Genomic DNA, 54480 nt, shown 5'->3' on the forward strand with positions numbered 1-54480 from the left:
CTGTCCGGCCCGAACGCTTTAACAACGCCTAAATCGCGGGAAGCAGATTGCAGGTGCGACATCATCACGCCGACTACCGGCTGCCCTGTGTATCGCTCCATGTAGTTAAAATGGCTGGTGGCGTCTTTGAACGCCATGACGCGGCTTTGTGAGCCACGGTTTTTAATCCCGCCGCTACCCATGTGCGCACCAGGCTCTATCTTGTTGGCCCCGTCCGTAGATTTAGTTTCGTAGATGGCGGCCAGCGCGTCGCGATACTCTGCGTCATTCATTGGCGAACCGTCTTGGTTCACGTACTGGCTGCGGTCCTGTGTGTCGTAAACATCGTCAATCCATTTGCGGCGGGCAAACTCCGCCGGAGGCATGCGACCAGCAAGACGGGCTGCTGTTCGTTCTGTAACAGGCAGTGTTGCCAGCCACTCATCACGCCCGGCGGCCCTGATCAAATCAGCGTCATCGACATAAGGCAGGTTCCAGTCATCTCGTAGGCCTATGTCGAAGCCGTTATCGTTCATCTCCTGCCGCGACCGGCTGGTTACATCTCCCCATATCTTGGCGATCTTCTTGGCTGCCGGATTTCCGGTATCTTCACCATAGATTTCTTTCAGCAGGTGCAGCTGGCTGGACTTGGCGACCTGCATGTCGAACAGGTTGCGGAATCTCTGCTCACCCAGCGCCTGAGACTGCTGGAAGAACTTCTGCACCTCTGGCCCCGCGTTAGTCATCTCAGCGCTGAGTTGGCGGCTCCAGTCCTGATAAGCACCGGTCGCTAACTCTTCGGCGGATGTGATGTCAACGTGCTGGCCGTCCAGCGTCTTGCGACCGGAAAAAATAAACTGCGACAAGTTGATCGGCGATTGCTCATTCTCCGGGAACGCTTCATTGAGCTTTTTGGTGATATTGGTAATTGCTATGGCGTTCTGTGCCAGCCTCTGCCGCTTCTTGTAGATATCGTGGATAACGCGCTGTGCCGCTAGATCTGCGGCGTCTTTGTAGGTCTGCGCATCTGGCATGCCTGACCGTCCCTCGCGGGCATTGTTGCGGCTTATCTGGCGCACCGATTCCTTGATACGGTCTTCAATGTTCTTCAGCTCGTCTGCCTTTGGCATGCGACCCAGTGTGTTGGCAATGGCCTCTACGCAAGCTTGTTTCATTACGGGTTCCTCAGGAAGCATGAAGCGGCAACGGAATACACATTCGATTCTTTCTGCGCGGTGGCAATCTGCTCATCGAGATCTGCCAGCGCCTTAGCTAGCGTAACCTCTTGGCCGGTGTCCGGATGAAGTATTTTTGCATCGGCATCGGCGGCCAAGTCGCGGGCTGTCATTAGGTCGAAGCTGTTCGCGGAAAGAACCTCGCCAGTGTCGGGATCAGTGCTCACCTTTCCTGCATCTTCACGCCCACCAGCAAAGGCACTGTCTTCACGGAAAGATGCCTCAGCCACGCCTGCATCTGCACGCGGCGCCGCAGTTGAAACGCCAGACTCACGCATGGCTGATTCCATACCATCGCGATAGGCAATGCCCTGTGCTTCTGTCGTTGGTTTGGCAACGCCTTCCAGTCCGCGAATCTGCTGTGAAACGTTGACCGGCTCACCATTCATCAAGCTGCGGGTGGCCGCGTCCATGGCTTTGACGTGCGCATTGACGCTTTCGTTTGATCCATGCACCACCGGCGCTGACTCAATGTCATAGTGCAGCCCCTCATTCATCACGTGCGCCGCGTCTACGTCGCTTGGCTTTATCGGTGCTTCATCGACTAAGCCGCGCATACTCTCTGGGATGATCCCCTGATCAATTCTCGAAAGGTCTGCCTTTGCCTCGAAGAACTGCCCGCCTCTGCTGCTGTCTGCCAGTGTGGCGGACTTGCTCTCTAACTGCTGGCGCAGGTCAGTGACCTGTGCGTCGAGGGTTTGCACTGACTCAGTTCGGCGGGCCCGCGCAACAGACAGCGCCTTTCCGCTGCCGACTACCGGCGAATCCTTAATTTGCTGAAGTTTCTGCACCGCCTGGTCATGACGATATTGCAAATCGTTAACCTCAGCGGCCAGAGCCTTGCGCTCGCCGAGCGGCAAAAGGTTGCTCGCTAAATCCCGCAACTCACTGACCCGTGATTCGTAGGTTGGCGCTGGTGCACCATCACTTACAGGTGCTTCACTCGATGGGGTGGCCGCTGCATCCCCTGCCGCTGCGCTAACTGCTTCCTGCTGCACGGTTGTACCGTCATTTGGCGCTGAGGTCAGCGTAGCGTCGGTGCTAGATGCTGGCGAAGGTTCAACCTCTGGCGCCGCGTTGCGCGATGCAGTCCAGTGATGAAGGCCGCCGAAGGATGCGCCAAGCACGGCATCAACAGCGATCGCCTGCGCATCCCATACGCGGTACTGCTTCGCCATATCGGAATAGCCGTTATCTTCCAGCGTTTCGCCCATCGCAAAGCGGTTAATGCCACCGAATGAAGTGTTGATCCCTATCCCGGAGGCTAGCCGCGTGAGTAACTTCCCGCCGACAGCGGCGGGCAGCCCCATACCCAGGGCATTGAAAGATGCTTGCTCGGTAGCCAGCGTGGCAGCCGTCTCCGGGCTGACTCCCTTCTTCAGGAAGTCCTGACGTGTTGATTCGAATGTGCTGCCGAACGCGACACCACCGCCCACGGCAGGCCCAGCAACCACAGTCGCACCAATGGCGGGAACAAACTTCCCGAACTCGTTAAGTACCTGAGCAGACATTCCCTGTGTCGTTGCATCCGGCTTAACATACTGCCGTGCTGCCTCAAGTGATTTCGAAGTGCTGTCATAGGCGCTATTCAGGGCATCATCAGCACCAGGGAACATTGACTTGAATATCCCGTAGGTTGGCGCCCACTCCAGCATTGTTTGCTGGTCACTAACCACCTCTTTTCCCGCAGCAGTAAGGGTTTGAGCCAGTCCTATCGCCCCCTCTGCGGCGCCGCGCGGGAACGCAGACAGCGAGCCAGCGAAGAATGAAGGATCGTAATCATCTGGCTTGGCTGCCTTATCCTTGGAAAGGTTATCAGTCCAAGCCTGCCCTTCTGGCGCCAGGTCGAAAATGTCAGCCATCAGTTAGCCCTCACGGTTACGGTAACTTCCTTGCCTGTGCGCGGGTCAACGGCCCAGCGACCACTACCAGACAGCAGGCGATACTGGCCACTGCCGATATTAACCGGCGTAAAGTTCGACTGGCCGGCAGGGTTAAGCCCAGCTTCTTTTAGCGCGTCCTGTGCGGCCGTTGTGTAACGGTCCTTGAAGGTGCTTTTATCCATGCCAAACGGCATCACCACGTCACCGCCTTGGAACCCTTTGTAAACACCGCCGGTTGCCATCTTGGCAGCCGTCTCTGCCGCATCACTTTTCACGGAAGCCGTGGTGGTATCTCCCGCGTCACCAGAGCGATAAACGATTCCGGCATAGGCTGATTTGAACAAGCCAAAAGCCATCTGCCGCGCCTGCGGATTGTTAGCAAAAGCATTGCCCACTTCATCATCAAACTTACGGGTTAGCTTATCGTCACTCGGAAGGCTTACAGCAGAGATCCCCGCCTTCTTCTGTTCGGCGGTTGGATTGATTAGCTGATCACCCTGCAAAATAGTTTTGGCCGCGTCGTACTTATCCATGGTTGGCTTGTACGGAATGAAGTCGCTGTAGGCAATGGTGCCGGAACGGTTGTCATATTGGTTGTCAGGCTTGCCAAGCAGCAGGGATGAGTAGGCCACCGCCGCGCTGTTAGGTGCAACTGCACCAGCAACCTGCCGTAACGCAGCTGCCGGAAGCTTCTGCCCCATTGACTGGAGCAGGCCAAGGGTTTGGTCAATGTTGGTTGAGCCGCGTATCAGTTGCGAGAATCCAGCCGCCTCCTGCTGTGACAGGATCGGGGCATTAATTCCCAGCGCCTTTAGGTCACCACTATTTGAGAACCTGCTGTTTATCTCAGTCGCCACGTCATCGGGATTGCTGGTGCTGAGAGGGTGATAAGCGCCAAGCTCAATGGCCGAACCATAGGGATCGGTCTGTCGCTTGTTGATTACAGCCGCCGCCGCGGTCTTGACATGATCGTATGCGCTGGCGCGGGATGCGTATCCCTCCCCATCACCAACTTGTGGGGTGAGGTTTTTTACGGCCGCGTTGATGCTTTCGGTTGGCAGCGTGCGGAATGACCCAATGTACTGCCCGGCGATACGCTGATTATTCAGGTCATCAAATCGCTGCATGCCCTCACGGTATCCGTAGGCGCTAACGAATTCGCTCTGGCTTGGCATGCTCGGGTAGTCAACGCCGCGCAGGTAGGCAGCAGAAGCATCACGCACAGTGCTATCCAACTGCGTGCGGTATTGCGTTTGCTGCTGCTTGCGCAGCGCGTCGGCCTGTCGGATGACAGTTCCCTGTGTAGCGGGGTCAAGCTCATTGAAGTATGGCGTCTTGGTTACTCGCGCCACGCTGTCCAACTGAGAAAACCCAAGGGCAGCCTGTACGCCTTTGCTAACCTGATCGCCGGTATACGGCACTTTGCCATTTTCCTTTTTCATGATGGCGTTGCACAAACTGGTCAGTGTGTCTGCATTGGTCAGATCAAGCGGGTCATTGGCCTTAACACCCAGTTGCGCACAAACGCTATCAATATAGGCTTGCGTGTCATTCTCTTTCCCGTCTTTACCCGGCGGCGCCCAGCGCCCGATAATGGTTGCTGGAGTGTCATACCCCTGCCGTGCATATGACAGCAGATTTTTACCTAGTGCACGGATCCCATGTTCGGGCGTTTCGAACTGAGCGAATCGACCATCGCTTCCGGTCTGGCCCTGCCAACTGTTGTTGTCATTAAATTCGATGTTGCCGGGGTTGTTATTGCGGATGCCGCGAGTTCCATCGACAACCTGAGTTGATGAAACGCGAGTAGTTCCGCCTACGTCCGATGGCTCGCCGTTCTGGCTGATGACGGTTACATAGTCAGAACCAATCTGAGAATTAGCCGCAGCCAGTGCAGCGCGCTGGGTAAATTTGGATTGCTCCGCTTGAATCTGTTCCGGCGACCAGCCCTGAGCTAAGCCGTATGTCTCAATGGAATTTTTGGTGCGGGCATTATTCAGCTGATACGCAGCAGGATCGGAGTAAAGACCCGCTGCCGAAGTTACGCCAGTTTCAATGATGGCCTGCTGCTGCCCGGCGCGATATTGCTGCATCTGCCCGTATTCATGCCGCTCTGCTGCGCCTGATAGCTGGATTGCACCAGATTCCATTTGGCGCTGCCAGTCTCGCTGTCGTGATGCTGGAACCGAAGAAGCAAGTTGGCTAGCCAACTCATGGTATTGGCCCACGGCCTTTGGCGCGCTCCCGAGGGCGTTGCTCCCCTCGAGTTGAGTCTGTGCTGTCTGGATCCCCTGCATGCCAGCATTCAGCTTTAAAACAGCATCCTGAAATTGACCGTCGTCATAGCGGTTCTTTTCCTGCACGATCACATTCGACAGGTTCTGACCTACATCAGCGATAGCATCAAGACCGTTTGGCCGCTGCTGAATGTTTGCAGTACTGGCAGGCGCAGCTCGGTCTACCGTCTGGCGCTGGTACTCTGGTACGGCTACTGAAGGAACTGTCGGCATAGAGGCACCTTAGCTGAAAGAGAATCTAGATTTAGATGAATATGGCTGCGAAGCTAAATTGGAGAACATACTGCTTGATGAACCACCTGATACAGTTGGCGTATTAATACCGCCCATGGTCTGGTAAGCAGAGAATCCTTTGAGCGTGCTGTTTAAGATTGTCGTGGCCGCGCTGGCGCGTCCGGCGTTCTGGTCAATCTGGCCCTGCGCTCTGCTGGCGCTGGCTTGGAAATCAAGCCCGGCAGCCTGGCGCTGCGCGTTGTTGATTGTTGTCAGGGCATCCAGTTCAGTGCCTGAGGCTGTATCACCGAAGGTATTGAGCGCAGAACCGGATGTCAGGTCTGTTCCGTTGGCCCCGAATGCTGCCGCCTGCCGCCCGGCAATCTGCCGACCCTGCTGGCGCTGCTGCTCTGCCTGCGCATTACCGGCGTTAATAGCATCGCGCCCTGCCTGCTCCTGCGCATCTGCGTTGGCGTTTGCCATCTTCTTGGCGTCGTTACCCTGCTTCACTGCACTGGCCGCTGATGCTGCTGCCGCGATAGCTGTAATGGCGAGTACCGCCGTGGTAGGTTCACACATTAGTTCGCCCTCAATTCAAAGTGATGGAATGGGTATTGCAGCGCGCCATACGGTTTTGGCTCATGCAGGGTAAAGCCCAGCCAGTGAAGCCATGACTTGGCTGACGTGTTGCGGGTATCTACAAAGTTTTCTAACCGAGGATATAAAGCCAGCATTTGAGCCAACACCGGGCGGCAGTGGCGCAGGAAGGTGATCTGAACGCTTTCAAGTTTTTCAGAACCCACCAGCCATGGAACGCCGAAGCCAGTAAGCAGTGAGGCCGGGCATACACCGAAAATTGCCACCAGCTCTCCATCGACCAGACCGGCCCAAGAAACAGAAGAGGCGGCCATAGATCGGCGGAGAACTTCGTCAGGTTCGATTAAGGCTGCGGCATAGAACTCATCGATGTCCGCCTGACGAATGAACGGCAACATTGCAGCAGCGTGCTCAGAGGTGGCTTTGACAATCTCGACCTTGCGCATCAGCCACCTACCGTTACTTTCGGGATTATGGACAGAATAGACAGCGGAAGAGGGTCGCTCTGCGTGATGATCACCCTGCCGTTTTTGTCCCATTCAGCGTCAAGCTCGACAGTCACAAGCCCGGTACGATTAGCAACAGGGTCGTCGTAAAATTCAAACTCTCGCTGCGGATACTCGTACATCTTACCGCCTGGCGTTCCGGCAATAATCCCTCTACTGTCCTGCACCATAATGTCGGCTTTGTGAATGAGTTTCTTTTTATCGAGAATGGTTTCCTGCCCGGCAAAGTTAACGTCAAGAGTTTCCACATTTGCTGTAATAGGCAAGCCAACATGAACCACGGCCCCCGGCGTCTCCAATTCAATCATGCCGTTGGTGACGACCTTCTGTGGCTCCACGTTTCCATCTGAAAGAATGCTTACGGTCTGGCCCTCAAGGTGGCCGACGCCTGAAAACTTGAACTTAGCAAGGCTCCATGTGCTAGTGGGTTGCGCTTGGAACTGAGTCGGCACGTTCCGGCTAGCCCTGACAGTCACCACATTACCGCCGACCACAGAAAGAATTGTGAGTTTGAGAACCTTATCTGTGCTGTCTTCGTTATAAGGCAATAAAACCTGATCACCCACGTTGCCTGCGCTAAAGATGCTTGCACCACCGATGGTAAGCGTCAGGTCAACGCGATAATCCCAGTCACCAGACCCGCCGGTTAGTGTCGCAGTTCTGGCCGAGTCTTTGTTTCTGCCGTCATAACTCAGGCCACTATCCACGATAAAAGCATCGGTGATGTCGGTAAAAATACGAGAAGAAAGGCGCTCAACATAGCGCTTTGTCTGGCCGTTAATCACACGACGGACAACAGCATAAACCGCGTCTTCCGTTCCCTCGCTGATGCTGCAAACCGATTCGTAGAAACCGTTGGTAGTTGGGTGCGGGTGCCAGGCAACAACTTGCTGATCACGCAGATAGGTAAGCCCGAGCAGCAAGCCATCTTCACGAATACACCAAACCACGCTGAACGGGCTGATAGCTATCGCCCAGTCCACAATTTGATGACCGATAAACAAATGGTTGGCGAGGATTGTTAGGTCTGAGCCTTGGAACCCGTCTACGTCGAAGGAATAAGCCAAATCGCGCACCGCCCCGCCCTTCTGCTGGACGTAAAGCGCTACGTTACTGATAGATATTGGCGGCACATCGCTCGCGCCGTTCTGGCCCTGCGAGCTGAAATTAAAAGATGATGGCGTGAGCGTTCCGGTCTGGTCCCCATTGACCTTGTATTCACCGCCGGAGGTAAGCGCGACCAGTGAACCCACGTCAATAAGGTGTAGGATTTTATTTAGTTGGCGGCCCGCGTAGGTGTAACTGATAGCGTCATCGTCAACCTGCGGGACTGAGCGGCCAAAGTCTTTATAGTCACCGCTTTTGCTCGTCCATATAGTCTGAGGGAATGAGGTAGATGCAGCAAAAATAAGGCGCTGCTGGAAGTAAACAACGGTAGATGGATAGCCGTCGACGCTGTTCCAAGCATACTTCGCCCACTTATGGCTTGGTGTAGTTATCAGGTCTTTGGGCAGTCGATTAACCACTGTCGCGCTAGCGGTAAGCCCATCAGACGAAACTGAATTGATACGCACAATGCCATTGCCACTGTGAATATAAAGCCACTCGACGCTATGCTCATCACCGGCCCAGCCATCCAGCGCTCGGCCTTCTGTGTGCGTAGGCGCAACGGTGCCAGTTTTACCCGCACGTGTGCATGAGTAATAGTTTGTTGAGTAACGAATCTGCTGATCAAGTATGACCTGATTATCTGTTTCCCACTTCCCGATATCGCCGGTATTCAACTGCTCAAGGAAAAACAATGTCCCCACCTGCTCAGCTGTGAAGATGGCAGCAGTCGCAGTGAGGGTGACTGTCCCTGTCTCTCCTGACGTTTTGACCGTGATAGCCTTATCTATGTTCACATCTTGGAATGGGCCATCATTGGTGTTGACCTGCGCGGTGCGCCAGTCCTCGTTGCCGTAGCGGCGTATTTCCAGCGGCGCATACTTGGCGTGGCAAATTGTCATCACGTCTGCGGACTGAGTGAACTTAAGCATGAACAGGTCAGCGGCAACGTAAGGCGTCACTACCTCAACCGGCTTCCCTGCATTGGGGCCAGTTGAGTAAACCACCTGCGCGCCTTTCGACCAGATGCGCATATACAGATTGCCAAACTCTAAACAGAAGGTCTGATCTACAGAGAACTGGAATGGGATAAGGCGTGATGCTTGCCCTGAGAATTTGGACTCGCCAATGAATCGGAAGCCCGGACGGTTATCAATACCGCCAAACTGACGCACCACGAAGTTTCGGCACCGGCGCAACGAACTGGCATAGCGCTCAAGGTCAACGCGGCCATAAAGGTTTGGTGAGATTTCCCCACCAGCAAATGATGCCTGCATTGCGCTGACGGCCATTATGACAACCTCGCTATGGTGAGTTCTGATTCAGGAACAGGCGGCTCTTCCGACTCATTCATTGAGCGCGCGCCAGCTGACAGGATCACGGCGTTGTACATCTGCAATGCTTTGTTGCCCAGATCACCAGATGCAGAGAGAGGCATCGCCAACTCAGCAGCGAGACGCCAACTCAACGCGTCACTAAACAAAGAATCAAACATGTTCGGGTCGGTTATTTTCCCGACGTATAGCAGCTGCGCTTCAGGCTGGTTGGTGTAGATGATTTTCCCGGTACCGTCTGAATCCGATCCAACTTCATAGGTGATGCGCATGCCCGGCGCAGGGAAGCGAATACCCGGCGTCATAATTTCGATGATGCGTGAGCAGTCAGTCGGGTAGCGGTAGGCAAACTGCCAGTCGGTGGACGGTGTACCCAGATCGGCCAACACAACGCGCTTAGATGCAAAGTTCCAATCGAAGTCACTCAGCACAGCGTCACGCGCTGACTCATAGAACACGTTGCAGATGTCGGCCTGCTTGCTTTGTTCGCTCAGGCTGTTGATGGTGCGTGAGCTGCCGATGCGCATCAGCGCGATGTTGCAAATCTGGATAACAGAGGCCATTACTCATCACTCCCGTAAAGCGTGTCCGCTGCTGATTTCTGTGGCGCTGAACCATCATCCATGAGGCCGATATCGGTGATCTGCATTTCAACGCTGCTGAATGAGTCTTCGCCGTCTTCGCGGGTGCTGGTGGACAGAACCTTAACCTTTCCGGCAAGCAGCATCTCTGCACCAACTTTAGGCAGAGCAATGCCGAGTTTTTTCAGCGTTTCGTTGTTGAGGGTAATGCGCAGTCCCCACGGATAGTCGTCACGCTGAACCGTCTTACCGTCTTCGTTTTCAAAGACGTCCGTACCCTGCTTAAGGTTGACCATCTGCGGCTGTGCCATGTTGATGCTCCAGAGAATTAAGGGGCTTTCGCCCCTTCGGATAGGTGGCTGTTAAACGCCTAATTCAGCGCGCTTTTCAGCGATTTTGGTTTTCATGGTTTCGGCTTTCATTGCCGGATGCGGGGCTGAGCTGAACAGGGCTTCATACTCATCGCGCAGAGCAGCCAGATCGATATCAGCCTGATTAGAGCCTCCATCACCCAAGTCGATGCCCTGACCTTCACCACCTTGACCACCATCGCCTTGACCAGAAGAGATTTCGACATAGTTCTTGTCAGCCTTCTTCTTGGCTGCAATCGCCGCGTCGTTGATTGGATCCAGCGCGCTGCCCGGCTTACCCTCGTATTCCACTTCCTCGCCTTCTTGATAGATGCGCTTGTGGATGTACGAGGTTGCGAGGACTTTGTAACGTGCAACTTCTGACATGTTGCCCCCTGTTATTTAACGGTGAAGCCAGATGCGTAGAACGTATTCGCATCGACATCGAGGTTAATACCAGCAGTGAATGCGCCAGCGGTGAGCGGTCCGGTGGTAACCACGTAATTCACGCGGAGGTACTTCAGGACGCCCGCAGGAACTTTGGTAGACAGAACGCGCTTACCGGCAATCAGGGAAGCCAACGCAAGAGCACCGCTATCAAACAGGGTTACCCACGTTGAATTATCTGCGCTGGTTTGCAGCTGGATGTTTACGGTCGCAGCACCGGCGGCTGTAGCCGTGGTGTTGACGTTGGCCCAGAACTCCAAAGGCTCACCGACGCCAATATCACGGCGATTGCCTTTAATCGGGCCAAGGTCGATAACATCAGTTGAAGCAGCTGTAGCGGTGACCGCCTGCGCTTCGGAGAACATCAACAGTTTGTCGAGGATCATCTTTATTTCTCCATTGAGTGGGCCGCGTGTGCAGCCCATCAGTTAAAGTCAGGCGTTAAACTACGCGAGCTTCTGTTTCCAGCAGCGCATCGGTTTCACGGATTGGGACGTTACGGAAGGTTGTCCAGAACTCGCCTTCGGTTTCTTTCACTGAGATAGCCAGAGAGGCTTTGCTGAGTGATTGAATATCGAGATATTCAGCCAGAGTGCGGTTCATGTAGAACACTGGCTTGCCCATGCCACGGTTAGGGATACGGTGAATCGCTTTGATCATCAGCTTCACAATATCGATAGGTGTGGTTGCATCGAGATCGCTGATATCGACGTTTGCGATGCGCACTACATAACGCCAGTCACGCAGCGCCAGACCGTTATCCCACTTGTAGTGAGATCGGTAGCCCTGGTACTTTCCGCCATTGGCATCTTGCAGCGTTTGCTCGCCAAGGTCTTGGGTCTGCAACCCTGCCTTTTGGCCTTTCGGGAAGATACCGTGCACGGTGTTCTCACCCCACACCACCAGCCAGATCGATGCGTTATCAGTGCCAGTGCCGCCAGCATCGATGATGTTCTGTGCATTACCGGCGGACAGACTGGAATAGCGAGAGGACAGGCCCATGAATTGAGATGGGTTGACGCTGGTATCGCCATAGAAAAGAGTGGTTGCCATCGACTGGTTCATTGCTTCGATGAATGCGCGGTCTTCCGACAGGCGAAACTCTGAGGTGTTGCCGTTCAAATCAGCCAGTGATTTGTCGACCTCAGAGTAGGTTTCCAACATCCCGCACGCGTCAGTGATCTGAACGGTGGTTGATTTACTTGGCTGCACACCGTAGTTCAGCAAACGCCAAGTTGCCTGTGGCAGGCCAGAACGCACGGTAGTGCGGTGACCTGTAGGCAGGTTACCTTCTACGAAAGGCATGTCTTGCAAGATCACGTTGGTTTGAGATAGCAACTCGGTGATCACTGCGATTTTGCCGTCCGGGTCTTTGCGCTTACCCCAGTCAGCCAGCGTTAATGCTGTAGTGCTTTTAACAGCCATATTTCAGTTCCTCACTTATTTCCATACAAAATATCGGCCTGACTACGCTGGCCACCAGTGTTTGGCATGACCATAGAGTCTTCACTCATGGCCTTGCCGACTTTCACGCAAAAACGCACCAGATCTGGATGGTTTCCCAGCCCGGTGGTTTCCAAATAATCACGCAGGCCAGCAGGTGCGAACGTGTCCAGCGCCTTCTGTGCCAGCCCTACGTTCGCAACAAACGAGTCACCGCCGATTTCTTTGTCGGTCTTGACTTCGTTCGCCCACGCTTCGGTTTGCTTTGCCCAGTTCTCAGCCTGGCGGGCTTCAATCTTCGGCAAGATTTCTTTGCCGTAGGTGTCCACCAGCTTTTGAGCCTGTTCATTGTTCAGGCCAAGGTCACGCGCCACAGGGTCGAGTAACGCGGTCATTTCCGCATCAAGCTCTTGTCCTTCTACCGGTGACTTGAATTCGTACTTTTCAGGAACCTGCTCGGCCTTGGCCTTATCGGTTTTCGCCTTGTCAGCGATTTCCTTTTCCTGCGCCAACTGCTCTGGCGTTTTCTCTTCGGTACCTTCTGGCTTATCGCCCGCAGGTTTATCGCTGACTTCTGTGCCAGCTGGCTTTTCAGCGCCGGATGCTGGTTCGGAAGCTGCTGCTTCTGGCTGTTCTGCACCACCAGCGCCACCAGCTTCAGCACCCGCATCGGCGGACTGAAGGCGGCGAAGCATTAAGCGTTCATATAAGTTCATTGATCTTTCTCCGTTTAACCTTCAGGCCGATTAGGTCGGAATGGTTTTAGCTTTCAGTTGGGTCAGCAATGACGTGATAGTTGTGCGCAGCGCGGCGGTATCAGTCAGCAGCGCGTTGTATTTGGTGACCAGGTCGTTGTGGTCAGTGAGTAAACCTGCGACATCGCTGGCTGACGATGCTGTATCAGCGGTAGCAGTTGCCGCGGCCGGGTTAGCCAGTGCCGCGCCGAGCTTTACGCCTCCGTTGGTGGTAGACGTTGGGTCAGGAACTGCCGACGAACCACCGTCAATGATGTCTACAATCTGGTTAGCGCCATCGAGACGCACTACGCGCTGGGTCTGTGTAACCATGGTTATTCGTCCTCTCCTGCTTCTTTCGCCATTACAAGCCACATATCAGGGCAGACGCGCATGATGTCGCTGAATACGCGCAGACCGGCGTTACGTTGGCCTTCGTTAAAATTCGTTGTGTTGTTGTCGCCAGCGAACGTGGATTGGAAAACCCTCGTTTCCTGAAGCTGCTTCCAAACAAACCGGCGGCCAGACACTGTGCTCATCACGTTTTCAATGTCTTGGTCATCGCGCTTCAGGCGCTCTACTGCTTTCTTGTGAGCCTCTTCGGATAGCTGCTCTTGATCTTCTTGGTCATTGAAATCGGTCATTGCTGCATTGCCCCCGCCACCGCAGTCAGCGCGCTAGGCTGATCGGTTTGAGTTTCGCTGAGGGTCTTGGCTCCCTGAACGGCGGCCATACTTTGTGCCAGTGCCTGCTGCTGTTGCTGCTGCTTGGCGCGTTCTGCGCGTACTTCTGCAACCTGGTCACTGGATGCAATGATGGTGGCCGGAACGCCGACCATGCTGCCGTAATCGTCAATGGCCTGATCGATATTGAGCTTGTCGAATGCTTGAGGATTGGCCTGAGCCAGACCGCCAACGAATCCGACAAAGCGCTCGATAGAGCCAATGCCCACGGCTTTCTGTGCCTGAGCCATGACAGAAATGTATTCGACGCGCAGCGGCATGCCTGCCAACTCTTGCGGCGGAGGCGGAAGCATGTTCTTGCGGGCCATGATGTTAAAGATGCGGTCGATAGACGGGTCGAGGAATTCGTCATTTAGACGCTCAAGGACAGGCCCGAGCATCAGCAGCTTCTCTTCTTTCATCTCGACCACTGCCTCTACCGGCATGCTGCGGGTATTGACGTTTTGCAACATCATGAAGAGGTCAACGAAGTAGGCGGAGTCGATAAGGGATCGGGTGTCCTGAATGTCGGCCACTAGCTCATTAATTCGCGGGTTGATGGTGTAAGCCGGTTGGAATGCAGTTTGATTGCTCACCTGATCAACATAGGTGATCTCGCCCGGCAACAGGCTGGCTCTTTGATTGCGTAAGCTGGTGGGTCCAACCATTGGCGGATTGACCAGCTTATCGATGGCCTGAGCCTTGCGCTTCTGCTCGAGCTGCAAAGCTTTCACGCTGCCCAATGCAATCATGCCCGGACAGGATGAGCCGTAAACGTCCTCGCCGTTGATGTCCCAGCGCGGCGCCATGATTGGCATATCGTCAAAGCCTTTCTCACTCAGCAGCTTGTTGTCGTCGCCACCCAGCTCGAAATAGACCGAAGAGAAACGCTTATTCTTCGAGTCAAGTTTTCCGGTATCGCGGTTCATGTTCGGCTCTACCACGTGCACCACATCGAACCACTGTTCGTATTGCTGGCTGTCCCACGCTGATTTAACGCTGGTGCTGACATTATCAATGCCGAAGCGCTGCACAATCTGGCGGCACGTCATGGAGAATTTGCGATAAACGGTATCGACCTGAAGGCGATCGCTGTTCGACAGGTAGTAGCTGCCGATCGGGAATGGGTGCGTGCGGATGACATCTTCGTCATCTTCCAGCAGTGACATAGCGGTAGTGCCAAACGTGCCAAGTTGCCCGTAGACAATCGGCAAAGACTGGTACCAGTTCGACTTGTTCATCACATCGTTCATGCGGTTCTGGACAGTCTCAAGCCAGAACTTAACAGGGCCGAACTCCATCATTTCTGGGTCGGGCGTTCCTAGAGTGAACCATGGGCGCGTAGGGCTGGTGATTCCGGATAGCATGCCGCTGGACAGCGTGCGGTTTGCCATCGTTGCCGTAGGGTCAACAATGTTGGTATTGCGCTTTGAGCGGTTGCGCTCTGACATCAGGAACCGGCTGCCGCGGGGCAAAATAAAATCTGACAGGTCGCGCCAGTGCGAATCAAACGATGAACGCTCTGACTCCAGAGAACTCATCTGCTTGGTGTAAAACTGCTTGCGCGATTCTTCTGCCATTGAGTTATGCCCCTAACAGGGTTTTGCCGGAAGACGTGGAAGGCGTTGAGGTGTCGCCCTGCGCTGATGTGAGGATTGTGGACTTCTGCCCGGCGGCGGCGCGGCGGCGGCGTTTCTCGTCGTCACTGGCGTTAATGACAGCTTCGTCTTGAGCCTGTGGCGCTGACTGAACGGCAGGAGCAGATGGTTTTGGTGAGCTACCGATGCACATAGGATTTCGTCCGCAAGAAATAATTACCATTTAACCATATAAGAATAAATATTGACAATTATTACCTGTATAGTTACCTTTTAGGTAATCACTGAGAGCGCAAGCCGGGTCAGCCTTTTAAACCCTATACAGTATAAAAACTGATACCGGTGCTCTTGGTGATTAGCAGTAGAACCACAGTTGAAGGAACGGTCGTAAAAACGACGCCGGAGCGTAACCGGCACACAACAGGTAAGAGCATCGTTCGATGTGGCTTTACTCCACCATGTCGAACCTTCCTAGACGGTGCTCTTTCCGTTGTGGTGAATGCGCAGGCTGATGTGCTAAACCGTGAGGGAGTGTCCCGAAAGGGTGCGCTACTTGTAACCAACCCATGCCGGAGATCAGCACCGGCCACCACAACCCAAATCATCCCATTGCTGTGTGTAGTCTTTCGCCTCCTTCGCCGGGGGCATTTTTTTAACGATGAGGAAATAGCTATGAGCAAGCCAGATACTAGCGCCAATGTGCGTCAACTTAACGAGCAACAGATCAAAGCCGATATGCAACGTCAGGCTCAATACGACAAACACCGCGTCAAGTTGGAGGCGTTGCGCGAATACATCCGCGAAAATGGACCTGCTGCTGGCACGTTGGCATCTGAGCAAATCAATAAGGCGTTCGATGCCATCACGCTTTAATCAATCAACCAACCGAATCAGAGGCAATTATGTCCGATAAAGATATCGAGCTAGAGATTCAGGCAAAAGGCAAAACCGCACCGCGCGTTACGTCTGAACATATTCAAAGCGTAATAGCTACTGAGCATTATTTTACAGCCGGGCAGGCCATTAGGAATGGAGGTATCACTAGCCACGTTTATGTTGATGCCGATGCCGGAAAGTCTTTTGTCGTTGGGCAGTCAGTGGAGCTTCTCACTTTCTGCGTGCTGGTCCTGCGCAACGGCTTTACCGTCACCGGCGAAAGTGCCTGCGCCAGTCCTGAAAACTTCGACGCTGAGATCGGGCGTAAGATTGCACGTGAGAATGCTGTGCAGAAAATCTGGGCGTTGGAAGGATATCGCCTGAAGCAGGTGTTATTCGAAGAGCAGTAACTGTAAGAGTTACATATCAGCCCGCCGCGTGCGGGCTTTTTTATTTGTACGGATCATAATCTGTGGCCACTTGGTTCGCCGCCAGCCCGCCGGGCATGTTCTGCCGCTTTGTGACTGGGAATGCAAACGTAATAGCCAGTGCATCCCCCTTGCCCGGTGACCGCCCTATCCGCTTCTTGATATCCTCCTTCGCTTCCAGCACGATTTTACCGTCAGTCCTGACCTTGTACTCTGCCGTGCTCAGGTCGTCGGCTGTTTCCTGATCGTCCAGAGAACCACCAAGTTTGAGCCAGGTCTTGGTGCTATTGTAAATCTCACCGCGCTTATTCAGCATCTGTGGGTCTGTTGAGCCTCCACCGAAGGCCACCAGTTGCCACGTTCTGCCCCATCCGTCCCCGATAGACTTGATACCCGTTCCGTAACCGAAGTCGATGAACACCTGATCGGCCTTGTACTGGTCCTCAAAGTCGGCGATGCGCTTCGCTGATATCAGGTCATCGGTAGTTTTTGGGTAGGTGCCAAGGCATTTACTGTGCAGCCCCTGCCGCAGGTAAATCACAAAGTCATCAGCGCCGGAGTATGCGGGGTCAACTCCGATGATGATCGGAGCGTGCGAAACTTCTGCCGCTGTCCATTGGCGCTTCATGGCTGCGTCGGTCAGGCCCGTTGGTATGAACTGAGCGTCGGAGACATCAGGGAACAGGCCACGAACACGGACCTTCACGAAGTCGCTGTCTTCTCCGTAGTCATCAACCCATTTCTGAATCTGCTCTTTGTTGGTGCCTTCCACTGTGCGGCTATCGATCTGCTTAGTAACCCAGCGATGCTTGAACTTGCGGAAGCACTCGCGGAACCGGCCAATGTTTCGCGTTGGGTTACCGAAGGCCAGCCAGATGATTTCTGTTTCCTTATCCGTCAGCGCACCCTCTGCCACCTCCCACACTTTGTCTGCAATGTTGGATGCCTCATCGAATATCAGCACGATGCGCTTACCGAGGTTGTGCAGACCGGCGAACGCCTCTGTGTTGTGCTCAGACCATGGCACGGCGTCGGCCTTCCAGCTCTTTGAGTGTGCTTCGTCGGTCGATGTGACGGCGGTTGCCGTGGGCTTGAACCAGTCGGCGGTAATGGAAAGGCGTTGCCACTTGGCGATCTCCGGCCACGTCTTGGTGCGCAACTGGTTCTCTGTGTTGGCGGTCACCACTATTTTGCAGTCTTCGCAGGTGGACATCGCCCAACTGAGTATCATGCCCATGTCAGCAGACTTGCCAATACCATGCCCGGAAGCGATAGCCAGCAGCAGTGGCTGGAATCTGGTTTCAGGGTTGCTGAGGTGATCACCGATCGTATTCATGGTGTCGGCCTGCCACGCGCGCGGGCCATCGTATCCTGATAGCTCCCCCTCTCCCCACGGGAACGCGTACAGCGCGAAGCCAAGCGGGTCATGGGTGAAGCTGGCCACCTCTTCGATCAGTTGCAGCTCTGCATCCTGCTCACTCATTCTTTATCAGCCTTTTTGTTAGCTATGCGCTGGCGGGCGGCGGCCATCTTGTCTGCCAGACTGAATGAAACGTCAACCTGAACGCGGTCACGGAACGCCGCCACGTCGACATGCTTACCGATGAGTTCAAGGACTTTGATTTTGTCGAGCAGCTTTATCTTTTTGAGGTAACCAATCTGCTCGCGGTCTTCGCCGCGGCCTTCGAATAATTCAGCCACTTCGAACCCTGAGATAGATTTGCGCCATACTGGTGGCCACTCTGAAACGGGTTTTATGCCACCTGAATCATTCAGAATATCGATAATGTCTGCGTCCATCATTTCGGCAAGCTTTCTCAGAACGTCATCAGCGCCCATCTTTACGCGCTTGTTACGCTCTCTCATCAGTTGCTCGATGCGATTGGAAACTTTCGGATTAGCCATCAGACCAGCAGCTTTCTGCGTGGCAGTCTTCGGGGAATAGCCAGCACGAATAGCAGCCTGCCGCTGCTGCGTTGGGTCTTTCAAATACTCTTGGCAGAATGCTTCCATCTGCGCGCTTAGTTTACCGCTGGATGCCATAAATAATTACCTCCTAGGTAATCATAACACGCAAAAGAAAACCGCCAAGCGGCGGTTATTCTCTATCAGCTTATGTTGTCGTGACATGTCACGCCGTCAATTTGGTCTCATGCCAGCCCATGGTCTGCCAGCAAGCACCTTCACCAACGAAAGCGCAACCCTGTTTATCGCCGGGCAGCGCGTCGCCGCACTTCTTACAGGTTCGCTTGGCCTGCTCTGCAAGCTGCGCCTTTAGTTCGGCGTTGTCTTTGCGGATCAGCATAGTGATGTACTCGTCCATGTCGTATGGCTCGCGCGCTGGGCGGCGCAGTGCGCAGTTCTCGCGGAGCATATCGACCTCTTGACTGTCGAGCGCCACCTCGACCTTTTGCACACCGGCGTCACGCTGGCGTGCCCGCTGCGCGGCTTTGCGCTCTGCTGCCGACTTAGCCATATCACTCATCTCCAATCTTCAAGAAATCCGTGGTACCACATAAGAAAAGCCCATTCCATCCGGCCTTTAAAGTCATGCCACTGGTATCTTTCTTCATACATGTTGTAGGTGCAGAACTCACGGAATCCATGAGTCATGTATTTGAACTTACGCCACTGGCAGTACATGGCAACATGAGCATGCATCAATCATCATCCTTAACGACGATCATCAAAGGCACGATGTTATCGACTGACAGGTGTATCACGTCATTCTGTCTTAGAGGGTGCAGCTTCTCGTTTTCACGCTGCAGGTGTAACGAGGTGCTGTTACCGTGGCGGGTGATATAGCGGACTCGGAACCATTCATTACCGACCGGAACCACGTCGTTGGGCACCACTTCTTTGAATGGTTTGACCTTTTCCTGCACCACTACAGGCTTATCCGGGTGGGTGAATACTGGAATTGCTGTTTCACCGTTCCCGCTAACACCCTCCTTATCGCTAACCTCAAGATACTCTTCGCAGTCATCAGGAGACCTACAGCCCATGTGGCGGGTTAAATATGCCACAGGCTCTTGCGTACCCAGGAGTGCGGCCAGTTCTGTCCTTAAGCGCCCAACCGTTAGCGCTATAGATTCGTTTTCAGAATCACGCTCACGCGCATAGCTTTCCGCCTCATCAGCCCGCTGGCGTTCTGCTTCGAGCTGGTCGAGGGCCTGCTCTGCTAACACTTGCCACGCCGACCAGTAAAGTTGATCAGCGCAGTGGGCGCAGATTTGAGAGTCATCTTCTGCCTTAACTGTGCCTGTGTGCTGCTTTCCGCAGTGGTCGCAATCCCGCCATACTGCGCGTGACCAATCATAACGGTCCCTGACAGGACGCATCAGCGCGTTGATATCTGTTGTCTCAGTCATTTTGCTCACCATAAAATGTAAACGACAGTGGCTTTAAAGGAGCCGCGAACGCCTTCTTTGCTCGGGCTATACCACGCTCTATAGCCATCGCGCGGGGTGGTGTGATACCAATTAACCTCGTGTTCACCTGCCGCATATTGCTGCGCGTCATCCGGATCAATTTCTTCCTGCTCAACCGCTGCTGCAATAACAGCCTCCATGGAGTGTTCACCACGTGCCATTAAGGTCTTACAGTCGTCACTCTTCAGAAGCTGCACGCTAATTTTGGGTGTCTCAGTCAAGAGGTTGCTCCTTCGCCTGCTGGAATGCCGCCTTTACCGCGTCACAAATGCGGCTCAGATATGTGTAATCGTGATTTTCTGCGGTAGGCCAGTCTAGATACCACGGCTCTTCGCCCATGAAGAATGCCAACTCTCTCGGACTTCCATTAATGATGCTGTCTCGGTCAGGTCGATAGAAGTCAACGTCAGACCAAAGAGATGACGCCTCACCTTTGGTCAGTTCGCTGTTTTTTCTAGCCCTTAAAATTTCCCGCCTTATGAATTCTTCATCAGCATCTTTATCTGCAATTCGGCTGTCTAGCATTGGAGACAGGCAGCCGATAAGGTAATCATTACTAGCAGAGCAGAAAAACTCCTCCACACTGTCGCGGCCAGTGCCACCCCAGTAAGCCGTCCATGACTTGCCGAAGCAGGTGATTGTTACCTTGCCTTTGTTTTCGGCAATGTTGTCAGCAATTACCTCTACAGGGTCGAGGCTCGTTAACTCAGTCAGGCGAAGGCGAGTAACTTTTGACGTTTCAATCTTCATCCCTTCCTCCCAGCGCGCAGATTGGCGGCGACATCACGAGCGGCCAGATAGGAAACCTTGTGCTCATTTGCTCGCTTTCGGCAAACATCGATAAGATCATCCACCCGAGCCTTGTGGTATTCCGCAACAGTATCGGCACCCTGTGCGCGGAGTTCTGCGGTGAATGCGTCGGCGTTGGGGGTTTGTACCGCCTCAACGCGAAACTCTGGGTCGCCAAGTTCTTCGGCAATAAACTGTAGGTTGCTTATGTTTCGTTCTTTAAGCGCCACATTCTCCGCCACCAACCCCAGCACATACTCAATGACCTCTTGCGGCAGCCCTTCAAGCGAAGGCATTCCAGCCTTAACCGCTGTTAACTCATTATTTTTCATAATATTTATCCCATTCAAAACGTTAACGATGATTACGCTCGCGCGCTTCTTGGACTTCTTTGCACCCGACGCATAGCTGCACGCCTTTGATGCTCAACCGGCGTTTCTCCGGTATTTCGTTGCCGCACTCGGTGCAGAATTTCTCTGACGGGCGTGTTGAATGCTGTGTTACTGCTTTGAGGCGCATGTCTAACAGGTGCTGCTCGCGCTCTGTAACCTGGTCTAAGTGGTCCATCAGGATTTAACTCCCAGCCCATGGCGGGCTATCAGCAGAGCGTCGGCAATGGCCTGCCCTTTTGCTTTGGCATCGAGGGCGCGCAGCGCTGGGTAAAGCTGAATTGCCCGGCTGCGTGCTGCGTCTTTGTCGCTGCCAATCAGGCCAGCTGATTTCTTCCATGCCTGCGGGGTAACGAGCGAGTACGGCAGGAACATGCCCTGCAATATCCCTTCGACGTTCCCCGCTGCGTGTCCGAACGTGAACATTGAGCTGACGCCCTGCCCCGGCATTGCGCCGACCTGTTCCAGATACGCATGTGCTATGGCGCCACGGTACTGAAGCAGGAAGGTGGCGACCTGCGCGCCGTTGACGCGGGCCTTGGCGCCGACTTTCACGGTTGGCGTGTTCAGGTGGCTGATGTAGTCGCCTGATTCACTGATAACCACGATGGCGCCGGAGCAGCCCGGATCGATACCAACGAAGAGTTTTGTCACTGCATTCTCCAAATTACCTTTAAGGTAACTATTACCTAACAGGTAATTATTATCAACATAAAAAACGCGTTTGCTTTCACAAAACGCACCATCGTTAAAACGCTCTGTAACGCATCACAATCGTTTGTGGATTTAATCCATCCCGATATGTGGCTGTGTTGCTCTTAATCGCTTACAGCGGGTAACTGCTTAAGAATTTGGTGCCTGTTTGTTTTTCATGTCCAGCAAGTCCATCCATGCAGGACGCTGGCGGGTTTTATTTTCGATTCTGGTTGCTGGAGTTGGGATCGTGCCACCAGCTGCTAACTTCACTGACCAATCCCTGATTTCGTTACGCAGGGCTTTATCGACTTCGACCTCTGACAGGTTGTATCGGACCATACGCAGGCGCACCGCTGTGCAAATCCAGTACAGCAGCCAGTTTGAGTTTGTCCATGGGAACAGCTCGGCGCTGTCGTAATAACCGCGGTCACGGCAGTATCGTTTAAATTCGGCCTTCACCTCATCGAGTGATAAACCAAGCTCTGTGCTCGATGTTGAATGAACCAGGGCCAAGAAATCCGTAAGGTCTGGCGCGTAATTATTCCCGTCCTCAAGGCTGCGTCTCATGCATGCGGCCATACCGGCCTTGATTTGGTCATTGCTGAGTTTGCCAATCGCTTGAATCCAGAGTGATGACGGGGCCGCACCGTTCCGGCCCGTCCATTTGTCCGTATACAGAACTACCATTTTCTCCCAGAACAGGATCGCTTTCGTCGTAGATGCCTTCTTGCTGCTTGAGTCTTGCTGTGGCTGCAAGGACGGCTTCGACTGCGCGGCCCTTGTAAGTATCTCCTGAACCATTTCCTCTGCTCGTTTCATGCTGCCCACCTTTGAGTTCAAATAAACCTGCCCAGCCGTTCGCCATGCTTTGCTGGACTATTGCCATCTGCTTCTGCTGGTTACCGCCTGACAGCTCGAGCAGTTTGGTTATCGCAGATCCCTCACTTCGAGAGGTCGGCGCATAAGCTTTGATTTTCATGTCCCGCCGGTAAAGCTTCCACTCTTCCCATGCCTGAGCATTGAGCTGTGGCGGGTAGTCAAAAACCTTTTTTGGTTTAACGGGGGATATAGGGGGATCTAAGTCTTTTATATCTTCTCTTCTCTTCTCTTCTCTGGTCTTCATTTTGTCCGCATCGGAAGCGGACATTTTGCGGACGCTTTTTTTCCGTGCTGCATCCTGTGCGCGACGCTTGGCAGATTGCCCGTTATGCTCGTCAAATCGGGGCATTACGAGGTTTTCACCGTCCATCTCAAGCCAGCCAACAGCCATCATTGCGCGGGAAAATCCGGGGAATCCGATCATGTCATCGAGCGTTTCGGGTGTGTAACCGTCAAGGAATCCATCAACAGAATGGACATCGAAAAGACACCATGCGGAATGTAGTCCGCCAACAATCCGAAGTCTGTCCGCTTTCAATGCGGACGCCATGCGGACAATTTTCGGATGGGTGTGCAGGTCAGCACGCATCTTGATCCAGTCACCGGCCATCAGCGCACCTCCCGAACATTCCCCTGAGCATTAATCTCGGCGCGTTTGGTGTGGATTAGTTTCCTGAGCTTGTTCTGGTATTCGGATGAATGCCGTGCGCTGCACTCAATGCATACGCCGTTACTGGTAAATCGCTCGGAATCGTGCCCATGACGGCATTTTTTTCCGGTGTAAAAACGTAGATTGCCTGCTTCGATGGCCTCTACTCTGGTCATAACCTTCATGATGCAGTCCTTTAACTGTGTTCTGAGATATAAGAATGCATCTTATTTTGCGAACGATCAACCGAATTTGGATTTTTGTTACCGACCTGCGAGACGCCCTTGATTTGCGCGCATAAAAAAACCTCCCGAAGGAGGTTTGGTTAACCTGGTGAAGGCTAGATGTGAATCATTCGTAAAAAAGACCTACGAATTTTTCCTTTGAAACTACGGCGCCATGCGCAACGCAAGCGGCATGCAGGCTGTCCATCAATTCGCGCTTCGGCACCTTTCTCTTATGAATGAGATGGGATTTTATGTATCCCGGCGTGGTGCCAGCTTCTGTTGCAACTTGCAGACGATTTGCATCACTGAGGCTCCGCCAGAAAAGTTTGAAGTCAAAATCGCTCATGTAGTCCTCGTTAATTGCGCTTCATCGGGCAAATAATTACCCAATTGGTGCCAAATCGCAAGGCGTATTACCCAACAGGTGCATTTACCTTTCCGGTAACTTTGTTTTAAATGTAGTCATCTTCATTACCGGATAGAACAGAAGCAAATGAAAAGCATTAGTGAGACGCGTCGGGAAAACCTGATTGAAATCATTCACCGAGACTTTGGCGGCCGTCAGGTCGGCTTGGCCTCAGCCATGGGAATACAGGCAAACCTGATCTCTCGCTGGATGGCTTCACCAAACAATAAAAACTTCAAAATCATCGGCGATGTGTCGGCCCGCAAGATTGAAACGGCAGCGCGCCGCCCAGCGTTCTGGCTGGACTCCGATCACGCTATGGCAATGGCCGCAGGTGTTGAGCCTGTAGATGTGAATACCGAGATCGGGCAGATAGCAGCAAAGAATCTTGCTGACTGGATGCAGGCAAACAGAGAGCTGAAGACGCAGGCCGCCGTCGCCGAAAAGGCGCAGGTTGGGCAGTCAACGATTAACCGACTGTTGAAGTGTGAGGCGAGCATCTCCATCAACAACCTGGCATCAATCGCTGGTGTGTTTGGCCGCCGTGCTTACGAGCTGCTGATCCCACCGCATGACGATTCGATAATCCAGTATGACCATTCTCGCTTTGCCGCGCTCCCGGCAGAAGAGAAAGCAAAAATCACCTCTTTCATCGATTTCATCATGAGCCAGAACCACGCCAAGTAATCCCCCTATCAGCGCTGTGCAGCATCATAGCGCCTGACACCTCTCAATATCCCGCGTCACAAATAATTACCCATCAGGTAACTTTATTTCTTGTTAACGATTGACAGCCACCATTTATGAATTTAAATTACCCCCATCAGTTACCTAACGGGTAACAGAAATTCTCACCGCTCTTTAAAAATCTGAATGACATACACCCCCGCAGCCGCGGCTTATCGAAGGAATATTGTATGTAAACGCAACGAGTAACTTCATCCTGCGCCCACCAGCTATCCGGGCGCAGCAGTGAAGTGATTTGTCTCGCCACAAATAATTACCTCACAGGTAATTAAAAGGAGTTTTTATGCGCTTCACGATCCGCAACGGTAAACACGTTTTCACCATCAACGGCCTAACCCGCGAATTTGCTGTGTTCCGCAGCGGCGTGGAATGGGCTTACACCACAAAGACAGCGATGAAAATCGCCAATGAACTTTAAGGACACAGCAATGAAATTAAGCATCGATAAAAAGGTGGCCATCGGCATGTTGGTATCAACCACAGCTGAGATTACTGCCGAAGTAACAAACAAATCTCTTCTCATTATCGGCGCCAGCAATACACCGGCGCTGGCAGACGAAGAGTTCAAGCAGTTGGGTAAAGACTTCGACGGCTTAGTAATGGCGGTACACGGCGTTCCTTCCGCTGACCAACTGGATGACGACACGTTTTTGGGCATGGTGAACAGCCTCTACACCAGTTATGCAGAGGTTGACCGCAGCTCCGGCGCACGCCGCGATTACATGAAGCGCTGGCTTGAGGTTGAAGCAGCGGAAGAAGTGCCAGAGCAAACACCGCAGCAGCAGCCCGTTCGAACACTCGCCGCTGGCGAGCTGGAAGATGAACCACCGGTAACCACTCCGGCTTATTTCGAGCCTGGTCGGTATGAAGGAATTTCAAACGATGCCTATCACTCCGCAAACGGTGTGAGCAGCACGCAGGTTAAAGATGCGCGGATCAGCCTGATGTACTACCACGGCCGACACGTGGCCAGAACCATCAAGAAAGAAAGCACCGAGGCGCTGACATTCGGGTCACTGGTGCATGCGATGGTGCTGGAGCCTGAAAAACTGGCAGAGGAGTTCAGTGTTCAGCCTGTAATTCCTGAAGGCGCTTTTACTGGCACAGAGTCAATGACGAAGTGGCTCAAGGAATATAACGCTAGCCTGCCACCTCTTCTGTCCAGCGATGAGATTAAGGCTTTGTTAGAAGCTCATAACGTGACATTAACGCCGCCACTGTCTTTGGGTGGCAGCTCTGACGATGTGGGCAACGTCTATACCTCCTTGCCTGAACAGTTTCAAACCATCCCAAAAGATGGAAAGTTCACGGCGACAGCGATGAAGGCTTGCATTAAGGAGTACAACGCGACTCTGCCACAACCTCTGAAGACATCCGGTAGCCGCGAAACCCTGCTTGAGCAGTTGGCAATCATCAATCCTGAACTGGTTGAAGAAGACCGCGCCAAGCCTGTGCCACTCAATACCAGCGGCACAAAAGATGAAATCAGTGAACGCATTAAAACGCTTAAACCCGATGCTCAGTTCGCTGATGAAATCTTTGCAATATGGAACGCTGACACCTCGAAAATTCAGGTTACGCGCCAGCAGCTCGAGCTGGCCACCAGCATCCAGCAGGCCGTGTTTAACCACCCGTCAGCCGGCGGATTAGTCAACAACCCTAACCGCGCGGTCGAGGTCAGTTATTTCGGAATGGACGAAGACACCGGCCTTGATGTTCGAGTGCGCCCGGATATGGAAATTGACTTCAACGGCATCCGTGTTTGCTTCGACCTCAAAACGGTCAGTCTTGGCCGTATCAAGCAGGAAGCTCTACGCGCCAAACTTCACCGCACCATCATCGATATGGACTACCACGTTAGCGCCGCGATGTATTGCGATGTTGCCGACATGTCCCAGTTCTTCTGGATATTCGTCAACAAAGACGATGGCTATCACTGGATCGCCATCGTGGAAGCCTCAGAAGACGAACTGGAGTTGGGCCGCCTCGAATACAAAAAGGCGCTGCGCGACATCCAGAACGCTCAAGACACAGGCATCTGGCCTGCCCCAATCACCAGTGAGCTGGTGGATGAACTAAACGACTTTGACCTGCGCCGCCTCGAATCGCTGCGCCTCGCTTAACTGGAGATAAAACATGAACCAACAATTAACCGTGGCTGAAATGAACGCGCAGCCTTCAACTATGAATGGCGTTTCCATGATGCTCAGCGCGGACGGCATGGACCGCATCATCAAGTTTTCAGAATTGATGTCGGCGGGCAAGGTATCGGTGCCGACTCACTTCCAGAACAAACCAGCTGACTGCATGGCAATCGTGATGCAGTCGATGCGCTGGGGTATGGACCCGTTTGTTGTGGCGCAAAAAACGCACGTCATCAACGGGACGCTGGGATACGAAGCGCAGCTGGTCAATGCAGTGGTAACCAGCTCAACGGCAGTACAGGGCCGATTCCACTTCGAATATGGCGGTGAATGGGACCGCATCGGCGGAGTAGCGCCAGACAAACGCGATGAATCAGGGCTGTTTATCAAAGTTGGCGCAATCCTGCGGGGTGAATCTGAAATCACATGGGGTGAGCCGGTATATCTGGCAGATGTTAAAACGCGCAACTCACCTCTCTGGAAGACTCAACCAAAGCAGCAGATTGCTTATTTGGGCATCAAGTACTGGGCGCGCCTCTACTGCCCTGAAGTGTTGCTTGGCGTTTATACCCCTGATGAGATTGATCAGCGCAGCGAGAAGGAAATCAACCCACCCACAGAGCGCGCCAGCATTCGCCAGATGTCGGAGAAAGAAGTCGGACAAACAGTGGTTGCTGAACCTGAACAGGGGTCTGCGCCAACGGCGGACACCTCAAGACTTGAATCTGAGTATCTCGCTCAGATCGAAGCGGCGGACACCTGCGATAAAGCTAAGGCCATCCGCGCCGATTTGGACGACCAGAAAGCGGCCTTGGGCAACGCGCTGTTTACTGCCCTGAAAGGTAAAGCGGTCGCCAAATACCATCAGCTTGATTCGCGTCACGCGGTTGAGGCAGCCATCAACAGCTTGGACATTTCAGACCCTGAGGCAAAAGAGCAATTCGGCAAGGTAGAGCAGTTGCTCAACAGCCGTAAGCAGAAGCTCGGGGCGGACCTGTTCGACGCCTTCACCATCACCCTGAACGACCTGCGACCAGAATTCCAATAACCACCAGCGCGGGGCAGTCGCCCCGCCACTCTTGAGGATCCCCCAATGAAAGCAGCAATTAGAAAGCCGGAACTCTTGAAGATGGTTCCGTTATCCGAGTACGCCATTGACCAGTTGGAGAAGTCCGGCGACTTCCCGAAGCGCTTCCCGCTCACCAGCCGCGCCGTGGCGTGGAATCTTGACGAGGTAGAGGATTGGCTCGATAAGCGCCAGGCTAACGCCGCCACCGCTGTTCGTGATCCTTCCCTGTCAGCGAAGAATGCGCGCAACCCTAACCACATGAAGGCGCAGCGCCGCGCCGAAGCCCACGCGGGGATGTGACCATGAAAGAACGCCCTATTTTATTCAACGCTGAAATGGTTAAGGCCATTCTCAGCGGTCGCAAGACGCAGACACGGAGGATCATGCGAGACCAACCCGAGGTTATTCCGCCAGAAGATGAATGTGGAGTGCCCGGCTACTGGATTCCATGCCACGCCGCAAAAATGATGGTTCGTAACGACATGATGAAAATTTCATGTCCGCTTGGGATGCGAGGGGATCAGCTCTGGGTGCGCGAGGCCTTCAGGATGGCAAAAAGCCTTGATCGCCATTCTCCGAATGTTGTTGCGGAGTTGTCCCTTAATGCCGGTTACAAAACCCCATGGGCACCAATTCAATTAGAAGCCGATGGCGCGCGTACTGGCAAGTGGACTGGGTTTGATACTCCACCAGCAGTAACAGAGCCGGGAAAGCTCCGCCCCTCTCTGCACATGCCGCGCTGGGCGTCTCGCATCGACCTGCGGATCACCGGCGTGCGGGTAGAACGGCTGAACAGCATCACGAACGCCGATGCCAAAGCAGAAGGATACCCGGCGGAACGGGAAATTTACGGAGGCTCAACTGACGCTTGGCTCTGGTTCCGTGACCTCTGGGACGGCATCTACCCGGATAACACTTTCAAGGTTAACCCTTGGGTATGGGTCATCGAATTCAAACGAGTAGGCGGTGACCTATGACACTGGGATACATCAACCTATCAAAACAGGCAGTGGCCGCAGAGAAGCGCGGCGACTTTGCCGAGGCTGCGAAGCTGTGGGAAGACGCCAATCGCGTGGCCCATGGCAAAAACGTCTACTGGTCTGATGAACGCGCAGATTTCTGCCGCAAATCAGAAAAGCGAACCAAGATATTGGCCGGGGAGGCATTCCCACATGAACGAACCAACTGAAAAACAGAAGCCTGAGCCGCCTCTGCTGGACTTCAACCGAGCGGCCGGTAAAAGCCGAAACCAGTCTAAGTTGGCCGAGCTGAAAGCTAAGCATGGGATTAAGGGGAAGTCAGAATAATGGACAAAAACCGAGAAGCGTTTGAAGCGTGGTGCATGAATCAGTGCAACTACGACACATCCAAGAAAGACCGAACCGGCAGCTATCGCAGCATTCGCACAACGCTGGCCTTCAAGGTGTGGCAGGCATCCCGACAGGCGATTGAGGTTGAGTTGCCAACCAAATTACCAGAAGAGGAACTTACCAACCTCTCCTACAACCTTGGTTTAGAGCACGCATCTGTAGCCATAAAATATGTCGGAATTAGAGTAAGGGAGGAATGACCATGCACTACTGGCTAATTCCTCTCATCGGTTGGGCTGTCATGCTCTTGGTTTACTTCCCCGTAATGACATTTCTCCATAAGCGCCGCCGTAAAGCATGGGCGGTGATGTGCCGGGCCGATAGTTTTTACTTACGCTATCGGGTAGCAAAAATTTACCTGCCAGAGGTTATTCGACAATGACCTACCAACTGATTTACTGCGACCCGCCTTGGCGCTACGACAACGTGATCAGCAACGGTGCAGCCGGTAATCACTACGGCACCATGTCGCTCACTGACCTGATTCGGCTGCCGGTCTGGTCTATTGCCGCTGAGAACGCCGTGCTGGCGATGTGGTACACCGGCACCCACAACGCCGAAGCCGTGAAGCTGGCCGAGGCGTGGGGGTTCAAAGTCAAAACCATGAAGGGCTTCACGTGGGTGAAGCTGAACCAGTTGGCCGAGCAGCACATTAACAAGGCGCTGGCCGCCGGAGAGGTTGAGGATTTTTACGACTTCCTCGATTTGCTGAACGGCCAGACGCGCATGAACGGCGGGAATTACACCCGCGCCAATAGCGAGGATCTGCTGATCGCCGTGCGCGGTACCGGGCTGGAACGCGCCAGCGCCAGCGTGAAACAGGTTATCTACTCGCCGTTGGGCGAGCACAGTGCCAAGCCTTGGGAAGCACGGCACCGGCTCGAGCTGCTTTATGGTGACGTGTCACGCATCGAGTTGTTCAGCCGCGGCGACGCCGAGGGCTGGAACCACTGGGGGAACGAGTGCCCGCGCAGTGATATCGAGTTGGCAGGCGCGCAGTTCCAGCAACAAAATCAACCGCAAAATATTCCGGAAACTATTCCACAGGAGAACGCAGCGTGAAAATATTCATCTTCCTGGCTTCAATTTTCATATTCATCCAGACGGCAATGGCAAATGAGCAGGTCTGCTCTACTGACAGTGGTGACAGTTACAAGGTAACTCAGTGTACTGGTGGATACGTGACTATTATTAATTATAAAACCAGAACAGTTACTGTTTGCCGGTCATCGATTGGCAAGCTTTCTGGTGATACGGTTTCATGTGTAGAGGTAAAAGAAAAATGATATCCGCAATCACATTGATGGCAAGGCTGCCGCAACTAGCGGCAGTTCTCGGGGCAATATATCTGGCATCACAGGGAAAGGATGGCTGGGGGTGGTTGGTTTTTTTAGCGTTAGTAATGGACTGTTCCATCGAACTGAAAACAGATTAACCCTTCTCCTTCTCGATCCACCCATCCACCATATCCGCCCACTGCTGCAACATGTCCCGGCGCTGCTCCGCGTATTCTGCTTTGTTGTAGACTGCGCGGACGCCGCGCTGCTCATGCGCCAGACACTTCTCAATCCAGTCAGTATTAAATCCCGCCTCATGCAGTAGCGTTGATGCCGTCCGCCGCAGGTCATGCACGGTGAAATGCTCTAGTTCTATTCCCTGTTTAACACTCATCATTTTGATAGCATTACGGATCAAAGCATTTAGTGCTGAATCTGACAGCGGAGAGTCGTCACTGAACCTACCAGGGTGAATGTAAGCTGCATTGCCGTATATAACATTCAATCCGACCAGTATGTCGTACGCCTGATCAGAAAGATAAACGACGTGTACCCGTGACATTTTCATCAGTGATGCTGGAATGGTCAGGGTTCTTTTCTCGAAGTCCACCATGTCCCATGTAGCAAGAACGAGTTCACTTTTTCTGAGCATTGTCAGCAGGAGAAGCTTCAACAGCATACGCATTGATGGTGCGTGACCTGTACAGTTGAGACCGTTGAAGAACTGGCCTATCTCCCTCTCCGTCAGGGTCCTGTCTCTTGGCTTGAATTTAGCGATGCTACCTGCGCGGATTCTATCAGCCGGATTATCACCCTCGTATCCCCTGTCCTGTGCAAACCTGAAAACCTTCCCAACGATATCCCTGATCAATAGAGCTGTGGATGGTGCGCCACCGTCACGGATTTTCTCGCAGTGCTCTCTCAATAATGATGGCGTGATCTCTTTCAACATCATCTTCCCGTATACCGGTGTGATGTGCTTATTCAGGGTTGCTGTGCGCAACGCCATTGTTGAAGGTGCAATATCCCACTGCTTGAACCAAGCATCAGCATAATCCGAGAACCTGGTGGCATTCTTTACGCTGGATTTACTCTGTCTTTTTTTAACGGACGGAGACTCACCAGCATCAACCATCTTTTTGGCTTCGTTAAGTTTCTCTCTGGCCTCTGCCAAAGTTATCCCATCAGGTCCGTACCTTCCGATCGTCAGCGTTTCACGGCGACCGTTAATGCGGTAGTCATATCGAAAGCTGACGGTACCGCCAGTTGACACGGCAACATATAGGCCGTCTCTGTCTGAAACCTTGTACAGCCTGGCCTGTGGCTTGAGGCTCTTTAATTTTGTGTCAGTGAGCATGGGGATTTTCCAAAGTTCAATACCGTCGGTGGTTACCTAAAAGGTGCCGGTATAAGAGCGATAAACTTACTCTGAAAAATAAATACCGTCAAAAAAACCGACGGTAAAATGATGCTCTCTGAAATCGTGGTCAATCGTTAAAAAGAAAAAGAGCGCCGTCATTGCTGGGCGCTCTGTGTTTTTTCAAATCGTGGTCAATCGTTAAAAAGCTCTGGTATATAATTAGTGCTTAATAATGTACATCTCTTGACTGTAAGCCACGTCTTCCGGGTTGGTGATCGGATAGCCTTTCACCCAAGGTTTGATCAGGCGGCCGTTGGTGTACTGGTAGATCGGCGCGATCGGAGCCTGCTCGGCGATGATCTGCTCGGCCCGGTTGTAGTCGTCGTTGCGGCGCGCGTCGTTGGTTTCACGGCTGGCGTCACTCACGGCTTTGTCGTAATCGGCGTTACTGAATTTACTGATGTTACTGTTGTGGGTAGAGGTCAGCAGCGACAGGAATGTGGAGGCTTCATTGTAGTCGCCGACCCAAGAGGCGCGGATCACGTCGAAGTTGCCGGTATTGCGGCTGTCGATGTAGGTTTTCCACTCCTGATTGACCAGCTTGACGTCGGCCCCCAGGGTTTTCTTCCACATTGAGGCCACGGCGATAGCAATCTTCTGGTGGCTCTCAGAGGTGTTGTACAGCAGGGTAAGCTTTAGCGGCTTGTTAGGGCCATAGCCCGCCGCCGCCAGCAGCCCTTTAGCCTGCGAGTCCAGCTCTGCCTGCGAGTATTGCTGGAGAATACTTTTGCTCGGCTTGAAGCCGTTAGTGACGTTCGGCGTGAAGTGATAAGCCGGTATCTCGCCGGTGCCCAAGACTTTCTCAGCAATAATTTTACGGTCGATGCTGTAGGACAGAGCCTGACGCACGCGCGGGTCATCGGTCGGCGCACGCTTGGTGTTAAACGCGTAGTAGTAAGTCCCCAGCTGGAATGGCGTGTAAACCTGCCCCGGAATGTCCTTCAGCAGCTTCTGATACTGGTCTTTCGGGAAAGATTCGGTGATGTCGATGTCATCGGCCAGATAGCGTTTAGTGGCATTGGACTCTTTGTTAATCGGCACAAAGGTCACTTTGGTCAGCACCGTATGGGCGTGATCCCAGTAGTGCGGATTCGGCTCGAGCACCAGCTTTTCATTCACCACGCGGTCTTTCAGCACGAAAGCGCCGTTACCCACCATATTGCCGGGCTTGGTCCAGTCTTCACCATATTTCTCAACTGTGGCCTGATGTACCGGGAACAGGCTGAAATTCGCCAGCAGGCTGACGAAGTAAGGCACCGGGCGGTCAAGCTGCACTTTCAGCTGGGTGTCGCTGACAGCGGTCACGCCGAGCTTATCCACCGGCATTTTGCCCGCAATAATGGCGTCAGCGTTTTGAATCCCGGCCAGGCCAGCAAACCATGCGCCGGTGGACAGCCCTTTCGGGTCCACCAGTCGACGCCAGCTATAAACGAAATCTTTCGCAGTGACAGGGTCACCGTTTGACCAGCGCGCGTCTTTGCGCAGATTGAAGACGAAGGTTTGGTTGTCCTGCGTGTGCCAGCTTTCGGCGACGCCCGGCACGCTTTTGCCATTGGCATCCTGATTGACTAACCCTTCGAACAGGTCGCGCACCACCTGAGCTTCAGGCAGGCCAATGACCTTGGTCGGGTCGAGCGAGGCGGGTTCATCTTTGATATGGCGGACAATTTCTTGCTTATCGGCCAACTGGGTCCCGGCCGGAACCTGCGCGGCGCTTGCGGTTCCTAGTGACAGCGCCACTAAACCGGCGCAAAGCGAATAAGCGAAGAGATGAGACTGTTTTCCCTGAGGCATGGTCGACTCCCGACAAGCAATTGATTTAATGATGTTACTGAGTTGTACCATTCATTGAATTCATACCCTATAAAAATTCGTTACAGATTTGTCTTGGCGCACAAAACTTCGGCAAGCCGGCGCAGTTTGCAGAAAAAAGGTGATTCGCGCCCTGCTGTCGACAATAAAACTACATTCAACGGGCAAACTGCGGTAAAAAAAGTTATTCAAACCTCTAATAACGGAACTGTTATGAGCGCCTTAATTCCCCGTCCCCTGCGCGGAAAACTCAGTAATCTTGGATTGCCCTACGGCAAGTCGCTGCTTGGCGCGCCGCTGATCTATTTTCCAGCGGCCCAGCCCGATGCCAGTACCGGGCTGATTCTGGCGGGGACTCACGGCGATGAAACCGCCGCCGTGGTCTCGCTCTCCTGCGCGCTGCGCTCGATTAAACCCGAGCAGCTGCGCCATCACGTGGTGTTGGCGGTGAACCCTGACGGCTGCCAGCTGGGGCTGCGCGCCAATGCCAACGGGGTAGATCTCAATCGCAACTTCCCCAGTGCTAACTGGAAAAGCGGTGACACGGTTTATCGCTGGAACAGCGCGGCGCAGGAGCGTGACGTGGTGTTGTCGACTGGAGAAAAGGCTGGCTCAGAGCTGGAAACGCAGGCGCTGTGCCATTTGATCCACCAGCTTGCTCCGAAGTGGGTAGTGACGTTTCACGAGCCGCTGGCCTGCATTGAAGACCCGCACACTTCGCCGCTGGGGGCTTGGCTGGCTAACGCCTTCAGCCTGCCGCTGGTGACCAGCGTGGGTTACGCCACGCCCGGCTCTTTCGGCAGCTGGTGCGAGGACCTGGGGTTGCACTGTATTACGGCGGAATACCCGCCGGTGTCGGCGGACCACGCCAGTGAAGTCTACCTACAGGCGCTGATCGACCTGCTCACCGGCGCGGCGGACGAGCCTTAACTTTTTTACTGGGCGGAGCCTGCGAGGTCAATCACTCCGCAGTGGAAAGCCAGCGGCGGATCGACGTCCTGCGCGAGCCAGGTTGGGCCGTCGAGGTCAACAAACTTCGCCCCGGCGGCCAGCGGCAGCGCGGCGCGCACCGCCCGTGACGTACACAACATGCAGCCCAGCATGATGTCAAAACCTAGCGCATGGGCCCCTGACGCCAGCCTTAGCGCCTCGGTCAACCCGCCGGTTTTATCCAGCTTGATGTTGACCATTTCATAGCGACCTTGCAGCGCCTCTAGCCCTTCCAGCGTGTGACAGCTTTCATCGGCACAAATTGGCAGTGGATGGATGAAGTTCTCCAGCGCGGAGTCCTGCCCGGCGGGAAGTGGCTGCTCAAGCATCATGACGCCTAAATCCGCCAGCAGCTGGCAACGCGACGCCAGCCCTTCGCTCTGCCACGACTCATTGGCATCAACGATTAACGTCGCGTGCGGCACGGCGCTGCGGATCGCCACCATGCGCTCGGCAATCATGCGATCGTCGAGTTTCACTTTCAGCAGGGTTGCGCCGTTTTTCTGGTGCGTTAAGGCGGCGGCGGCCATCGCCTCGGGGGTATCCACACTCAGGGTCTGGGCCATGCTGATGGAGGAAAGCGGCTCAATGCCGGTGAGATCCCAAAGGCTGCGCCCGCTCTGCTGACTCTCCAAATTCCACAGCGCGCAGTCGAGGGCGTTGCGCGCCGCTCCGGCGGGCAGCAGGCGCTGTAGCTCGTCGCGGCTGGCGCCCTGCTCGATAGCGGGCAGCACGCTGGCTATCTGCTCCATGACGCTGGTTTCGCTTTCGCCATAGCGCGGATAAGGGGTGCATTCGCCGACGCCGCGCACGCCATTGTGTTCAATTTCTACCGTGACCACCCTCGCCTCGGTTCGACTCCCGCGTGAAATGACAAAGGCCGTGTGTAACGGCCAGGCTTCTGGATAAAAGCGCACACTTCTCATAACGGCTCCCAATTTTCCTCTGCCACCTTCGGCCCATGCTCAAAGGTTTAACACCGCGTCTCTTTTTCCAAAGTAGTTGAAATTGGCGCTTTTCAGCAAGTCACAAAATGACCTGAAGTTAATTTGGATCAGTAACTTGGGATATCGCGCACAGCCCGCGCGGCTTCGCCCAAAACTTCGACGGGAAAACAATTATTTAGCAAACTTTATATATCCAATTCACAATTGTTATCCTAAACTGAGGGCCGTTTGTCTCATCTGTACAAAGGAAAATATTATGACCCAGACAGTACATTTTCAGAGCAACCCGGTTAGCGTTGCTGGCCAAATCCCACAGGTCGGCGATAACGTTAAGCCTTTTACTTTAGTCGCAAAAGATCTCTCTGATGTCAGCCTGAGCAGTTTTGTAGGTAAACGCAAGGTGCTGAACATCTTCCCAAGCATTGATACCGGCGTTTGTGCGGCTTCCGTGCGTAAATTCAACCAGTTGGCGGGCGAAGTAGACAACACCGTGGTGCTGTGTATTTCTTCTGACCTGCCGTTCGCGCAGTCACGCTTCTGCGGCGCGGAAGGCCTGTCAAACGTAGTTACCCTCTCCACCCTGCGTGGCGGCGAGTTCAAGAATGACTACGGCGTGGCGATCACCGATGGCCCATTGGCGGGTCTGACTGCCCGTGCCGTTATCGTTCTGGATGGTCAGGACAACGTGCTGCACAGTGAGCTGGTTAACGAAATCACCACTGAACCTAATTACGAAGCTGCCCTGGCCGTACTGAAATAGTCTGCCCTGGCCTAAGGCTTACAAGACAAAGCCCTGCGTTTGCAGGGCTTTTTTATGGTTTTGTTAAAGCTGAATACGGCGATTATTCGTCGCTGCCGTCGGGCTTGCGGCTGCTCAGGCCGTACTCGCGCAGCTTGTTGGCAATCGCGGTGTGGGAGACGCCAAGGCGTTTCGCCAGCTTACGTGTACTTGGATAAGTGCGATAAAGCCGGGTTAACACCGAACGCTCGAAACGCTTGCTGATGTCGTCCAGCGAGCCGTTCAGCGCCTCTTCCCCCAGCGCCACTTCGGCATCAAAGTCAGGCAGAACCACGTCCTGCGGGCGCAGCTCGCCGCCTTCTAACTGAGTTAACGCCCGGTAAATGGCGTTTTTCAGTTGGCGAACGTTACCCGGCCAGCCGTAGTGCGTGAGGTAATTGGCCAGTTGGGAAGAGAGCTTCGGACGCGGCATCCCCTGCTCGTCGGAGAAACGCGCCACGAACAGCTCGGTGAGCGGCATCACGTCGGCCTGACGTTCGCGCAGCGGCGGCAGCGTCACGGTGAGCACGTTGAGGCGATAATAGAGATCCTCGCGGAATTCGCCGCGCTGTACCAGCTCCACCAGATTCTTCTGGGTGGCGCACATCACGCGCACATCCACTTTCACCTCATGCTCTTCACCCACGCGACGGAAAGTGCCGTCATTCAGGAAGCGCAGCAGCTTGATCTGCATTCTTGGCGACATTTCGCCGATTTCATCCAGCAACACCGAGCCGCCGTTAGCCTGCTCGAAGAAGCCTTTTTTGCCTTCTACCGCGTTTGGGTAAGCCCCGGCGGCGTAGCCAAATAGCTCACTCTCCACCACTTCGTCCGGCAGCGAGGCGCAGTTCAAGCCGAGGAACGGCTTCTTGCCGCGCGCGCTGCGCAGATGGCAGGCGTGGGCCAGTAAATCTTTGCCGGTGCCGGTATCGCCGACAATCAGCAGCGGCGCATCGAGCATCGCCAGCTTGCGCGCCTGCTCCAACACCTGACGCATTTTGCTGCTCACCGCCACAATGTGGTCAAACTCGCTGTCATCGTTGACGGTTAAGTCTTGCAGCTGGCGGCCCATGCGCGCCGTGGATTTGAGCATCACCACCGCGCCGACCATTTCGCTGGCCTGCTGCTCGTCGTTCAGCTCAATCGGCGTCAGGTCCATCAGGAAATCCTGACTGCGGATCACCACTCGCTCGGAGTGCGGGCGGCTGGATTCACTCTCCAGCCAGCGGGTAATGTTATAGCCGGTGATCAGGCTGGCGGCGGGCTGTTGGCGAATTTTGTCTTCGTCCATTTCAAACAGCGCCAGCGCGGCCGGGTTGGCAAGATCAACCTTGCCTTTCATATCGATGGAGAACACAGGTTCTGGCATGGAAACCAGCAAGGCGCGCAGCGCACGGTGCTCGCGCTCGGAGGGCATAAACGCCACGGTGCGGACATCCGTCACGCCGTCGATGCGCCGAATTTCGGCCATCAGCGCACGGAAAGTGTCAAAATCCAGTTGGGAGAAATTAAGGTAAATACGACCACTGGCCGCAATCTCAATGCCGCGCAGATCAATGCTACGCAGAACCAATAAATCGAGTAACTCTCGGGCAAGACCCAAGCGGTCTTCGCAAAAAACTTCCAGACGCATCAGTGTTGACCTTTTTCTGCCGGTGCGGAAATCGCTGGTGAGAATAATACTCTCTCAAGTACAGCGGAAGAAGAGACTGTCACAAAATGTTGACAGAAAATTGTAATAATTAGCAGAAAAATCTTAGGACAAGACTCAATTATCTTCAATTTTTGAAAAAATGTTCAAAAGCTGAGCAGTGCCGCCCTCGTACCATTGGCAAAAATTATCTGCTAACATCGGCTGCTGATTTCACCGTCTAAAATGGTTCCCGACTATGAAGTTCGTCTCCTTTAATATCAACGGATTGCGCGCGCGTCCGCACCAGCTCGCCGCCCTTATCGAGCAACATCAGCCAGACGTTATCGGCCTGCAAGAAACCAAAGTGCATGACGATATGTTCCCGCTGGAAGAGGTTAGCCAGCATGGCTATCACGTTTTCTATCATGGCCAGAAAGGTCATTACGGCGTGGCGATGCTCACCAAGCAGGAGCCGGTTGCCGTGCGCCGCGGCTTCCCGGGCGACGAAGAAGACGCCCAGCGCCGCATCATCATGGCGGATATCGAAACCCCGCAGGGCCTGCTGACCGTGATTAACGGCTACTTCCCACAGGGCGAAAGTCGTGACCACCCGACCAAATTCCCCGCCAAAGCGCGTTTCTATCAGGATTTGCAGGACTACCTGACAAATCACCTGTCGGTGCAAAATCCGGTGCTGGTGATGGGCGATGTGAACATCAGCCCGACCGATTTGGATATCGGCATTGGCGAAGACAGCCGCAAACGCTGGCTGCGCACCGGCAAGTGCTCCTTCTTGCCAGAAGAGCGCAAGTGGATGGATCGCCTGAAAGGCTGGGGCTTGGTGGATACTTTCCGCTTCGCCAACCCAGAGGTGAACGATCGGTTCTCGTGGTTCGACTATCGCTCAAAAGGCTTTGACGAAAATCGCGGCCTGCGAATCGACCTGCTGTTAGCCAGCACCCCGCTGGCGGCGCGCTGCATCGCCACAGGCATCGATTACGACATTCGTGGGATGGAGAAGCCTTCCGACCACGCGCCGGTGTGGGCCGAATTCGACCTGAAATGACCGACCAGGCGGCTTTGCCGATAGTGGATGTGGTGGCGGCGATCATTGAGCGGGATGGCAACATTCTGCTGGCTCGCCGCGACGCCTCCAGCGATCAGGCAGGCCTGTGGGAGTTCCCCGGTGGCAAAGTTGAAGCCGGGGAAACTCAGCCACAGGCGTTGATTCGTGAGTTGCAGGAAGAGATGGCCATCGATGTACAGGTGGAAGCTTGGGTTGCCAGCCACGACACTCCGCAGACGGCGCAGATCATACGCCTGCACGCCTGGCGCGTTTCGGCTTTCCAAGGTGACATTACGTTACGTTGTCACTCGGAATATGTTTGGGTGACGCCGCAACAGGCGTTTAGCTACGCGCTGGCCCCGGCCGATGTCCCCTTGCTGGAAGCCTACTGCGCTAGGCTGTAAGGCTAGATGAATAAAACTAAGGGCGCCCTCTCGGCGCCCTTTTGCTATTCACTGATCACTTGCAGAACGGCTGGCGTTACTTCTTCATCCGTTCCCATTTCAAATCGTTAGTGCCCACCACCTGCGGGTCGCGCACGCACTGCAATACAATGCTGTCGGCTGTTACCACCGCCCCTTCGGTGTAGCTTTTGTTATTGTAAATGCAGCAGTTATGACAGGTCGGCGCGCTGTTTTGATTGGCATTAGCGCTGTTCTCCCACACCTGCGGCGGCAGGGGAACCACGATATCTGCACCATTGCCGATGCCAGGGCGATTGGCCATCGCGGGCGCGGCCAGCAGCAGCGAACTGCCCAACACGGCCATTATCAGTTTATTCATCATGGGTCGCTTCCTTACCTTTTGGCGGTGCCTTACGGCGTTTAGGGGCGCTCTTCGCGCCTTTGGCACCTGTCGCCGCCTTGCCCGTTCCCGCCGGTTTGGACGGAATACTGCGAAACGCCGAGGATACCCTTGTGGTTTTCGCCTGAATAATCAGGTTCTGTAAGGTCGCTACCAGAGGTTGCATAAAATCCTGGTAGCGGCAATTTTTCTCACTGATGCGAGTCAGCGTCGACTCCCAGTCGGCGGTCATATCCGGGCGTCCGGCGATGTCCGGCAGCGAGTGGATCAGCGCCCGGCCAGTGTCGCTAGAGTGAATATAGCGCCCCTTCTTGTAGAGAAACTCGCGGCGGAACAGCAGCTCAATAATCCCCGCGCGGGTGGCTTCAGTGCCCAAGCCGTCGGTAGCGCGCAGGATTTTCTTCAATGCCTTGTCCTGCACGAAACGGGCGATCCCGGTCATGGCCGAGAGCAGCGTGGCGTCGGTAAAAGGCCGTGGCGGCTGGGTTTGCCGCTCGACCACTTCACCCCGTTCGCACAATAGCTCATCGCCCTTGGCGACCACTGGCAGCGGCGTGCCCTCGTTCTCTTCGTCACGCTCTTTGCTGCCCAACAGGGTGCGCCAGCCCGCCTCAGCCAGAAAACGCGCCTTGGCGATAAACTTGCCGCCGGCGATATCCAAATCAATCACGCATTTGCGGAATACGGCGTCCGGGCAGAACTGCATCAAGTATTGCCGCGCCACCAAATTATAGATTTTCTGCTCGTCGTCGGTGAGATTCACCTTGCTGCTGCGCGCCGTCGGAATAATCGCGTGGTGAGCATCGACCTTTTTGTCATCCCAGCAGCGATTGCGTTTGTCGACATCTACCACCGGCTGCGGCAGTAAATCGGGTTGGTGGATGCTGATGGCGTTGAGTACCGCGTGTCGTCCGGCAAAATGCTCTTCAGGCAGGTATCGGCTATCCGAGCGCGGATACGTAATCAATTTGTGCGTTTCGTACAGCCGCTGGCAAATATCGAGGATTTGCTGGGCGCTGAGACCAAAGGCTTTCGAACCCTCAATCTGTAATGAGGAAAGAGAAAATGGCAGCGGCGCGGTGTCGTTTTCGCGCTTATCGTTGTAGCCGGTGACCAGTGCGGGCTGGCCCGCAATTCGCGCCACCACGTGGTCGGCCAGCGGGCGGTGCAGCAGGCGGCCCTCTTCATCCTGATAAGGCTCGCAGGACTCGCTCGGCTGCCACAGCGCCACAAAACGCTCATCCAGCGGCGTCACGATGTGGGCTTTGACTTCGAAATAATCTTTGGGAACGAAGTTCTCAATCTCTTCGTCGCGGCGCACCACCAGCCCGAGCACCGGCGTCTGCACCCGTCCGACGGAGAGCACGCCGTTATAGCCTGCGTTGCGCCCCAAAATGGTATAGGCGCGGGTCATATTGATGCCATAAAGCCAGTCGGCGCGGGAGCGCGCCAAAGCCGAGACGCAGAGCGGAATAAAGTCGCGATTATCGCGCAGGCGCTCAACGGCGCGTTCGACGGCCTGTGGGTTGAGGTCGTTAATCAGGCAGCGTTGCACGCTTTGGCGTTTTTCCGGCGTCAGTTCGAGGTAGTCCAGCACCTCGTCCACCAGCAGTTGCCCTTCACGATCCGGGTCACCCGCGTGGATAACCTGAGTGGCTTCCAACAGCAGTTTTTTAATGACATTCAGCTGCTTAGCGACCGAAGAGCGCGGCTGAAGCTGCCATTTTTCGGGGATAATCGGCAAGTCGTTGAGGTTCCAGCGCGCATAGCGGCTGTCGTAGGCATCGGGCTGCGCCTGTTCCAACAAGTGGCCGACACACCAGGTAACGACCTGATCGTTGCCGCAGGCGATAAAACCGTCGTCGCGACGATGAGGTTTTGGCAAAACGTCAGCGATAGCGCGAGCCAGGCTGGGCTTTTCGGCAATAAATAAACGCATCAGGCAGCATCCTTAACTGTCGGATTGGGTAAAACCGTTTTTATCGCCCTGAGTCTCATCGTCCATCCTTTGTTCACAGCATCGTTGGGGGTGCAGGTAGGACTATGTTAGCCGTTGGCGGAGGAATTGATAAGTCACGAAGGGGTCGAGAGTAGAATGGTCGCTCACAAAGTCAGCGAAATACCGGTTTATCGGAATAATGCCCGCTAAACCGGCGAATTTCAGAGCAGCGAATGGCGGTTTATCTGCCACTGCAGCCCATTACAGATAAGAGACGAAAGCGCTGCTGTCGGCCGGGATCACCTGAGTGCTGGACTTCAGCTGCGGCGTGCCGAGGTAGAGGAAGCCGACGATTTTGTCGGTTGGTCCACATTTGAACGCGGCGCGAACGTCTGGGTGATCGGTCCACGCGCCGGTGCGCCAGATGCCGTTAAAGCCCTGAGCCAGCGCGGCCATTTGCATCGCCTGCACCGCACAGCCCGCAGAAACCACCTGCTCCCACTCTGGCACTTTGGCGCTCTCTTTGCAGTTGGCGATAATGGTGATGATTTGCGGCGCACGCAGCGGTGCCTGAGTGGCCTTTTCAATCGCCTTCTCATCGGCACCGTCTTTGATGGCGGCGGCGCGCAGCAGTTCGCTAAAGCGCGTCAGGCCGTCGTTTTCGGCGATAACAAACTTCCACGGCTGCAAGGCTCCGTGGTCAGGGGCGCGCATACCCGCATTAATGATGTTTTGCAGTGCCTCGCCCGCCGGGGCTGGAGCCGCCAAGCGTGAAGCCGAACGGCGATTCAACAATAAGTCTAGAGCGTCCATTTAAATCTCCCTAAGCGCTTTTGATAATGATAGTCATTTACCTAACGTTAACATAAGCAGTCAGCCTTTTGCTAACCACAGATTTCGCCATAGCACCGCGTGATTACTGCCCCTTTGCCAAATTCTGACATGATTTAAAGCTGACATTTCTCCGGCGGGTCATTAGGATAGCGATACTTTTCCCGTCTTGTTGGAGAGACCATGCGCACATTGTGGCGAATAATCGCCGGTTTTTTTAAGTGGACCTGGCGTCTTCTTAATTTCGTCAGAGAGTTCATCCTCAACGTATTCCTCATCCTGCTCATTTTGCTGTGTGTCGGAGTCTATTTCTCATTCCAATCCAAACCTGCGGATACCACCACTAAGGGTGCCCTGCTGGTTGATTTAAGTGGAACCGTGGTGGATAAGCCGTCGGTGAACAACAAGGTTCGCCAGTGGGGACGCGAGCTGCTGGGTACTTCCAGCAACCGCCTACAGGAAAACTCACTGTTTGATTTGGTCGACACCATTCGTCAGGCCAAAGATGACAAAAACATCACCGGCATGGTGCTGCAACTGAGTGATTTCACCGGCACTGACCAGACGTCGCTGAACTACATCGGTAAAGCCCTGCGCGAATTCCGCGACAGCGGCAAGCCGATTTACGCCATCAATGATAGCTATGACCAGTCGCAATACTATCTGGCGAGTTATGCCAACAAGATCTACCTGTCGCCACAGGGCGCGGTGGATTTACACGGTTTCGCCACCAATAACCTCTATTACAAGTCACTGCTCGACAAACTGAAGGTCACCACCAATATCTTCCGCGTGGGGACCTACAAGTCGGCGGTTGAGCCGTTGATTCGCGATGACATGTCCCCTGCCGCGCGTGAAGCCGACAGCCGTTGGATTGGCGCACTGTGGAACAACTACCTCAATACCGTGTCGGCTAACCGCCAAATCACCCCTGAGCAGCTGTTCCCTGGCGCGGCTGGCGTTCTGGCCGGTATGCAGCAGACCGGCGGCGATATGGCGCAATACGCGCTGAAAGCTAAGCTGGTTGATACTCTGGCTTCGCGCAATGAAGCGGATAACGACATGGTGAAAGCCTTTGGCTGGAACAAGCAGGCCAAAGACTTTAACTACACCAGCATCTACGACTACTCCACCAAGTCGAAGCCGGATAATAACGATCCGCAAATCGCGGTTATCTTCGCTAACGGCGCAATTAACGACGGTGAAGAGCAAGCCGGTGCAGTGGGTGGCGACACCACCGCCCAGCAAATTCGCGATGCGCGCCTTGATCCAAAAATCAAAGCTATCGTGTTCCGCGTAAACAGCCCGGGCGGCAGCGTCAGCGCCTCTGAAGTGATCCGCTCTGAACTGGCAGCAGCGCGCGCGGCGGGCAAACCTGTGGTGGTTTCCATGGGTGGCATGGCGGCATCGGGAGGCTACTGGATCTCAACGCCGGCGAACTACATTATTGCCAGCCCAAGCACGCTGACCGGCTCGATCGGTATTTTCGGGGTGATCAACACCTACCAAAACACCCTCGACAACTTTGGCGTGCATACCGACGGCGTGGCGACATCGCCGCTGGCCGACGTTGCCGCGACCAAAGCCCTGCCACCGGAGTTCTCGCAGATGATGCAGTTGAACATCGAGAACGGCTACAAAACCTTCATCGGTTTAGTGGCAAAAGCGCGTAATAAAACCCCTGAGCAGATCGACCAGATTGCCCAAGGCCACGTCTGGATTGGTTCTGATGCCAAAAATGACGGTCTGGTGGACCAACTGGGTGATTTCGATGATGCCGTGAAGAAAGCCGCCGAGCTGGCGAAACTGCCAAAATGGCAGCTGAACTGGTACGTCAACGAGCCAAGCTTCACCGATCTGGTGTTTTCACAGGTGAGCGCCTCGGCGCACGCCATGCTGCCAGCGGCGGTTCAGGCTTACCTGCCTGCGCCGGTGACCAAAATGGCGCTGGAGTTGAAATCTCAGGCTGATTTGTTCAATAACATGAACGATCCGCAAAACCGCTACGCGCTGTGCCTGACCTGCGGCGACGTGAAATAAGTTTCTCCTCGCCCTGCCAAAAGCCCGTGCTTAACCGCCGGGCTTTTTTATTTTTGAGACAAACACCTTGTTGCCCTTATACTTCCAGCCATCGCGTTTTGTATTTCTGAAAAGCTCTATATTCCGAAAGCAATCTTTCTAAAAAAACAAAGAATCCTGTCATGACCAAAAAATCAATTTATGTCGCCTACACCGGCGGTACCATCGGTATGCAACGCTCTGAAAACGGCTATATCCCGGTCTCCGGCCACCTGCAGCGCCAGCTGGCGCTGATGCCTGAGTTCCACCGCCCGGAGATGCCTGAGTTCACTATTCAAGAATACGCGCCGCTGATGGACTCCTCCGATATGACGCCGGAAGACTGGCAGCACATCGCCGACGATATCTTGGCGCATTACGATGAGTACGACGGGTTTGTTATCCTGCACGGCACGGATACCATGGCGTTCACCGCCTCGGCGCTCTCCTTTATGCTGGAGAACCTCGGCAAGCCGGTCATTGTGACAGGGTCACAAATCCCGCTGGAAGCTCTGCGCTCTGACGGGCAAATTAACCTGCTGAATTCGCTCTATATTGCGGCGAACCATCCGGTGAACGAAGTCTCGCTGTTCTTCAACAATCGCCTGTATCGCGGCAACCGCAGCACCAAGGCCCATGCCGACGGCTTCGACGCCTTTGCGTCGCCAAATCTTGCGCCGCTGCTGGAGGCCGGGATCCACATTCGCCGTCTGTCTACGCCTTCTATCCCGCCCGCCACTGGCCCGCTGAAGGTGCATGACATCACACCACAGCCGATTGGCGTGGTGACGATTTATCCGGGGATCTCTGCCGAAGTGGTAGAAAACTTCCTGATGCAGCCGGTTAAGGCCTTGATCCTGCGCTCCTACGGCGTGGGTAATGCGCCGCAGAAAGGCGACTTGCTGAAAGTGCTGAAAGACGCCTCCGAGCGCGGCATCGTGGTGGTTAACCTCACCCAGTGTATCTCCGGCCGTGTGGATATGGGTGGCTATGCCACCGGCAACGCGCTGGCGCACTCCGGCGTGATCAGCGGCTTTGATATGACCGTGGAAGCCACGCTGACCAAACTGCATTACTTGCTGAGCCAGCCGCTGTCGGCTGAGGAAATCCGTGTCTTGATGCAGCAAAACCTGCGCGGTGAACTGACCGAATAACAGGAGCGCCCGATGAAATCCGCATTATTGTTGATCGACCTGCAAAATGATTTCTGCCCCGGCGGCGCGCTGGCGGTGCAGGAAGGCGATGCCACGATTAGCGTGGCGAATCAGGCTATTGAGACCTGTAAGTCACAGGGCATTGCCGTGGTGGCGTCGCAGGACTGGCACCCGCAGGCCCACGGCAGCTTTGCCATAAACGCCAATGAAGAGCCGTGGACGCTGGGTGAACTCGACGGCCTGCCGCAGGTGTGGTGGCCGGTACACTGCGTCCAGGGCCAGCGCGGCACGGAATTCCACCCGCAGCTTGATAGCCAGCAATTCGATCACGTGGTGCGCAAAGGTCAAAACGTCGCTATCGATAGCTATAGCGCGTTTTTCGATAATGCTCATCGCGCCGCCACCGGATTACACCAATGGTTGCAAGAAAAGCAGGTGCAACGCCTGATTGTCATGGGACTAGCGACGGATTACTGCGTCAAGTTTACCGTGCTGGACGCGCTAGAGCTGGGGTATAAGGTTGAGTTGCTGGTCGAAGGCTGCCGAGGGGTGAATCTTAACCCGCAGGATAGCCAGCAGGCGATTGATGAGATGCAGCAGGCCGGGGCTGAGCTTATTACCCTCGCTGATCTGAGCTAATACCTCTGACCACCAGACATGACAAAGGGCGCATTTGCGCCCTTTTCTTATTGCTCATAGTGCTGCGCGCTTATTCCGGTTTGATGCGGATTAAGGCTTCCTGAGCAAACTGCTGCTTCAGCTCCTGCTTGCTCTTGGTGACGATTTGGCCGTCAGTGCCAATGCTCATGTGCTGGGCATCGGTGTTGTGGCGGGCCTGATAGAGCATCACCATTTGCAGACTGTTCTCTTTCTGCTCCGGCGTCAGCTTCACGCCGTCCGGCCACTTCCCCAATTCCACGGCTTGCGCCAGTCGCTGGTAAATCTCCGGCGTCATCACGCCGACCAAATCATTAATTTCCATCAACCGCTCTCTCGTCTTGGCTAATTATTCATCGGGTGGTGAATAATGGCTGAATCGATTTTGTCGTTTAAATTACACCGCAGCTTTAACGGGTGTTTATCCCACCATTTAGCCCGCTGTTTTGTCGCCGTTTTCACCATCGATAAAGCTCATCGAGGCCGAGTTTACACAGTAACGGTCACCGGTTGGCTCTGGGCCGTCTGGAAAAACGTGCCCCAAATGGGCGTCGCAGTTGGAGCAGCGGATTTCCACCCTTTCCATATTGTGAGAATTATCAGTAAGATACGTGATGGCGTCATGGGTCACTGGCTGGTAGAAACTCGGCCAGCCGCAGCCGGAGTCATATTTGGTATCGGAGTAGAAAAGTGGCGAATTGCACACCAGACAGTGATAGATCCCATCACGTTTATTGTGCAGTAATTTACCGGTATACGGGCGTTCGGTACCGCGCTCTTGCGTCACATAATGCTGGATTTCAGTGAGTTGTACTGAAGAAGATGGATCTTTGGATTCATTGGCCATGGTTGTCATTCTCTGCCAGATAGGAAAATCAACTAAAATAACAGCTTATTATAACAATAAATTAACAACGAGTCTGCACGTTTTGGCTTAAACTGTATGCCATCGGCGTTGGGCCAAAGGGCAATGTGATACAGATCACATATTTGTACTCGATGCACTTTATATTCGGCGAAACGGCCCCCATGTCTTTTCTAGCCGATTAGAAAACGGAATGTGCAATATCCGAGCAAAAGTGAGTCTGAGCTTTGACTTACAGCAAGTATTGACACGATTCCGCTTGACGCTTAGGAAGGTTTTTGTAATTTTACAACCAACCTTTTATTCACTAAATAATAGCTGGTGGAATATATGACTATCAAAGTAGGTATCAACGGTTTTGGCCGTATCGGTCGCATTGTTTTTCGTGCTGCTCAAGAACGTTCTGACATCGAGATCGTAGCAATCAACGATCTGTTAGACGCTGACTACATGGCATACATGCTGAAGTACGACTCAACCCACGGCCGTTTCGACGGTACCGTTGAAGTTAAAGACGGTCATCTGGTTGTAAATGGCAAAACCATCCGTGTTACTGCTGAGCGTGATCCAGCTAACCTGAAATGGAACGAAGTTAACGTTGACGTTGTTGCTGAAGCAACCGGTCTATTCCTGACCGACGAAACTGCACGTAAACACATCGCAGCTGGCGCTAAGAAAGTTGTTCTGACTGGTCCATCTAAAGATGACACCCCAATGTTCGTTATGGGCGTTAACCATAAAGAATACGCAGGTCAGGAAATCGTTTCTAACGCTTCTTGTACTACTAACTGCCTGGCACCACTGGCTAAAGTTATCAACGACAAGTTCGGTATCGTTGAAGCGCTGATGACCACTGTTCACGCAACTACCGCTACTCAGAAAACCGTTGATGGCCCGTCTCACAAAGACTGGCGCGGCGGCCGCGGCGCATCTCAGAACATCATCCCTTCTTCTACCGGTGCAGCTAAAGCTGTAGGTAAAGTTATCCCTGCTCTGAACGGCAAACTGACTGGTATGGCGTTCCGCGTTCCAACCACCAACGTTTCTGTTGTTGACCTGACTGCACGTCTGGAAAAACCAGCTTCTTACAAAGAAATTTGTGAAGCGATCAAAGCCGCTGCTGAAGGCGAGCTGAAAGGCGTTCTGGGCTACACCGAAGATGAAGTGGTTTCTACCGATTTCAACGGCGAAAAACTGACTTCAGTATTCGATGCTAAAGCAGGTATCGCTCTGAACGACAACTTTGTGAAACTGGTTTCTTGGTACGATAACGAAACTGGCTACTCAAACAAAGTTCTGGACCTGATTTCTCATATCTCCAAATAATTGGCTGATGTGAAGAAATGATTGAAGGGCGACGCTAAGTCGCCCTTTTGCTTTCTGCCGATCAAGGATTCAACTCATGACCGCAAAACTCTTTACTCTACCCGTCTTAAAACAAATCACGCCGGCAATCAGCCAGCGTCAGATTGATGAATTACCGGTTCTGGTTATCACCCATCCTAAATTACGCGCAGCCATCACCTTACAAGGTGCTCATTTGGTGGCGTGGCAGCCTGAAGGCGAAGAACCTATTATCTGGCTGAGCAAAGAAACCGCGTTCAAGCCTGGCGTGGCTATTCGCGGCGGCGTGCCAATCTGCTGGCCTTGGTTCGGCCCGGCGGGTAAACCTTCGCACGGCTTTGCGCGCAATTTGGCGTGGGAACTGACTTCTTATAGTGAAAATGAGCAAGGCGTCGAGCTGGCTCTGACGTTGAAAGACAGCGCAGAAACCCGCGAACTCTGGCCACACGAGTTCCAGCTGACCGCCAAATTTACCCTCGGCGAGACCTGTCACATTGAGCTGGAGTCCACCGGTGATTTCGAAACCACCAGCGCCCTGCACGCCTACTTCAACATTGGCGACATCGACAAAGTAAAAGTGGCCGGCCTCGGCCAGCCTTTCATCGACAAAGTGAATGGCGGGAAAGAATCTGAGCTGCAGGGCGATTTGACCTTCAACGGCCAAGTTGACCGCATCTTCACCCAGCCACAGACCACCAGCCTGATCGTGGATTCAGCATTCAACCGCTCGCTGGTGGTAGAACATCACCACAATAGCGACGTGATTGCCTGGAACCCGGGTGTGGAATTGTCCACCAGCATGAAAGATATGGCGGATGACAGCTACAAGACCATGGTGTGTGTGGAAACCGGCTGCGTCACGCAGGCGCAGAAGAGCACCGCGTCTAAACCAGCCAAACTGGCTGTAACTATTAGTAAAAAATAGTGCCCTGACTTTTTGTCGCACTGCAGATGTGCAAATGGGGCGAATCGCCCCATTTTGTAGCAAACTACGCCCCATTTTGGGGCGTGTCTGTTTTTAGAAGCTGTAAGTCACGCCAGTCCACAACATCCCTGAGTAGGATTTATCGACCATCGGGCTGTCTTTCACTTCGCTATCCAGACGGATGTAACGGCCCATGAAGAAGGCCTGCCAGTCTTTGTTGAAGTTATATTTGGCAGACAACTCCAAATACGGGCTGAAGCTGTCATCCGGCGAGTAGCTGCTCAGGCCGCTACGGCGTGATTCGTTGCTGTTAATACCGTAGTAGTATTGGTTTTCGTTACTGCTGCTCCACTGCACACCAATACCCGGTACCAGCGCCCAATTGTCCTGGTGGAAGGTGTAGAGGTAAGCCAGATCAGCCACCATGCCATCACTGTTATCCAGCACGTCGCCGTTGAAGGTGGTACGGATAGTACCCCAGTCTTCGATATGTGAATAAGCCAGACCCGCCATCAATGTCCCACGGCGTTTATCTAAACGCTTCATCTGGGAATCATCAGAATCGTCAGGCTTAAAGCCGAACGGAATGTAAGTCGCGGTCAGGCTGAATTTGTTCTGATCGTCTTTCCACAGGTAATAACCGGCAGTCAGCGTGTGGAAATAAAAATCATCGCCTTCATAACTGATGATCGGAACTGGGAGAACTTTAGTGTCATACCCTTTATACGGATTTACGTCGACTAATGCTGATGCACCCAGCGACCATGTCCCCGCCGCAGCGGCGTGGCTAAACAGGACGGCTGCGGTTGCGATGGACAATGTTTTGAAATGCGAAATTTTCATTGTTATTAATTCCCTTAATTTAAAAACCGCCAGTAGTGTAAGCGAAGAATAATCGCTTCGCTTAGCATTTACAGTTGTCGTGAATAACTTACGCAGAAAAACCAAGGCGATCGCATAATTTATATGCAAAGTATGAAATAAAAATGACTAAACGCGAGGCATTACCCGCGCAGCCCACGTCCTACAAGGCTTCAAAGTAGAATGCCCTGAAGTGAGTCATTGATATGTCTTAAAAAATGGGATCTGAGGAGAGGAAATTTTTGTAATGCCAAACTACGCTTATTTATAGATGAAAGACTTCATCTGAGGCACTTCCCGACCCGCTGGTTCACGGCAGTCGCAATAATTTAAATCTGTTCGTGTGAAAAATGGGTTTCTGCAAGTTGGCATAAGGGTTGCTGCACTGAGATGGAGAGCTTTTTTCCGGGAGCTGTTTTTGATTTCCAACGCTCTCATTAACCTGTGCTATATCCAACGTCATTGAAGTCTCGGTTTCAATTGCCGCGGATAAATTAACGAAGGACGGGCAACGTATGAACATATTTGACCATTATCGCCAGCGTTATGAAGCTGCCAAGGACGAAGAGTTCACACTTCAGGAATTCCTTACCATTGCGAAGCAAGACAAAAGTGCTTACGTCAATGCCGCGGAACGCCTGTTGATGGCGATCGGTGAACCAGTGATGGTAGACACCGCGCTAGAACCACGCCTGTCGCGTTTATTCTCCAACCGGGTTGTTGCTCGTTACCCCGCGTTCGAAGAGTTTTACGGTATGGAAGAAGCTATCGAACAGATCGTTTCCTACCTAAAACATGCCGCTCAAGGTTTGGAAGAAAAGAAACAAATCCTCTATTTATTAGGCCCGGTGGGGGGTGGTAAATCCTCCCTCGCAGAACGGCTGAAAGCGCTGATGCAGCGCGTGCCTATCTACGTTCTGAGTGCCAACGGCGAGCGCAGCCCGGTGAATGATCACCCGCTGTGCCTGTTCAATCCGCAAGAAGATGCGACCATTCTTGAAAAAGAATACAACATCCCGACTCGCTATCTCGGCACCATCATGTCGCCGTGGGCCGCCAAACGCCTGCACGAATTCGGCGGTGATATCACCAAATTCAGAGTGGTCAAAGTCTGGCCATCCATTCTCGAACAAATTGCTATCGCCAAAACTGAACCTGGCGATGAGAACAACCAGGACATCTCCGCGCTGGTGGGTAAAGTGGACATCCGTAAGCTGGAAAACCACGCGCAAAACGACCCCGACGCCTATGGCTATTCCGGTGCTTTGTGCCGCGCTAACCAGGGTGTGATGGAATTCGTAGAGATGTTCAAAGCGCCAATCAAAGTGCTGCACCCGTTACTGACTGCCACGCAGGAAGGTAACTATAACGGCACCGAAGGCATCTCCGCCCTGCCGTTCAACGGCATCATTTTGGCTCACTCCAACGAGTCAGAATGGGTGACATTCCGCAACAATAAGAACAATGAGGCGTTCCTCGACCGCGTTTATATTGTCAAAGTACCTTATTGCCTACGGGTATCCGAAGAGATCAAGATTTACGACAAGCTGTTGAGCAACAGTGAGCTGGTGCACGCCCCTTGCGCGCCGGGAACGCTGGAAACGCTGGCGCGCTTCTCGATTCTGTCTCGCCTGAAAGTGCCTGAAAACTCGAGCAGTTACTCGAAAATGCGCGTCTATGATGGTGAAAGCCTGAAAGATACCGACCCGAAAGCCAAGTCTTATCAGGAATACCGTGACTACGCCGGTGTGGATGAAGGGATGAACGGCCTGTCGACACGCTTTGCGTTTAAAATCCTGTCGCGCGTCTTTAACTTCGACCACGCGGAAGTCGCCGCTAACCCGGTCCACCTGTTCTATGTCCTTGAGCAGCAGATTGAGCGCGAGCAGTTCCCGCAGGACGTGGCCGAGAAATACCTTGAGCACCTGAAAGGCTACCTGATCCCGAAATACGCTGAGTTTATCGGCAAAGAGATACAGACGGCTTACCTTGAGTCCTACTCGGAATACGGACAGAACATTTTCGACCGTTATGTCACCTATGCCGACTTCTGGATCCAAGATCAGGAGTATCGCGACCCGGATACCGGCCAACTGTTTGACCGCGAGTCACTGAATGCCGAACTGGAGAAAATCGAAAAACCAGCCGGGATCAGTAACCCGAAAGACTTCCGTAACGAGATAGTCAACTTCGTGTTGCGCGCCAGAGCACAGAACAGCGGCCGTAATCCGAACTGGACCAGCTACGAGAAACTGCGCACGGTTATCGAGAAAAAAATGTTCTCGAATACTGAGGAATTACTGCCGGTTATCTCATTCAATGCCAAAACGTCGACCGATGAACAGAAAAAACACGATGACTTTGTCGACCGAATGATGGAGAAAGGATATACACGCAAGCAGGTTCGCCTGTTGTGTGAATGGTATCTGCGCGTGAGAAAATCTTCGTAACAGAGGATCGTTGGCAACGTCGTTTGGGGGAAATATGACGTACTTTATTGACCGTCGACTGAATGGCAAGAATAAAAGCGCGGTTAACCGCCAGCGCTTTTTACGCCGCTATAAGTCGCAAATCAAACAGTCGATTGCCGAGGCCATCAACAAGCGTTCGGTTACCGACGTAAACAGCGGGGAGTCCGTTTCGATCCCCAATGAAGATATCAACGAGCCTATGTTTCATCAGGGTCGCGGCGGCTTGCGCCACCGCGTTCACCCCGGCAACGATCACTTTGTGCAGAATGACCGCATCGAACGACCGCAAGGGGGCGGTGGCGGCGGCAGCGGCCAAGGTGACGCCAGCAAGGACGGTGAAGGCCAGGATGAGTTCTCCTTCCAGATTTCGAAAGACGAGTATCTTGACCTGTTGTTCGAAGACTTAGCCCTGCCGAATTTGCAGAAAAACCAGTTCCGGCAGATGACCGAGTACAAAACGCACCGCGCGGGTTTTACCTCAAACGGTGTCCCGGCCAATATCAGTGTTGTTCGCTCTTTGCAGAACTCCCTCGCCCGCCGCACGGCGATGACCGCAGGGAAAAAACGGGAGTTGCGCGAGCTGGAGTCCACGCTGACGGAAGTCGAAAACAGCGAGCCCGCGCAACTGTTAGAAGAAGAACGGCTGCGCAAGGAGATTGCGGAGTTACGGCAGAAAATCGCCAGAACGCCGTTCATCGATACCTTTGATTTACGCTACAAGAACTACGAGCGGCGCCCTGAGCCTTCCAGCCAGGCGGTGATGTTCTGCTTGATGGACGTCTCCGGCTCCATGGATCAGGCGACCAAAGATATGGCCAAGCGTTTCTATATTCTGCTCTATCTGTTCCTGAGCAGAACCTATAAAAACGTCGATGTAGTCTATATCCGCCACCATACTCAGGCCAAAGAAGTGGATGAACAGGAGTTTTTCTACTCGCAGGAGACTGGCGGGACTATTGTATCCAGCGCGTTGAAGTTAATGGACGAAGTTATTCAGGAGCGTTACGACCCGGCGGCGTGGAATATTTACGCAGCGCAGGCGTCTGACGGCGATAACTGGGCCGATGACTCACCGCTGTGCCACCAAATATTGGCACAGAAGCTGCTACCTATGGTGCGTTATTATAGTTATATCGAGATAACCCGGCGGGCTCATCAAACGCTGTGGCGCGAATATGAAGTATTGCAGCAGAAGTTTGGTAATTTCGCCATGCAACATATTCGCGAGCCGGAGGATATTTACCCGGTATTCCGCGAGCTGTTCCATAAGCAAGTTCAAGAAAATTAAGCGCGTTATACTTAAGCTGCCTAATAAAACGGCCAGTTAATTGATTTAACTGGCCGTTTTCTATTTCGCCTAACCGTTAAAAATATAATGACTTAACTGATACTTGGCAGAATAATAGCGGCCAAAATGCCAATCATCACCAACCATTTCAACGAATAATAGGTTTTACGGCTACGCGCTTTTAAGGCCTGCCCGCCGTTACGCAATGCATAGACATACTTGAATATCTTATTA

At 53.6% G+C, this 54480-nt stretch carries 63 protein-coding genes (2 of these 63 running past the window's edge); 23 read left to right on the forward strand and 40 right to left on the reverse strand.

The annotated features are described in order from the left end of the window. The 16 genes in view from ACT3RT_RS13880 to ACT3RT_RS13955 are tightly spaced (at most 55 nt apart) and all read right to left on the reverse strand, a layout consistent with a single transcriptional unit that may run on beyond the window. Window positions 1-1154: the 5' portion of a hypothetical protein gene (locus tag ACT3RT_RS13880; RefSeq protein ID WP_496203162.1), read on the reverse strand. It extends 1627 nt beyond the left edge of the window; only the first 1154 of its 2781 coding nucleotides appear in the window; it begins with the start codon at window positions 1152-1154; the stop codon falls past the left edge of the window. After that, entirely contained in the window at window positions 1154-3076 is a 1923-nt protein-coding gene (locus tag ACT3RT_RS13885) for a hypothetical protein (RefSeq protein ID WP_496203163.1), read from the reverse strand. The genes ACT3RT_RS13880 and ACT3RT_RS13885 overlap by 1 nt, the downstream gene beginning before the upstream one ends. Further along, the gene (locus ACT3RT_RS13890) at window positions 3076-5607 is read right to left on the reverse strand and encodes a hypothetical protein (RefSeq protein WP_496203164.1); all 2532 of its coding nucleotides are present in this window, start codon (window positions 5605-5607) and stop codon (window positions 3076-3078) included. Before ACT3RT_RS13890 ends, ACT3RT_RS13885 begins: the two co-directional genes overlap by 1 nt. Window positions 5608-5616: 9 nt before the next feature. Beyond that, window positions 5617-6186: a hypothetical protein gene (locus tag ACT3RT_RS13895; RefSeq protein ID WP_496203165.1), complete on the reverse strand. Its 570-nt coding sequence runs from the start codon at window positions 6184-6186 to the stop codon at window positions 5617-5619. Further along, complete coding sequence (locus ACT3RT_RS13900; RefSeq protein ID WP_496203166.1) at window positions 6186-6650, reverse strand: hypothetical protein; 465 nt, start codon at window positions 6648-6650, stop codon at window positions 6186-6188. The genes ACT3RT_RS13895 and ACT3RT_RS13900 overlap by 1 nt, the downstream gene beginning before the upstream one ends. Continuing rightward, window positions 6650-9109: a hypothetical protein gene (locus ACT3RT_RS13905; protein ID WP_496203167.1), complete on the reverse strand. Its 2460-nt coding sequence runs from the start codon at window positions 9107-9109 to the stop codon at window positions 6650-6652. The genes ACT3RT_RS13900 and ACT3RT_RS13905 overlap by 1 nt, the downstream gene beginning before the upstream one ends. Then, window positions 9109-9714, reverse strand: a complete 606-nt coding sequence (locus ACT3RT_RS13910) for a hypothetical protein (protein WP_496203168.1) — start codon at window positions 9712-9714, stop codon at window positions 9109-9111. Before ACT3RT_RS13910 ends, ACT3RT_RS13905 begins: the two co-directional genes overlap by 1 nt. Continuing rightward, entirely contained in the window at window positions 9714-10043 is a 330-nt protein-coding gene (gene gp10 / locus ACT3RT_RS13915) for a capsid staple protein (RefSeq protein WP_485900624.1), read from the reverse strand. Before gp10 ends, ACT3RT_RS13910 begins: the two co-directional genes overlap by 1 nt. Window positions 10044-10094: 51 nt before the next feature. After that, window positions 10095-10469 carry a hypothetical protein gene (locus ACT3RT_RS13920; protein ID WP_496203169.1) on the reverse strand — a complete coding sequence of 125 codons (375 nt, stop codon included), beginning with the start codon at window positions 10467-10469 and terminating at the stop codon, window positions 10095-10097. 11 nt (window positions 10470-10480) lie between these two features. Continuing rightward, window positions 10481-10915 (reverse strand): Bbp16 family capsid cement protein, encoded by a 435-nt coding sequence (locus ACT3RT_RS13925; RefSeq protein ID WP_496203170.1) that lies wholly within the window; start codon window positions 10913-10915, stop codon window positions 10481-10483. 55 nt (window positions 10916-10970) lie between these two features. Further along, on the reverse strand, window positions 10971-11954 hold the full coding sequence (locus ACT3RT_RS13930; protein WP_496203171.1) for a major capsid protein: 984 nt from the start codon (window positions 11952-11954) through the stop codon (window positions 10971-10973). An 11-nt stretch (window positions 11955-11965) separates the two neighbouring features. Beyond that, window positions 11966-12688: a peptidase gene (locus ACT3RT_RS13935; protein ID WP_496203172.1), complete on the reverse strand. Its 723-nt coding sequence runs from the start codon at window positions 12686-12688 to the stop codon at window positions 11966-11968. Between the two features lie 30 nt (window positions 12689-12718). Then, entirely contained in the window at window positions 12719-13039 is a 321-nt protein-coding gene (locus ACT3RT_RS13940) for a phenylalanyl-tRNA synthetase subunit beta (protein ID WP_485900634.1), read from the reverse strand. A gap of 2 nt (window positions 13040-13041) precedes the next feature. Next, on the reverse strand, window positions 13042-13350 hold the full coding sequence (locus ACT3RT_RS13945; RefSeq protein WP_485900636.1) for a Bbp19 family protein: 309 nt from the start codon (window positions 13348-13350) through the stop codon (window positions 13042-13044). Then, window positions 13347-15008, reverse strand: coding sequence for a portal protein (locus ACT3RT_RS13950; RefSeq protein ID WP_485900638.1), 1662 nt, complete (start codon window positions 15006-15008; stop codon window positions 13347-13349). Before ACT3RT_RS13950 ends, ACT3RT_RS13945 begins: the two co-directional genes overlap by 4 nt. 4 nt (window positions 15009-15012) lie before the next feature. After that, window positions 15013-15219 (reverse strand): hypothetical protein, encoded by a 207-nt coding sequence (locus ACT3RT_RS13955; protein ID WP_485900640.1) that lies wholly within the window; start codon window positions 15217-15219, stop codon window positions 15013-15015. Window positions 15220-15698: 479 nt separating this feature from the next. Between ACT3RT_RS13955 and ACT3RT_RS13960 the strand changes: the two genes are divergently transcribed. Together ACT3RT_RS13960 and ACT3RT_RS13965 are read left to right on the forward strand one after the other, a co-directional pair. After that, window positions 15699-15899 (forward strand): hypothetical protein, encoded by a 201-nt coding sequence (locus ACT3RT_RS13960; protein WP_496203173.1) that lies wholly within the window; start codon window positions 15699-15701, stop codon window positions 15897-15899. Window positions 15900-15928: 29 nt separating this feature from the next. Next, window positions 15929-16312: a Gp49 family protein gene (locus ACT3RT_RS13965; RefSeq protein ID WP_496203174.1), complete on the forward strand. Its 384-nt coding sequence runs from the start codon at window positions 15929-15931 to the stop codon at window positions 16310-16312. A 40-nt stretch (window positions 16313-16352) separates the two neighbouring features. Here the strand turns inward: ACT3RT_RS13965 and ACT3RT_RS13970 are convergent, their stop codons facing one another. The 13 genes from ACT3RT_RS13970 to ACT3RT_RS14030 form a co-directional block, all read right to left on the reverse strand. Next, a complete protein-coding gene (locus ACT3RT_RS13970) occupies window positions 16353-17813 on the reverse strand; it encodes a terminase (RefSeq protein ID WP_496203175.1) in 1461 nt (486 codons plus the stop codon). Continuing rightward, complete coding sequence (locus tag ACT3RT_RS13975) at window positions 17810-18373, reverse strand: terminase small subunit (RefSeq protein ID WP_496203176.1); 564 nt, start codon at window positions 18371-18373, stop codon at window positions 17810-17812. Before ACT3RT_RS13975 ends, ACT3RT_RS13970 begins: the two co-directional genes overlap by 4 nt. Window positions 18374-18461: 88 nt before the next feature. After that, complete coding sequence (locus ACT3RT_RS13980; RefSeq protein ID WP_496203177.1) at window positions 18462-18806, reverse strand: hypothetical protein; 345 nt, start codon at window positions 18804-18806, stop codon at window positions 18462-18464. Window positions 18807-18990: 184 nt separating this feature from the next. Further along, window positions 18991-19701, reverse strand: a complete 711-nt coding sequence (locus ACT3RT_RS13985; protein ID WP_496203178.1) for a hypothetical protein — start codon at window positions 19699-19701, stop codon at window positions 18991-18993. A gap of 5 nt (window positions 19702-19706) precedes the next feature. Then, window positions 19707-19982, reverse strand: a complete 276-nt coding sequence (locus ACT3RT_RS13990) for a hypothetical protein (protein WP_496203179.1) — start codon at window positions 19980-19982, stop codon at window positions 19707-19709. Beyond that, window positions 19975-20511, reverse strand: coding sequence for a hypothetical protein (locus ACT3RT_RS13995; protein WP_496203180.1), 537 nt, complete (start codon window positions 20509-20511; stop codon window positions 19975-19977). Before ACT3RT_RS13995 ends, ACT3RT_RS13990 begins: the two co-directional genes overlap by 8 nt. Then, complete coding sequence (locus ACT3RT_RS14000) at window positions 20508-20882, reverse strand: hypothetical protein (RefSeq protein ID WP_496203181.1); 375 nt, start codon at window positions 20880-20882, stop codon at window positions 20508-20510. The genes ACT3RT_RS13995 and ACT3RT_RS14000 overlap by 4 nt, the downstream gene beginning before the upstream one ends. Before the next feature lie 22 nt (window positions 20883-20904). Continuing rightward, window positions 20905-21117: a TraR/DksA C4-type zinc finger protein gene (locus ACT3RT_RS14005; protein WP_485900656.1), complete on the reverse strand. Its 213-nt coding sequence runs from the start codon at window positions 21115-21117 to the stop codon at window positions 20905-20907. Further along, window positions 21117-21593 (reverse strand): hypothetical protein, encoded by a 477-nt coding sequence (locus ACT3RT_RS14010; protein ID WP_496203182.1) that lies wholly within the window; start codon window positions 21591-21593, stop codon window positions 21117-21119. The genes ACT3RT_RS14005 and ACT3RT_RS14010 overlap by 1 nt, the downstream gene beginning before the upstream one ends. A gap of 189 nt (window positions 21594-21782) precedes the next feature. After that, entirely contained in the window at window positions 21783-22202 is a 420-nt protein-coding gene (locus tag ACT3RT_RS14015; RefSeq protein ID WP_496203183.1) for a replication protein P, read from the reverse strand. 28 nt (window positions 22203-22230) lie between these two features. Continuing rightward, window positions 22231-23124: a DNA replication domain protein gene (locus ACT3RT_RS14020; RefSeq protein WP_496203184.1), complete on the reverse strand. Its 894-nt coding sequence runs from the start codon at window positions 23122-23124 to the stop codon at window positions 22231-22233. Beyond that, window positions 23124-23348: a hypothetical protein gene (locus ACT3RT_RS14025; protein WP_496203185.1), complete on the reverse strand. Its 225-nt coding sequence runs from the start codon at window positions 23346-23348 to the stop codon at window positions 23124-23126. Before ACT3RT_RS14025 ends, ACT3RT_RS14020 begins: the two co-directional genes overlap by 1 nt. Window positions 23349-23514: 166 nt before the next feature. Beyond that, a complete protein-coding gene (locus ACT3RT_RS14030; RefSeq protein WP_496203186.1) occupies window positions 23515-23736 on the reverse strand; it encodes a hypothetical protein in 222 nt (73 codons plus the stop codon). A 147-nt stretch (window positions 23737-23883) separates the two neighbouring features. Here ACT3RT_RS14030 and ACT3RT_RS14035 point away from each other — a divergent pair, with 147 nt between their 5' ends. The 10 genes from ACT3RT_RS14035 to ACT3RT_RS14080 all read left to right on the forward strand — a co-directional run bounded on the left by ACT3RT_RS14035 (window position 23884) and on the right by ACT3RT_RS14080 (window position 30188). Continuing rightward, window positions 23884-24483 (forward strand): helix-turn-helix domain-containing protein, encoded by a 600-nt coding sequence (locus ACT3RT_RS14035; protein ID WP_496203187.1) that lies wholly within the window; start codon window positions 23884-23886, stop codon window positions 24481-24483. A gap of 343 nt (window positions 24484-24826) precedes the next feature. Next, window positions 24827-24961 carry a hypothetical protein gene (locus tag ACT3RT_RS14040; protein WP_485900667.1) on the forward strand — a complete coding sequence of 45 codons (135 nt, stop codon included), beginning with the start codon at window positions 24827-24829 and terminating at the stop codon, window positions 24959-24961. A 10-nt stretch (window positions 24962-24971) separates the two neighbouring features. Then, complete coding sequence (locus ACT3RT_RS14045) at window positions 24972-26666, forward strand: PD-(D/E)XK nuclease-like domain-containing protein (protein WP_496203188.1); 1695 nt, start codon at window positions 24972-24974, stop codon at window positions 26664-26666. A gap of 13 nt (window positions 26667-26679) precedes the next feature. After that, complete coding sequence (locus ACT3RT_RS14050) at window positions 26680-27735, forward strand: RecT family recombinase (RefSeq protein WP_496203189.1); 1056 nt, start codon at window positions 26680-26682, stop codon at window positions 27733-27735. Window positions 27736-27780: 45 nt separating this feature from the next. After that, a complete protein-coding gene (locus tag ACT3RT_RS14055) occupies window positions 27781-28056 on the forward strand; it encodes a helix-turn-helix transcriptional regulator (RefSeq protein WP_485900671.1) in 276 nt (91 codons plus the stop codon). Between the two features lie 2 nt (window positions 28057-28058). Beyond that, complete coding sequence (locus tag ACT3RT_RS14060; protein WP_496203190.1) at window positions 28059-28733, forward strand: hypothetical protein; 675 nt, start codon at window positions 28059-28061, stop codon at window positions 28731-28733. Beyond that, on the forward strand, window positions 28730-28945 hold the full coding sequence (locus ACT3RT_RS14065) for an ANR family transcriptional regulator (RefSeq protein WP_496203191.1): 216 nt from the start codon (window positions 28730-28732) through the stop codon (window positions 28943-28945). Before ACT3RT_RS14060 ends, ACT3RT_RS14065 begins: the two co-directional genes overlap by 4 nt. Next, complete coding sequence (locus ACT3RT_RS14070; protein ID WP_496203192.1) at window positions 28929-29063, forward strand: hypothetical protein; 135 nt, start codon at window positions 28929-28931, stop codon at window positions 29061-29063. The genes ACT3RT_RS14065 and ACT3RT_RS14070 overlap by 17 nt, the downstream gene beginning before the upstream one ends. Beyond that, entirely contained in the window at window positions 29063-29326 is a 264-nt protein-coding gene (locus ACT3RT_RS14075) for a hypothetical protein (protein WP_496203193.1), read from the forward strand. The genes ACT3RT_RS14070 and ACT3RT_RS14075 overlap by 1 nt, the downstream gene beginning before the upstream one ends. 178 nt (window positions 29327-29504) lie before the next feature. Then, entirely contained in the window at window positions 29505-30188 is a 684-nt protein-coding gene (locus ACT3RT_RS14080) for an MT-A70 family methyltransferase (protein WP_496203194.1), read from the forward strand. A gap of 369 nt (window positions 30189-30557) precedes the next feature. On the opposite strand, the gene ACT3RT_RS14085 is transcribed toward ACT3RT_RS14080, so the two are convergent. Both ACT3RT_RS14085 and ACT3RT_RS14090 read right to left on the reverse strand, forming a co-directional pair. After that, entirely contained in the window at window positions 30558-31760 is a 1203-nt protein-coding gene (locus tag ACT3RT_RS14085) for a tyrosine-type recombinase/integrase (RefSeq protein ID WP_496203195.1), read from the reverse strand. 222 nt (window positions 31761-31982) lie between these two features. Further along, window positions 31983-33617, reverse strand: coding sequence for a peptide ABC transporter substrate-binding protein (locus ACT3RT_RS14090; RefSeq protein ID WP_496203196.1), 1635 nt, complete (start codon window positions 33615-33617; stop codon window positions 31983-31985). Window positions 33618-33848: 231 nt separating this feature from the next. On the opposite strand from ACT3RT_RS14090, the gene mpaA reads away from it, so the two are divergent. Continuing rightward, window positions 33849-34565, forward strand: a complete 717-nt coding sequence (gene mpaA / locus ACT3RT_RS14095) for a murein tripeptide amidase MpaA (protein ID WP_496203197.1) — start codon at window positions 33849-33851, stop codon at window positions 34563-34565. Window positions 34566-34570: 5 nt separating this feature from the next. Here the strand turns inward: mpaA and ycjG are convergent, their stop codons facing one another. After that, entirely contained in the window at window positions 34571-35551 is a 981-nt protein-coding gene (gene ycjG / locus ACT3RT_RS14100) for an L-Ala-D/L-Glu epimerase (RefSeq protein WP_485900688.1), read from the reverse strand. 277 nt (window positions 35552-35828) lie between these two features. Between ycjG and tpx the strand changes: the two genes are divergently transcribed. Further along, on the forward strand, window positions 35829-36332 hold the full coding sequence (gene tpx / locus ACT3RT_RS14105; RefSeq protein ID WP_396130642.1) for a thiol peroxidase: 504 nt from the start codon (window positions 35829-35831) through the stop codon (window positions 36330-36332). Window positions 36333-36414: 82 nt separating this feature from the next. On the opposite strand, the gene tyrR is transcribed toward tpx, so the two are convergent. Next, a complete protein-coding gene (tyrR, locus tag ACT3RT_RS14110) occupies window positions 36415-37983 on the reverse strand; it encodes a transcriptional regulator TyrR (RefSeq protein WP_353502122.1) in 1569 nt (522 codons plus the stop codon). A 256-nt stretch (window positions 37984-38239) separates the two neighbouring features. Between tyrR and xthA the strand changes: the two genes are divergently transcribed. Next, the gene (gene xthA, locus ACT3RT_RS14115; RefSeq protein ID WP_496203198.1) at window positions 38240-39049 is read left to right on the forward strand and encodes an exodeoxyribonuclease III; all 810 of its coding nucleotides are present in this window, start codon (window positions 38240-38242) and stop codon (window positions 39047-39049) included. 14 nt (window positions 39050-39063) lie between these two features. Then, window positions 39064-39453, forward strand: a complete 390-nt coding sequence (locus ACT3RT_RS14120) for a pyrimidine (deoxy)nucleoside triphosphate diphosphatase (RefSeq protein ID WP_485900968.1) — start codon at window positions 39064-39066, stop codon at window positions 39451-39453. A gap of 76 nt (window positions 39454-39529) precedes the next feature. Here the strand turns inward: ACT3RT_RS14120 and ACT3RT_RS14125 are convergent, their stop codons facing one another. From ACT3RT_RS14125 to ACT3RT_RS14135, 3 genes are all read right to left on the reverse strand, one after another. After that, complete coding sequence (locus ACT3RT_RS14125) at window positions 39530-39835, reverse strand: DUF1496 domain-containing protein (RefSeq protein ID WP_353502125.1); 306 nt, start codon at window positions 39833-39835, stop codon at window positions 39530-39532. Further along, entirely contained in the window at window positions 39825-41792 is a 1968-nt protein-coding gene (locus ACT3RT_RS14130; RefSeq protein WP_496203199.1) for a DNA topoisomerase III, read from the reverse strand. Before ACT3RT_RS14130 ends, ACT3RT_RS14125 begins: the two co-directional genes overlap by 11 nt. A gap of 261 nt (window positions 41793-42053) precedes the next feature. Then, window positions 42054-42605, reverse strand: coding sequence for an NAD(P)H nitroreductase (locus tag ACT3RT_RS14135; protein ID WP_353502127.1), 552 nt, complete (start codon window positions 42603-42605; stop codon window positions 42054-42056). 201 nt (window positions 42606-42806) lie between these two features. On the opposite strand from ACT3RT_RS14135, the gene sppA reads away from it, so the two are divergent. The 3 genes from sppA (at window position 42807) to pncA (ending at window position 46474) form a co-directional block, all read left to right on the forward strand. Then, window positions 42807-44663 (forward strand): signal peptide peptidase SppA, encoded by a 1857-nt coding sequence (gene sppA, locus ACT3RT_RS14140; RefSeq protein WP_353502128.1) that lies wholly within the window; start codon window positions 42807-42809, stop codon window positions 44661-44663. Between the two features lie 161 nt (window positions 44664-44824). After that, window positions 44825-45835, forward strand: coding sequence for an asparaginase (ansA, locus tag ACT3RT_RS14145; RefSeq protein WP_353502129.1), 1011 nt, complete (start codon window positions 44825-44827; stop codon window positions 45833-45835). A 12-nt stretch (window positions 45836-45847) separates the two neighbouring features. Continuing rightward, window positions 45848-46474: a bifunctional nicotinamidase/pyrazinamidase gene (gene pncA, locus ACT3RT_RS14150; RefSeq protein WP_496203200.1), complete on the forward strand. Its 627-nt coding sequence runs from the start codon at window positions 45848-45850 to the stop codon at window positions 46472-46474. Window positions 46475-46544: 70 nt separating this feature from the next. Here the strand turns inward: pncA and ACT3RT_RS14155 are convergent, their stop codons facing one another. Both ACT3RT_RS14155 and msrB read right to left on the reverse strand, forming a co-directional pair. Then, window positions 46545-46817, reverse strand: a complete 273-nt coding sequence (locus ACT3RT_RS14155) for a YeaC family protein (RefSeq protein ID WP_396130637.1) — start codon at window positions 46815-46817, stop codon at window positions 46545-46547. Between the two features lie 108 nt (window positions 46818-46925). Further along, window positions 46926-47339, reverse strand: a complete 414-nt coding sequence (gene msrB, locus ACT3RT_RS14160; protein ID WP_353502132.1) for a peptide-methionine (R)-S-oxide reductase MsrB — start codon at window positions 47337-47339, stop codon at window positions 46926-46928. A gap of 348 nt (window positions 47340-47687) precedes the next feature. Here msrB and gapA point away from each other — a divergent pair, with 348 nt between their 5' ends. Next, on the forward strand, window positions 47688-48683 hold the full coding sequence (gapA, locus tag ACT3RT_RS14165) for a glyceraldehyde-3-phosphate dehydrogenase (RefSeq protein WP_154147643.1): 996 nt from the start codon (window positions 47688-47690) through the stop codon (window positions 48681-48683). Window positions 48684-48759: 76 nt separating this feature from the next. Beyond that, window positions 48760-49626 carry a D-hexose-6-phosphate mutarotase gene (locus ACT3RT_RS14170; protein WP_496203201.1) on the forward strand — a complete coding sequence of 289 codons (867 nt, stop codon included), beginning with the start codon at window positions 48760-48762 and terminating at the stop codon, window positions 49624-49626. Between the two features lie 93 nt (window positions 49627-49719). On the opposite strand, the gene ACT3RT_RS14175 is transcribed toward ACT3RT_RS14170, so the two are convergent. After that, a complete protein-coding gene (locus tag ACT3RT_RS14175; protein WP_353502134.1) occupies window positions 49720-50469 on the reverse strand; it encodes a MipA/OmpV family protein in 750 nt (249 codons plus the stop codon). Window positions 50470-51002: 533 nt separating this feature from the next. Here ACT3RT_RS14175 and yeaG point away from each other — a divergent pair. Both yeaG and ACT3RT_RS14185 read left to right on the forward strand, forming a co-directional pair. Next, window positions 51003-52937 carry a protein kinase YeaG gene (yeaG, locus tag ACT3RT_RS14180; protein WP_353502135.1) on the forward strand — a complete coding sequence of 645 codons (1935 nt, stop codon included), beginning with the start codon at window positions 51003-51005 and terminating at the stop codon, window positions 52935-52937. 34 nt (window positions 52938-52971) lie between these two features. Beyond that, on the forward strand, window positions 52972-54246 hold the full coding sequence (locus ACT3RT_RS14185) for a YeaH/YhbH family protein (protein ID WP_353502136.1): 1275 nt from the start codon (window positions 52972-52974) through the stop codon (window positions 54244-54246). Window positions 54247-54338: 92 nt separating this feature from the next. On the opposite strand, the gene lpxO is transcribed toward ACT3RT_RS14185, so the two are convergent. Then, a protein-coding gene (gene lpxO, locus ACT3RT_RS14190; RefSeq protein ID WP_353502137.1) for a lipid A hydroxylase LpxO crosses the window boundary here: on the reverse strand, window positions 54339-54480 show its 3' end. Its footprint extends 764 nt past the window's final position; 142 of the gene's 906 nt are visible here — the last part of the coding sequence; its start codon lies beyond the right edge, outside the window — the gene reads right to left on this strand; the stop codon is at window positions 54339-54341.

Origin of the sequence: Ewingella sp. AOP9-I1-14, assembly GCF_052375995.1 — a bacterium.
GTDB lineage: Bacteria > Pseudomonadota > Gammaproteobacteria > Enterobacterales > Enterobacteriaceae > Ewingella > Ewingella allii.

Bases quoted from the DNA above. Each gene is read 5' to 3' on its own strand.
- ACT3RT_RS13885 (WP_496203163.1), bottom strand. From the start codon at position 3,076: ATGGCTGACATTTTCGACCTGGCGCCAGAAGGGCAGGCTTGGACTGAT.
- ACT3RT_RS13890 (WP_496203164.1), bottom strand. From the start codon at position 5,607: ATGCCGACAGTTCCTTCAGTAGCCGTACCAGAGTACCAGCGCCAGACG.
- ACT3RT_RS13895 (WP_496203165.1), bottom strand. From the start codon at position 6,186: ATGTGTGAACCTACCACGGCGGTACTCGCCATTACAGCTATCGCGGCA.
- ACT3RT_RS13900 (WP_496203166.1), bottom strand. From the start codon at position 6,650: ATGCGCAAGGTCGAGATTGTCAAAGCCACCTCTGAGCACGCTGCTGCA.
- ACT3RT_RS13905 (WP_496203167.1), bottom strand. From the start codon at position 9,109: ATGGCCGTCAGCGCAATGCAGGCATCATTTGCTGGTGGGGAAATCTCA.
- ACT3RT_RS13910 (WP_496203168.1), bottom strand. From the start codon at position 9,714: ATGGCCTCTGTTATCCAGATTTGCAACATCGCGCTGATGCGCATCGGC.
- gp10 (WP_485900624.1), bottom strand. From the start codon at position 10,043: ATGGCACAGCCGCAGATGGTCAACCTTAAGCAGGGTACGGACGTCTTT.
- ACT3RT_RS13920 (WP_496203169.1), bottom strand. From the start codon at position 10,469: ATGTCAGAAGTTGCACGTTACAAAGTCCTCGCAACCTCGTACATCCAC.
- ACT3RT_RS13925 (WP_496203170.1), bottom strand. From the start codon at position 10,915: ATGATCCTCGACAAACTGTTGATGTTCTCCGAAGCGCAGGCGGTCACC.
- ACT3RT_RS13930 (WP_496203171.1), bottom strand. From the start codon at position 11,954: ATGGCTGTTAAAAGCACTACAGCATTAACGCTGGCTGACTGGGGTAAG.
- ACT3RT_RS13935 (WP_496203172.1), bottom strand. From the start codon at position 12,688: ATGAACTTATATGAACGCTTAATGCTTCGCCGCCTTCAGTCCGCCGAT.
- ACT3RT_RS13940 (WP_485900634.1), bottom strand. From the start codon at position 13,039: ATGGTTACACAGACCCAGCGCGTAGTGCGTCTCGATGGCGCTAACCAG.
- ACT3RT_RS13945 (WP_485900636.1), bottom strand. From the start codon at position 13,350: ATGACCGATTTCAATGACCAAGAAGATCAAGAGCAGCTATCCGAAGAG.
- ACT3RT_RS13950 (WP_485900638.1), bottom strand. From the start codon at position 15,008: ATGGCAGAAGAATCGCGCAAGCAGTTTTACACCAAGCAGATGAGTTCT.
- ACT3RT_RS13955 (WP_485900640.1), bottom strand. From the start codon at position 15,219: ATGTGCATCGGTAGCTCACCAAAACCATCTGCTCCTGCCGTTCAGTCA.
- ACT3RT_RS13960 (WP_496203173.1), top strand. From the start codon at position 15,699: ATGAGCAAGCCAGATACTAGCGCCAATGTGCGTCAACTTAACGAGCAA.
- ACT3RT_RS13965 (WP_496203174.1), top strand. From the start codon at position 15,929: ATGTCCGATAAAGATATCGAGCTAGAGATTCAGGCAAAAGGCAAAACC.
- ACT3RT_RS13970 (WP_496203175.1), bottom strand. From the start codon at position 17,813: ATGAGTGAGCAGGATGCAGAGCTGCAACTGATCGAAGAGGTGGCCAGC.
- ACT3RT_RS13975 (WP_496203176.1), bottom strand. From the start codon at position 18,373: ATGGCATCCAGCGGTAAACTAAGCGCGCAGATGGAAGCATTCTGCCAA.
- ACT3RT_RS13980 (WP_496203177.1), bottom strand. From the start codon at position 18,806: ATGGCTAAGTCGGCAGCAGAGCGCAAAGCCGCGCAGCGGGCACGCCAG.
- ACT3RT_RS13985 (WP_496203178.1), bottom strand. From the start codon at position 19,701: ATGACTGAGACAACAGATATCAACGCGCTGATGCGTCCTGTCAGGGAC.
- ACT3RT_RS13995 (WP_496203180.1), bottom strand. From the start codon at position 20,511: ATGAAGATTGAAACGTCAAAAGTTACTCGCCTTCGCCTGACTGAGTTA.
- ACT3RT_RS14000 (WP_496203181.1), bottom strand. From the start codon at position 20,882: ATGAAAAATAATGAGTTAACAGCGGTTAAGGCTGGAATGCCTTCGCTT.
- ACT3RT_RS14005 (WP_485900656.1), bottom strand. From the start codon at position 21,117: ATGGACCACTTAGACCAGGTTACAGAGCGCGAGCAGCACCTGTTAGAC.
- ACT3RT_RS14015 (WP_496203183.1), bottom strand. From the start codon at position 22,202: ATGAGACGCAGCCTTGAGGACGGGAATAATTACGCGCCAGACCTTACG.
- ACT3RT_RS14020 (WP_496203184.1), bottom strand. From the start codon at position 23,124: ATGGCCGGTGACTGGATCAAGATGCGTGCTGACCTGCACACCCATCCG.
- ACT3RT_RS14025 (WP_496203185.1), bottom strand. From the start codon at position 23,348: ATGAAGGTTATGACCAGAGTAGAGGCCATCGAAGCAGGCAATCTACGT.
- ACT3RT_RS14030 (WP_496203186.1), bottom strand. From the start codon at position 23,736: ATGAGCGATTTTGACTTCAAACTTTTCTGGCGGAGCCTCAGTGATGCA.
- ACT3RT_RS14035 (WP_496203187.1), top strand. From the start codon at position 23,884: ATGAAAAGCATTAGTGAGACGCGTCGGGAAAACCTGATTGAAATCATT.
- ACT3RT_RS14040 (WP_485900667.1), top strand. From the start codon at position 24,827: ATGCGCTTCACGATCCGCAACGGTAAACACGTTTTCACCATCAACGGC.
- ACT3RT_RS14045 (WP_496203188.1), top strand. From the start codon at position 24,972: ATGAAATTAAGCATCGATAAAAAGGTGGCCATCGGCATGTTGGTATCA.
- ACT3RT_RS14050 (WP_496203189.1), top strand. From the start codon at position 26,680: ATGAACCAACAATTAACCGTGGCTGAAATGAACGCGCAGCCTTCAACT.
- ACT3RT_RS14055 (WP_485900671.1), top strand. From the start codon at position 27,781: ATGAAAGCAGCAATTAGAAAGCCGGAACTCTTGAAGATGGTTCCGTTA.
- ACT3RT_RS14060 (WP_496203190.1), top strand. From the start codon at position 28,059: ATGAAAGAACGCCCTATTTTATTCAACGCTGAAATGGTTAAGGCCATT.
- ACT3RT_RS14065 (WP_496203191.1), top strand. From the start codon at position 28,730: ATGACACTGGGATACATCAACCTATCAAAACAGGCAGTGGCCGCAGAG.
- ACT3RT_RS14070 (WP_496203192.1), top strand. From the start codon at position 28,929: ATGAACGAACCAACTGAAAAACAGAAGCCTGAGCCGCCTCTGCTGGAC.
- ACT3RT_RS14075 (WP_496203193.1), top strand. From the start codon at position 29,063: ATGGACAAAAACCGAGAAGCGTTTGAAGCGTGGTGCATGAATCAGTGC.
- ACT3RT_RS14080 (WP_496203194.1), top strand. From the start codon at position 29,505: ATGACCTACCAACTGATTTACTGCGACCCGCCTTGGCGCTACGACAAC.
- ACT3RT_RS14085 (WP_496203195.1), bottom strand. From the start codon at position 31,760: ATGCTCACTGACACAAAATTAAAGAGCCTCAAGCCACAGGCCAGGCTG.
- ACT3RT_RS14090 (WP_496203196.1), bottom strand. From the start codon at position 33,617: ATGCCTCAGGGAAAACAGTCTCATCTCTTCGCTTATTCGCTTTGCGCC.
- mpaA (WP_496203197.1), top strand. From the start codon at position 33,849: ATGAGCGCCTTAATTCCCCGTCCCCTGCGCGGAAAACTCAGTAATCTT.
- ycjG (WP_485900688.1), bottom strand. From the start codon at position 35,551: ATGAGAAGTGTGCGCTTTTATCCAGAAGCCTGGCCGTTACACACGGCC.
- tpx (WP_396130642.1), top strand. From the start codon at position 35,829: ATGACCCAGACAGTACATTTTCAGAGCAACCCGGTTAGCGTTGCTGGC.
- tyrR (WP_353502122.1), bottom strand. From the start codon at position 37,983: ATGCGTCTGGAAGTTTTTTGCGAAGACCGCTTGGGTCTTGCCCGAGAG.
- xthA (WP_496203198.1), top strand. From the start codon at position 38,240: ATGAAGTTCGTCTCCTTTAATATCAACGGATTGCGCGCGCGTCCGCAC.
- ACT3RT_RS14125 (WP_353502125.1), bottom strand. From the start codon at position 39,835: ATGATGAATAAACTGATAATGGCCGTGTTGGGCAGTTCGCTGCTGCTG.
- ACT3RT_RS14130 (WP_496203199.1), bottom strand. From the start codon at position 41,792: ATGCGTTTATTTATTGCCGAAAAGCCCAGCCTGGCTCGCGCTATCGCT.
- ACT3RT_RS14135 (WP_353502127.1), bottom strand. From the start codon at position 42,605: ATGGACGCTCTAGACTTATTGTTGAATCGCCGTTCGGCTTCACGCTTG.
- sppA (WP_353502128.1), top strand. From the start codon at position 42,807: ATGCGCACATTGTGGCGAATAATCGCCGGTTTTTTTAAGTGGACCTGG.
- ansA (WP_353502129.1), top strand. From the start codon at position 44,825: ATGACCAAAAAATCAATTTATGTCGCCTACACCGGCGGTACCATCGGT.
- pncA (WP_496203200.1), top strand. From the start codon at position 45,848: ATGAAATCCGCATTATTGTTGATCGACCTGCAAAATGATTTCTGCCCC.
- ACT3RT_RS14155 (WP_396130637.1), bottom strand. From the start codon at position 46,817: ATGGAAATTAATGATTTGGTCGGCGTGATGACGCCGGAGATTTACCAG.
- msrB (WP_353502132.1), bottom strand. From the start codon at position 47,339: ATGGCCAATGAATCCAAAGATCCATCTTCTTCAGTACAACTCACTGAA.
- gapA (WP_154147643.1), top strand. From the start codon at position 47,688: ATGACTATCAAAGTAGGTATCAACGGTTTTGGCCGTATCGGTCGCATT.
- ACT3RT_RS14170 (WP_496203201.1), top strand. From the start codon at position 48,760: ATGACCGCAAAACTCTTTACTCTACCCGTCTTAAAACAAATCACGCCG.
- ACT3RT_RS14175 (WP_353502134.1), bottom strand. From the start codon at position 50,469: ATGAAAATTTCGCATTTCAAAACATTGTCCATCGCAACCGCAGCCGTC.
- yeaG (WP_353502135.1), top strand. From the start codon at position 51,003: ATGAACATATTTGACCATTATCGCCAGCGTTATGAAGCTGCCAAGGAC.
- ACT3RT_RS14185 (WP_353502136.1), top strand. From the start codon at position 52,972: ATGACGTACTTTATTGACCGTCGACTGAATGGCAAGAATAAAAGCGCG.